Origin of the sequence: Photobacterium proteolyticum, assembly GCF_001939735.1 — a bacterium.
Classification (GTDB): domain Bacteria; phylum Pseudomonadota; class Gammaproteobacteria; order Enterobacterales; family Vibrionaceae; genus Photobacterium; species Photobacterium proteolyticum.
Genome location: NZ_MJIL01000099.1, coordinates 57,672 through 115,342 on the forward strand (window position 1 = coordinate 57,672; position 57,671 = coordinate 115,342).

At 45.0% G+C, this 57,671-nt stretch carries 43 protein-coding genes and 1 pseudogene (2 of these 44 cut by a window edge); 32 read left to right on the top strand and 12 right to left on the bottom strand.

Annotation, left to right across the window (positions count from 1 at the left end; all coding sequences use genetic code 11):
- The 10 genes and pseudogenes from BIT28_RS26495 to BIT28_RS26540 form a co-directional block, all read left to right on the top strand.
- On the top strand, positions 1-392 hold the 3' portion of the coding sequence (locus BIT28_RS26495; RefSeq protein WP_075767962.1) for an Hcp family type VI secretion system effector. It extends 88 nt beyond the left edge of the window; the window shows 392 of its 480 coding nt (coding positions 89-480); its start codon lies off the left edge, out of view; it ends in the stop codon at positions 390-392.
- Between the two features lie 70 nt (positions 393-462).
- A complete protein-coding gene (gene tssI / locus BIT28_RS26500; protein ID WP_075767963.1) occupies positions 463-2,373 on the top strand; it encodes a type VI secretion system tip protein TssI/VgrG in 1,911 nt (636 codons plus the stop codon).
- A gap of 90 nt (positions 2,374-2,463) precedes the next feature.
- Positions 2,464-2,751, top strand: coding sequence for a PAAR domain-containing protein (locus tag BIT28_RS26505; protein ID WP_075767964.1), 288 nt, complete (start codon positions 2,464-2,466; stop codon positions 2,749-2,751).
- Positions 2,752-2,823: 72 nt separating this feature from the next.
- Positions 2,824-3,699 carry a hypothetical protein gene (locus BIT28_RS26510; protein WP_075767965.1) on the top strand — a complete coding sequence of 292 codons (876 nt, stop codon included), beginning with the start codon at positions 2,824-2,826 and terminating at the stop codon, positions 3,697-3,699.
- 19 nt (positions 3,700-3,718) lie between these two features.
- Positions 3,719-8,098, top strand: coding sequence for an RHS repeat-associated core domain-containing protein (locus tag BIT28_RS26515; protein ID WP_075767966.1), 4,380 nt, complete (start codon positions 3,719-3,721; stop codon positions 8,096-8,098).
- A gap of 2 nt (positions 8,099-8,100) precedes the next feature.
- Positions 8,101-8,496, top strand: coding sequence for a hypothetical protein (locus BIT28_RS26520; protein WP_075767967.1), 396 nt, complete (start codon positions 8,101-8,103; stop codon positions 8,494-8,496).
- Positions 8,497-8,725: 229 nt separating this feature from the next.
- Positions 8,726-8,897, top strand: a pseudogene (locus BIT28_RS30105) (transposase); the annotation flags it as partial.
- Positions 8,898-8,991: 94 nt separating this feature from the next.
- Positions 8,992-9,147, top strand: coding sequence for an RHS domain-containing protein (locus BIT28_RS30440; RefSeq protein ID WP_425439658.1), 156 nt, complete (start codon positions 8,992-8,994; stop codon positions 9,145-9,147).
- A gap of 110 nt (positions 9,148-9,257) precedes the next feature.
- A complete protein-coding gene (locus tag BIT28_RS26535) occupies positions 9,258-9,602 on the top strand; it encodes a carboxymuconolactone decarboxylase family protein (RefSeq protein ID WP_075767969.1) in 345 nt (114 codons plus the stop codon).
- A 428-nt stretch (positions 9,603-10,030) separates the two neighbouring features.
- Entirely contained in the window at positions 10,031-10,687 is a 657-nt protein-coding gene (locus BIT28_RS26540) for a hypothetical protein (RefSeq protein ID WP_139310523.1), read from the top strand.
- A 218-nt stretch (positions 10,688-10,905) separates the two neighbouring features.
- Here the strand turns inward: BIT28_RS26540 and BIT28_RS26545 are convergent, their stop codons facing one another.
- Positions 10,906-13,770, bottom strand: a complete 2,865-nt coding sequence (locus BIT28_RS26545) for a C25 family cysteine peptidase (RefSeq protein ID WP_075767971.1) — start codon at positions 13,768-13,770, stop codon at positions 10,906-10,908.
- A 782-nt stretch (positions 13,771-14,552) separates the two neighbouring features.
- Here BIT28_RS26545 and BIT28_RS26550 point away from each other — a divergent pair.
- On the top strand, positions 14,553-15,812 hold the full coding sequence (locus tag BIT28_RS26550) for a MipA/OmpV family protein (RefSeq protein WP_245823923.1): 1,260 nt from the start codon (positions 14,553-14,555) through the stop codon (positions 15,810-15,812).
- A 121-nt stretch (positions 15,813-15,933) separates the two neighbouring features.
- On the opposite strand, the gene BIT28_RS26555 is transcribed toward BIT28_RS26550, so the two are convergent.
- The 5 genes from BIT28_RS26555 to BIT28_RS26575 form a co-directional block, all read right to left on the bottom strand.
- Complete coding sequence (locus tag BIT28_RS26555; RefSeq protein ID WP_075767973.1) at positions 15,934-16,527, bottom strand: FMN-dependent NADH-azoreductase; 594 nt, start codon at positions 16,525-16,527, stop codon at positions 15,934-15,936.
- A 544-nt stretch (positions 16,528-17,071) separates the two neighbouring features.
- On the bottom strand, positions 17,072-18,502 hold the full coding sequence (gene rsmF / locus BIT28_RS26560) for a 16S rRNA (cytosine(1407)-C(5))-methyltransferase RsmF (RefSeq protein WP_075767974.1): 1,431 nt from the start codon (positions 18,500-18,502) through the stop codon (positions 17,072-17,074).
- Positions 18,503-18,679: 177 nt separating this feature from the next.
- Entirely contained in the window at positions 18,680-21,307 is a 2,628-nt protein-coding gene (locus BIT28_RS26565) for an MlaD family protein (protein WP_075767975.1), read from the bottom strand.
- Positions 21,288-22,484 (bottom strand): paraquat-inducible protein A, encoded by a 1,197-nt coding sequence (locus tag BIT28_RS26570; protein WP_075767976.1) that lies wholly within the window; start codon positions 22,482-22,484, stop codon positions 21,288-21,290. The genes BIT28_RS26565 and BIT28_RS26570 overlap by 20 nt, the downstream gene beginning before the upstream one ends.
- Positions 22,485-22,556: 72 nt before the next feature.
- A complete protein-coding gene (locus tag BIT28_RS26575; RefSeq protein ID WP_075767977.1) occupies positions 22,557-24,383 on the bottom strand; it encodes an ABC transporter ATP-binding protein in 1,827 nt (608 codons plus the stop codon).
- A gap of 84 nt (positions 24,384-24,467) precedes the next feature.
- Between BIT28_RS26575 and BIT28_RS26580 the strand changes: the two genes are divergently transcribed.
- From BIT28_RS26580 to BIT28_RS26595, 4 genes are all read left to right on the top strand, one after another.
- Positions 24,468-24,926, top strand: a complete 459-nt coding sequence (locus tag BIT28_RS26580) for a GAF domain-containing protein (RefSeq protein ID WP_075767978.1) — start codon at positions 24,468-24,470, stop codon at positions 24,924-24,926.
- Between the two features lie 109 nt (positions 24,927-25,035).
- Positions 25,036-25,680, top strand: coding sequence for an RNA chaperone ProQ (gene proQ / locus BIT28_RS26585; RefSeq protein WP_075767979.1), 645 nt, complete (start codon positions 25,036-25,038; stop codon positions 25,678-25,680).
- 17 nt (positions 25,681-25,697) lie between these two features.
- Positions 25,698-27,698 carry a carboxy terminal-processing peptidase gene (gene prc / locus BIT28_RS26590; protein WP_075767980.1) on the top strand — a complete coding sequence of 667 codons (2,001 nt, stop codon included), beginning with the start codon at positions 25,698-25,700 and terminating at the stop codon, positions 27,696-27,698.
- A gap of 249 nt (positions 27,699-27,947) precedes the next feature.
- Positions 27,948-28,601 (top strand): lipocalin family protein, encoded by a 654-nt coding sequence (locus BIT28_RS26595; RefSeq protein WP_075767981.1) that lies wholly within the window; start codon positions 27,948-27,950, stop codon positions 28,599-28,601.
- Between the two features lie 89 nt (positions 28,602-28,690).
- Here BIT28_RS26595 and pncB read toward each other — a convergent pair whose 3' ends face one another.
- On the bottom strand, positions 28,691-29,887 hold the full coding sequence (pncB, locus tag BIT28_RS26600; protein ID WP_075767982.1) for a nicotinate phosphoribosyltransferase: 1,197 nt from the start codon (positions 29,885-29,887) through the stop codon (positions 28,691-28,693).
- Positions 29,888-30,385: 498 nt separating this feature from the next.
- Between pncB and pepN the strand changes: the two genes are divergently transcribed.
- The 11 genes from pepN (at position 30,386) to BIT28_RS26660 (ending at position 49,125) form a co-directional block, all read left to right on the top strand.
- On the top strand, positions 30,386-33,010 hold the full coding sequence (gene pepN / locus BIT28_RS26605) for an aminopeptidase N (RefSeq protein WP_075767983.1): 2,625 nt from the start codon (positions 30,386-30,388) through the stop codon (positions 33,008-33,010).
- A gap of 97 nt (positions 33,011-33,107) precedes the next feature.
- Positions 33,108-33,329, top strand: a complete 222-nt coding sequence (locus BIT28_RS26610; RefSeq protein ID WP_075767984.1) for a DUF2835 domain-containing protein — start codon at positions 33,108-33,110, stop codon at positions 33,327-33,329.
- A 417-nt stretch (positions 33,330-33,746) separates the two neighbouring features.
- Positions 33,747-38,576: an NAD-glutamate dehydrogenase gene (locus tag BIT28_RS26615; protein WP_075767985.1), complete on the top strand. Its 4,830-nt coding sequence runs from the start codon at positions 33,747-33,749 to the stop codon at positions 38,574-38,576.
- A gap of 256 nt (positions 38,577-38,832) precedes the next feature.
- Positions 38,833-39,843, top strand: coding sequence for a quinone-dependent dihydroorotate dehydrogenase (gene pyrD / locus BIT28_RS26625; RefSeq protein WP_075767987.1), 1,011 nt, complete (start codon positions 38,833-38,835; stop codon positions 39,841-39,843).
- 239 nt (positions 39,844-40,082) lie between these two features.
- Entirely contained in the window at positions 40,083-40,622 is a 540-nt protein-coding gene (locus tag BIT28_RS26630) for a cell division protein ZapC (RefSeq protein ID WP_075767988.1), read from the top strand.
- A 1,105-nt stretch (positions 40,623-41,727) separates the two neighbouring features.
- Complete coding sequence (rlmKL, locus tag BIT28_RS26635) at positions 41,728-43,866, top strand: bifunctional 23S rRNA (guanine(2069)-N(7))-methyltransferase RlmK/23S rRNA (guanine(2445)-N(2))-methyltransferase RlmL (RefSeq protein ID WP_075767989.1); 2,139 nt, start codon at positions 41,728-41,730, stop codon at positions 43,864-43,866.
- Positions 43,867-44,115: a glutaredoxin family protein gene (locus BIT28_RS26640; protein ID WP_075767990.1), complete on the top strand. Its 249-nt coding sequence runs from the start codon at positions 43,867-43,869 to the stop codon at positions 44,113-44,115.
- The gene (gene uup, locus BIT28_RS26645; RefSeq protein WP_075767991.1) at positions 44,102-46,027 is read left to right on the top strand and encodes an ATP-binding cassette ATPase Uup; all 1,926 of its coding nucleotides are present in this window, start codon (positions 44,102-44,104) and stop codon (positions 46,025-46,027) included. The genes BIT28_RS26640 and uup overlap by 14 nt, the downstream gene beginning before the upstream one ends.
- On the top strand, positions 46,027-48,099 hold the full coding sequence (locus BIT28_RS26650; protein ID WP_075767992.1) for a DUF3466 family protein: 2,073 nt from the start codon (positions 46,027-46,029) through the stop codon (positions 48,097-48,099). Before uup ends, BIT28_RS26650 begins: the two co-directional genes overlap by 1 nt.
- Before the next feature lie 171 nt (positions 48,100-48,270).
- Positions 48,271-48,444 (top strand): ribosome modulation factor, encoded by a 174-nt coding sequence (gene rmf / locus BIT28_RS26655; protein ID WP_075767993.1) that lies wholly within the window; start codon positions 48,271-48,273, stop codon positions 48,442-48,444.
- 264 nt (positions 48,445-48,708) lie between these two features.
- Positions 48,709-49,125: a GNAT family N-acetyltransferase gene (locus tag BIT28_RS26660; protein ID WP_075767994.1), complete on the top strand. Its 417-nt coding sequence runs from the start codon at positions 48,709-48,711 to the stop codon at positions 49,123-49,125.
- Positions 49,126-49,373: 248 nt separating this feature from the next.
- Here BIT28_RS26660 and fabA read toward each other — a convergent pair whose 3' ends face one another.
- Positions 49,374-49,889 (bottom strand): bifunctional 3-hydroxydecanoyl-ACP dehydratase/trans-2-decenoyl-ACP isomerase, encoded by a 516-nt coding sequence (fabA, locus tag BIT28_RS26665; protein WP_075767995.1) that lies wholly within the window; start codon positions 49,887-49,889, stop codon positions 49,374-49,376.
- 69 nt (positions 49,890-49,958) lie between these two features.
- Positions 49,959-51,668, bottom strand: a complete 1,710-nt coding sequence (locus BIT28_RS26670; RefSeq protein ID WP_075767996.1) for an AAA family ATPase — start codon at positions 51,666-51,668, stop codon at positions 49,959-49,961.
- Positions 51,669-51,985: 317 nt separating this feature from the next.
- Here BIT28_RS26670 and matP point away from each other — a divergent pair, with 317 nt between their 5' ends.
- The 4 genes from matP (at position 51,986) to BIT28_RS26690 (ending at position 53,883) form a co-directional block, all read left to right on the top strand.
- Positions 51,986-52,444 carry a macrodomain Ter protein MatP gene (gene matP / locus BIT28_RS26675; protein ID WP_075767997.1) on the top strand — a complete coding sequence of 153 codons (459 nt, stop codon included), beginning with the start codon at positions 51,986-51,988 and terminating at the stop codon, positions 52,442-52,444.
- Between the two features lie 91 nt (positions 52,445-52,535).
- Positions 52,536-52,841 (top strand): DUF3634 family protein, encoded by a 306-nt coding sequence (locus BIT28_RS26680; RefSeq protein WP_075767998.1) that lies wholly within the window; start codon positions 52,536-52,538, stop codon positions 52,839-52,841.
- Between the two features lie 87 nt (positions 52,842-52,928).
- A complete protein-coding gene (locus BIT28_RS26685) occupies positions 52,929-53,342 on the top strand; it encodes a PPC domain-containing DNA-binding protein (protein ID WP_075767999.1) in 414 nt (137 codons plus the stop codon).
- A gap of 58 nt (positions 53,343-53,400) precedes the next feature.
- A complete protein-coding gene (locus BIT28_RS26690; RefSeq protein ID WP_075768000.1) occupies positions 53,401-53,883 on the top strand; it encodes a PaaI family thioesterase in 483 nt (160 codons plus the stop codon).
- A gap of 94 nt (positions 53,884-53,977) precedes the next feature.
- Here the strand turns inward: BIT28_RS26690 and BIT28_RS26695 are convergent, their stop codons facing one another.
- On the bottom strand, positions 53,978-54,223 hold the full coding sequence (locus tag BIT28_RS26695) for a hypothetical protein (protein WP_075768001.1): 246 nt from the start codon (positions 54,221-54,223) through the stop codon (positions 53,978-53,980).
- Between the two features lie 323 nt (positions 54,224-54,546).
- Between BIT28_RS26695 and BIT28_RS26700 the strand changes: the two genes are divergently transcribed.
- The gene (locus BIT28_RS26700; protein WP_245823907.1) at positions 54,547-55,266 is read left to right on the top strand and encodes a PilZ domain-containing protein; all 720 of its coding nucleotides are present in this window, start codon (positions 54,547-54,549) and stop codon (positions 55,264-55,266) included.
- A gap of 249 nt (positions 55,267-55,515) precedes the next feature.
- On the opposite strand, the gene BIT28_RS26705 is transcribed toward BIT28_RS26700, so the two are convergent.
- Positions 55,516-55,914 (bottom strand): response regulator, encoded by a 399-nt coding sequence (locus tag BIT28_RS26705; protein WP_075768002.1) that lies wholly within the window; start codon positions 55,912-55,914, stop codon positions 55,516-55,518.
- 337 nt (positions 55,915-56,251) lie between these two features.
- Here BIT28_RS26705 and BIT28_RS26710 point away from each other — a divergent pair, with 337 nt between their 5' ends.
- Positions 56,252-56,458, top strand: coding sequence for a YodC family protein (locus BIT28_RS26710; RefSeq protein WP_075768003.1), 207 nt, complete (start codon positions 56,252-56,254; stop codon positions 56,456-56,458).
- A gap of 164 nt (positions 56,459-56,622) precedes the next feature.
- Here the strand turns inward: BIT28_RS26710 and BIT28_RS26715 are convergent, their stop codons facing one another.
- A protein-coding gene (locus BIT28_RS26715; RefSeq protein WP_075768004.1) for a BCCT family transporter crosses the window boundary here: on the bottom strand, positions 56,623-57,671 show its 3' portion. 547 nt of this gene lie beyond the right edge of the window; the window shows 1,049 of its 1,596 coding nt (coding positions 548-1,596); its start codon lies off the right edge, out of view; it ends in the stop codon at positions 56,623-56,625.

Genomic DNA, 57,671 nt, shown 5'->3' on the forward strand with positions numbered 1-57,671 from the left:
TTGACTGGAGTGTTGGTCGGGAAATTACCTCATACACAGGTACAGCGCAGGATCGTGAAGCGAGTTCAACACGTCTTTATGATATGACTATTACCAAACTTCAGGATAAAGCCTCGCCAGACTTATTTAAAGAAGCGACCATTGGTAAAGGTAAACCTGCTGTTTTCCACATCACCAAGCAAGGTGAAAAAGTGGAAGAAATCATGAAAATTGAACTTACTGATGCAATGATTTCTAACTACAGTGTATCGATTCAGGATGATCGACCTGTTGAAACCATCACTATTTCTTATACTGAAATGATGATGACAGTAACGCCGACGGATGACCAAAACAATGTCCAAGCGCCGCTTGTATATGGCTATAGTGGTGTTAAAGGTCAACAGATGTAATTTAGTGAGCGTACGGGGTAGCGAAGCTATCCCGTAGCATTACAATACAGCTCCGTTTGGATTAGCAATAATGAAAAAAGCAACTCAAGATAATAATATTATCAGAATAGATACGCCTTTGGGAAAAGATGTATTACATCTTACTCAAATAGAAATACAAGAGGGAATATCTTCGCTTTTTTCTATACAAGCCCATGCTTTTACAAATGGGCAATTGATAAGTTCAAAAGAACTGATTGGTAAGCCTGCTACTATTACCTTGCTTTATAACAATGACGTAGTTGTTTCCAAGCGTTTCTTTAATGGGGTTGTGACATCAGTACGTTCGGTTGGAAGCCGAATGTCTGCAATTGCTGATGGAGATAAATACCAAGACTATATACTATCGATTAGTCCGTCACTCTCATTTTTATCACAGCGAACAAACTGTCGTATTTATCAAAAACTCAATGTTGAAGATATCATTAAGCAAGTATTATCGGAGCATGAGGTAAAAATACAAAGTGAACTAAAAAAATCATACCCAATCTATGATTATAAAGTTCAATATCATGAAACTGATCTGCAATTTGTAAATCGCTTGGTTGAGCAAGAAGGTATATTTTATTTCTTTAGGCATGATGAAAGTAACCATTATGTTGTATTGGCAGATGATGTAACAGCGTACCAAGAATGCACGGAATCATTGGTTGCATTTACAACAGGAAGTCTGTCTGAGGCACATGTTCATTCATGGTCAGGTGCATTGGAAGTTGCGCCGGGTAGCAGTGTTAAGAAAGGGTATGATTTTATAACGCCCGCATCAAAGCCTTCGGGAGAGCATGTTAATTCAAGTTTAGTTGTACAACAGTCTGCTTTAGAGGTGTTTGAATATCAGGCTGGCTCTGAGTTTAATAGTCGAGCTCAAGATGTTGCCAATGTTTCTCTGGAATCCTTTCAGCGCGATACCGAGCAGTGCTCGGCAGCAAGCAACTGTCGCAGTTTCAGTGCAGGTCAGTACTTTACCTTTAAATCTCATGAAGATAAGCGATTTGAAGGCAAGGGCTTTCTGATCACCCAACTAAATATGGAAGTCGCGATCACAAGCCAAACAGGTGCAAGCAAAAGTGCCTATCAAACCATTCGAAACCAGTTTTCATGTGTACCGAAAGAAACACTCTACAGGCCACAGCAGCTCACGCCGAAACCTCGAATATATGGTGCCCAGACGGCCTGTGTGACAGGGGATGAAGGTGATGAAATACACATCGACAAGTACGGCCGGGTAAAAGTGCTGTTTCATTGGGATCGAGAGGGTGTTGCTGATAGCACGAGTTCTTGCTGGATCCGTGTTGCTCAAAACTGGGCTGGCAATCGATGGGGCGCATTCTTCTTTCCTCGGGTTGGCCAGGAAGTGCTGGTCGAATTTCTGGATGGTGATCCTGATCAGCCTATTATTAGCGGCGCCGTGTATAACGGCGATCAAATGCCGCCGTATGAGTTGCCGGGAAAGAAAACACAAAGTGGCGTAAAAACACGTTCGACAAAGGAAGCCGCAGAGGACAATTTCAACGAGATTCGTTTTGATGACGATAAAGGCAATGAACTGCTCGCTATCCATGCAGAGAAAGATCACCATTTAATGGTTGAAAACGACTATCAGTTGCTGATTGAAAATGATTGCCGGCACACGGTGAATAACGACCATCAATTTGTAGTCGAAAATAATAGCCAGCAAACCATTAAAAATGATTACCAGCTTCTTGTCGAAAATAACTGCAATCAAACCATAACGAATGACTACACACTGAAAGTCGATAATTATCTTAATGCTGATATAGCTAAAGAATTGGTTATAAATGCAGGAAAGAAAATAGTACTTAAAGCAGGTGGTGCTTCACTGACACTGTCCAGTAGTGGTGCGATTGATATAAAGGGATCCAGCATAAAGGTCAATGGAAGCACTATTGCGCTAAAAGCGGGCTCTATCGCATTAAATTAGAGACTTGAACAGAAAATTGGTTATCCGGTAATGGGTTAAGAACTTAATAGGGAGTCAGCAAGGTGATATTAACCTTGTTGTAAATAGAAGATGGGAAAACCAGCCGCCACAGTGAGTTGTTTTCATATGTGTCCTAAGACAACAGGAAAAGTCCCGCATGTTGGCGGTCCGGTCGCAGCAGGTTCGGGGAATGTGTTTATTGGCGGTCTTCCAGCGGCTAGAAAGGGAGATATGTTAGTGTGCATCGGTCCGCCAGACAGTATCAAAGTGGGATCATCGTCAGTATCAATCAATGGTAAACCTGCGGCTAGAATGGGGGATCCAACTGATCATGGTGGAAAAATAGTTGTTGGTAATCCTACGGTTACGATTGGGTGAACAATGCCAATTGAGATCGAGCCGCAGTGTCTCCGGATAGGAAAATATACCGACCATCAACGGGTGTTAGCCATGGATCCGTCGTTGCGTCTTCAACCGCAGCTTGAGGTGATAGATAAATATAACAGTATATTGTCATTACCGATTTTGCCTTTATCTGAAGATGATCATTTCAAACGTCAGGCGGCAGTATTACAAGCAAGCTTATTGGATCGTGAATTTGATTGGTGCGCTGCGCCAGTGTTTTTGCTTTTATCCGATCACAAAGGCAATGACGAAGAGTGGTACTACCAATTATTCTCAACGCTTTGTAAAGTCATACCGGCCTTAACGACTCACACCGAATGTTATTTATTTCCATATGGTTGCTCTGCGATGTTATTAGCCTGGCGTCATCTTGAATATTTATTATGTGAGAAGCGACACCCTTATATTTGGGTCTTAGCTGTAGATAGCGATCCGCGCCTTAGTTCTGGTGTTGTTGGTCAGCCGCAACAGCATCATATTCAGCTAAATAGTGGTATTGCTGCTGAAAGTGTTCTTTTGGTCAAGATTCGTTTATCAGAAATTGGACTCACACGAAATTGGTTTGCAAGTGAAACACGAGATAGAGAAATAACCGAGGCCAACATTGAGTCCTTATTTAGATGTTACAGCACTGAGCACAGTAAGGGTATTCAGCAATTTTATGCCCCAAATACTGGAAGCGCTGAATTAGTTGAGAAGTGGACAACCGCTTATTACCTGCTTCACCCATTCGTGGGATCCCGAACTCAGATTGTAATGACTGGAGTCACAACGGGCGAATTAGGTGCATGTAGCGGCCTTTATAACCTATTGCATCTATACCGACGTTATGAGTGCGGTGAGTATTTGCACAGTACTTTGCAGCTAGAAATATCAGAAAGTCAGTATTTAGGGGCTGCATCGTATACCTGGCATCAATAGTAAATCATTGTAGGATGACATGGACGAAATTAAGCAGTTACAGCTTAAAGCCAATGATGGCAAAGCATATATATTTACTGTTGCAACTAATAATTCTAGTCAAATATCGTCTCAATTCGAAACGCTTCAGTTAGCCCGGCTACATGTTGATAAATTTGCTCGCCTAAGGCCAAGGCAGGGCGGCGATTTATTGGCTGTACTGGGGATGCTTGATTTTCAGGCTGAAGTCCAAGCTAGATCCGGTAACCATAATGCATTCGTTAAAGCGCAGGAAAGAGTCGCGAAGGCTTTATTTGAAGGGGAGCTAACAGTATTTGAAATTCCGGCTATTGACCCCGTTGTTATGCATCAACCGTCGTTGCTTGAAATTGCGGCTAAGACAACAAAGCAGGTAGGGACACAAGGGGGTAAAAAGGATAATTCCTCTGCGGGGAAAGACACTGTTCGAGATAGCAAAGTGCCGGTCACACCTGATGAGATGGAGTATTGTGGCGATCCCGTATCGATGGCCACCGGTGAAGAAATTCTGCATTTAACGGACATTTCTCTGTCAGGAAGTTCGCCTATTCAATGGCAACGGTTATATCGTTCCAGTCTTTGTTCGGACAATGTCGGATTAGGTTATGGATGGCGAAGCAACTTCCATTACGAGTTAACCAAGTATCAGTCGGCGGAAGGAGATAGTGAGCAGTGGCGCTTTATCGATAGCCAGGGCTCGGTATTGGTGTTCGATGATGTAGATAAAGGAGCTGTGAGTTATCAATTAACCGCAGGGGCTACGCTGTATCATGATCCTCATGGTTATTATCAGCTCGTGCTAAATGATGGCCGACAGTTGCGTTTTGTCTATCAGCATCGGCGTTGGTTGCTTGAAAGGTTGCGAGAAAATGAAACCCTTCAATATCGTTTTAGCTACTCCAGCGCAGGGCGATTAATACGAATAGTTGCTAATAACTGTCAGGCACTTGAATTACGATATGATGCCGGGGGAAATCTGATTGAGGTTCAGGCTAATGCCGGGGGGACGCCTTATGTCCTGGCACATTATCACTATAGTGCTGAAGGGGATTTATGCGAAGCAAGTAACCGTCAACAGCAGGTTGAGAACTATCAGTATTCAGGCCACTTACTGACCCGTAGAATTCGTCCATCAGGCTTTAGTCATTACTTTAAATGGCAGGGAGCAGGCTCATTAGCCAGATGCATTGCTCAGTGGGGTGACGAAGATAATTATCGGTATAGTTTTGAGTATGATCTTGATAAGCATACGGCAGTGAGCACCGATAGCCAGGGCAATCAATGGCGATACGAGCATAACACTCAGGGAAAGTTGATTCGGAAGGTGTCTCCGAAAGGGCATGTTTGGCGATATTGTTATGACTCCCGCTCAAGAAAAATTGCGGAAATTGCACCTGGCGGTGAAGCAACGCGATTTTTTTATAATCATTATGGCCAGCTACGTGAGAGACAATCTCCAGACGGTAGCATAACACGTTATGACTACAATCGAATGGGGTTAGTTAGCCGTATAGTCGATGCAGAAGGTCGTGAATGGCGCAATGATTTCAACAGCTTTGGTCGATTGTTAAGCCAATATGATCCTGCAAGTGGCACCAAGCAATTTCATTATGATCGTTACGGAAGAGTGATTTGCATTGAGCACTCGAACGGACATAGCCAACGGTATTGGTGGGATGAACATGGGCTGTTGGCTGCATATCAAGACGGTGAGGCAATAACCCGTTACAGCTATGATGAACTAGGCGAAATTAACGGTATTATCAATACCGATGGTTGGGTGACACAGTTCAAGCGGGATCGTTCGGGAAATATAATCGAAGTTGCTGAATACCCGCAAACGAACCCAGAGCAACATCGCTGCCTCTCAATTGATTACGACTGGGCCGGTCGTCCTACATCATTCACTGCCGCATTAGACAGAACATATACCCTTGTTTATCAAGGCCTTGCTCAACCTGTTCAGTATATTCGTCCTGATGGCAGTTGGCTTAAGTTTCAATATGATAAAGAACGTAATCTGACAGCCATAGAGCGTAGTGATGGTGTTTCTTACTGTCTTGAGTACGACAGTGAAGAGCAGATACAGAAGACAATTGGTTTTGATGGCCGTACTCAGGAATATCAGTATGACGGGCAGGGGCGATTAATTAGCCTAGCAGAACAAGGCGAGCGATTAGTACAGCTCAAGCGCGATAAATGCGGCCGAGTGGTTGATCAACGTTTTACTGCTTTGGGGGTATCCGAGTCTAACCATTTCCAATATGACAATATCGGGCGTTTAAATTATGCAAATAATGCCCAGCGTAGACTGAGTATCCATTATCATCTTAGTGGCCAGCCAGCAAAGATATGCCAGGATAACTGGATTATCTTGCATGAATACGATGCTAACGGAAATCGTATTACTACCCGGTTACCAGATAATCATCGAATACATTATCGTTATAACGAAAAAGGCCTCCTTACAGGTATAGACTGGGATCAACAACAATTGTTCCAGTGTAAATTCGATAGCAGTGCAAGAGAAGTTTACCGTGAGCAAAGTAACGGCGTAACGCTTTCGCAGTCCTTTGATGTGCTAGGGCGTTTGAACCAGCAGTGTTGGAAATATGCTAGTGACGAGCACCGTCGGCAATATCAATTCAATCAGGTGGATCAGCTTGTTGGCATACAAGATAGCGAGCAGGGTGATAGCCATTATCAGTTTGATCAACTCGATCAACTTAGCGGCAGTCAATTATCTCATCAACCAGAAAAGCTATTCACCTTCGATAGCTTTGGTAACCCACAGACTCATCAAAATGACACCAGTAGCCAACAGGGCAACAAAGAGAGCCACGTCAGCCGTGACAAGCTATTGCAATGGCAAGACACCCACTATAGTTATGACCGCTTTGGCAACCAAATAAAACGCCATGCCACGCAAGGAAATGAACAGCGCCGCTTCAATGGCTTAAACCAGTTAACGAGTCTGAAAAAAGGCGGTAAATATACTCAGTATCATTACGACGCCTTAGGTCGTCGAAGTGCAAAAATCACCGAAAGCCAGCGTGTTGATTTTTTATGGGATGGCGACCAGATCATCGGCGAGCACTGTAACGGGCAATATACCTGGTACGTGTATGAGCCAAACAGTTTCAGGCCTGTTGCCCTTATTAAGCAAGGGGAAGTCTATTATTACCATCTTGATCACCTTGGCACCCCGCTCAAACTGACCGACAGCAGCGGTGAAACCGCTTGGCAGGCGGAATACAGTATTGACGGTTTGGCCTCTCCAGTGATTGAAACTATCAGTAACCCGCTGCGATTCCAGGGTCAATACTTCGACGAAGAGAGTGGCCTTCACTACAATCGCTTCCGTTACTACGACCCTGAAATAGGGCGGTTTATCCATCAAGACCCAATAGGGCTACTCGGCGGCATTAACCCGTATCAATACGCCCCCAACCCTGTGCTGTGGACAGATCCACTGGGGTTGAGTTGTAAGGAGGGGGCAGCAGTAGTCGCTGTAGCAAGAGCAGTACCTTACAAGCCTACATTAAATGTACTAAGTAATAATGTTGTAAAACTGACTACACAAGCAGCAGCCAATGATGCGTTATACACTGTTGAGAGATCATTACTTGCTGAACTAGTTCCGGCATTGAGTCGAATTGCAGCTGCAATACCTGCTTTGTTGTATAGCCCTTCAGCAGGCGGAGTGTTTGAGCAATATCAGGCTTCTGATGGAACGACTTACAGTAAATACAGCAGCGAATTGCTGTTCAAGGCTGTAGCACCTAGCGGTGAAACGTGGTTTGCAGAGAATATTCAAGACGATATTAATTACCGCACCTGGCTCGCAAATGGAGGTGATGGCACATTTGAAGATTGGCTCAGTCAAGGAAAACCTGATAGCCTAGAAGTTGCAGATGTTCCAAACAAGATCTCATTGGACGATGCGATTAGTGGATTACGAAATACTACAGGTACTGAAGCTAATCAGTTTGCTCGACAAATAGCCGAAATGTCAACCCACGTTAATCAGAATTTGAACCGCTTGGTTCTAGGAAGATGGGCTGAAAATGGAGGTTATATTGGAGAGGCAAAAACCAATGGTGGTGTATGGTATGAGACTGACTCTAGCTTCTTTTCCAAACTTACTGATGGGTTGAGTGAGGCCGAAGGACGTGCAAAAGCTTGGTCTGTCAATGAGCAATTTCTTCAAGGACAACTAGAGCGCGGTGTTGGTCGAATTGACCTTTATGGTGAAACTATCAGAGAAGTGTTGATTAATAGACCCAATAGCTTCACGGCAATGGAAATTAAGTTTCTCGAAACAAATGCTAAGGATTTTGGTTATGTTAGAGATGGTAATTCTTGGATTAAGGTTGACTAATAATGGCTAGTAACTTTCAGAGAAAAGTACAATTAATCTTGGCGGAATTTTTTTCTGCTAAGGGCTTTAAATATGAAGAATCTATAGATTTTAATGAAGGTAACAAATCTATGATTTTTTATAGCTCTCCGCAATGTAAGTTAAGCTTTTATCGTTCTCAGAGGGATGGCGAAGTCAATTGTTTAGTCGGTACTATTGGAGCTGTCAATATAGATTTGGATAGTGGTAAATGGTTATTCTTGAGTTCATTGTTGTCTGAAGGAAAGGACTCGTCGATAGAGGAGTTGCTAGCTGCTGTTCCTGACTCGCCGAAGAGCGATGAAGAACAGCTTTGTGAAATTGAGATTAAACTGAGACAAAATTTTGATGAGATCGTGAAGGGACTGATTAAAATGTAGTTCCAAACGGAGTTGGTAGTAATAAATCTATAGATGAATATTCTTACGTTAGATGGAAAAAGTTTTCGATGGTAGTGATGTTGAAACATCAATTCTACCTATACATTTTGATAATCATAGATTTATTATTCCGGCAAATGAATTAAAGCCGATTTCTGAGTTGGTTAGTTTTTCGAATCCTGTTAAACCAAATGAAATTTCATCATTGTTAGGTTATAAAATCACGGCGCTGGGAAAGTTGAAGAACCAAATCACAAACTGGAAGCAGTGTAACGAAGCGTTGGAACAACGTGGTTCAATTACCTACTGGGTTGATGACTCTGCTATCGGCTCTTGGAGATGCACCGAACATCACGGTAACGTGGTCGTGGGTTCCGTATACTGATACTGCTTTGGCAACCGACCAAAAACCATAGCCTACAAGGCAACGAACAACAGCGTCGCTTCAATGGCTTAAACCAGTTTCAGGCCCGTCGCCCTGATCAAGCAGGGCAAATCTACTACTACCATCTTGATCATCTCGGCACCCCGATCAAGCTCACCGACAGTAGAGGTGAAACCGCCTGGCAGGCGGAATACAGTATTGACGGTTTGGCCTCTCCAGTGATTGAAACTATCCGTAACCCGCTGCGATTCCAGATAAGTATCTAAAAGCAAAAGGATGGTTGTAGTGGTAGATATGGTGAGTAGTAGAGTCTTTAGAGCAGCTGAAAGAACACTGTCTATACTAATGATTAACTTCATTATGCGAGGATAGGCTCATGGCAGGTAACCCTTCCAATCAATATCTTAAAATCAAAAAGCGTCATCCGGATCTACTCAATGCACTAGAGGCGCTTGGTAAGGCAACGAAGCAGGAAGGGCCACTGGATGAGAAATCAGCGCAGTTGATTCAACTCGCGGCGGCAGCGGCTATTCGCTCTGAAGGTGCGGTTCACAGCCATACTAAGCGGGCACTAGAAGCGGGTGCAAGTGCCGAAGAAATACGTCATACGCTCATCCTGCTAACAAGTACACTTGGCTTTCCTTGTGTGATGGCAGCGCTGAGCTGGGCGGATGAGAAAATTGAGACTTTTCAGTCGACCGATCCTGACTGGGAAGTGTAGTTCGAAAACAAGAGACAACAAAAAACCCGCTGCATTAGCGGGTTTCAGGTGCATATCTGAAAAGAGTATGAAAAGCGCGTCGAGAGTTAGCTATTACAGGGTTCTGCTTCTCTCTCGTTGACCATGCTACAAGCCCAGAAACTTACATGGTTGCTACTCTTTCCCCTCATCTCAAAAGACCTATTGGCAGAAAGATACGCTTTCCAATATTCAGTATAGATCAGCTTTAACTAACGTCTAGGGCTTTGAGTAAAATAATGCGCTGCCCATCCCCTTTAGCAAAGAGTATTCTTTTGGTGAGTTGTTGCTAAGTCATTGCATAATATACCTTATTTGCATAATGAGAGTTTACGCACTGAATTAAAAATAGCTCTGGTGAATGATAAGAGCATCTGAGGCATTACGTAGTTTGTAAATAGATGAGTGGTATGATTCAACAAGAACAACAATTTAATGACGTGCTATTAGACAAATTGGTAGCACATTTTGGGGTAACAAATATTAAAAAGGATGGGGGATATATTCTACGTGATGGCAGTTTACTCAATTTGAATCGTTCTGATTTGAGTAATCGTCAGTATCATCGGGCAGTTGCGGAATTACTACCTAAAGAAATGCATGGTGCCTGTGATGAGATAACAATTGTTAACTTAATGACGGCGACAGGTATTATTCGCTATGAAGCCCGGGGGCGTGTGCATGTCGCAACAAAGCCAACTCAACCACAGCGCCGTAAGTTGTTTGAGATCATGAAATACAGCGAGCATAGTTATCGCGTATTGGTATCGGATACCAATGCCGCTACGATCGGTGACAAGAATTTTAAATCACCGCAAGCACATGAGTTACTGCAGTATTTTGAAGGCTGTTTCAGTGGTAATCAACAGCAGTATCGGGATGATGAGTTTGGCATTAGTAAAGAGCAAGACGATATTATTTTTACTTTTCGTCCGGCACAACGTCAGATCGGGCGGTATCAGCCAAGTACTAGAACCTTTACTATAATGCCAGAGTTCGAAGGTTCCATGGCTTTGTTTAAAGAAAAAACTGCAAAGTTATTGCAAGAGGAAAGTAACGTGGTTTGATATCAATATTTTATAAGTTATCTGATATCTACTTAACGAAATATTGATTTCCACACGCGAGATGAGATTTATTTAGTAGTGAAATTAACTCAGGGAGGCTATAATTTGCCTCCCTGTTTTATTTATATCAACAAAATTCAATATAACGATATGATTTATATCGATATTAAATTACTGCCTTGTTTCATTTACTTTTGGCCATTCATCTTTGGTTTTCACTATTGGCCATTCACAATAATGGTATGGGTTGACGATGATGTTTTTCCTTTGTCGTCAGTGACGGTTAACTTGAACTTGAGTGTGGTATTTACCTCAGGCGTCAATGCGTACGCATAGCTGCTCGAGGGATAGGCCATTTTGACTTCAGGACCTGCAATTTGGCTCCATTGATATTTGGCAATAGAACCATCCGGATCTGATGACTTTGTTCCATCAAGGGCTGCCCATTGAGAGAAAGAGGCAACCTGCTCTTTAGCGACACTTGCAATAGGTGCTTTGTTCCTATCTTCATTTCCGGCTTTTACAATAACGGTCTGAATAGCTGAATCACTGTTTCCAGCTTCATCAGTAATTGTCAGCTTAAACTTGAGAGTGGTGCTGTAATCTGGCGTGATCGCGTAGGCATAGTTATTGTCGGCATAATCTATCCGTACCTGGGGCCCTTGAACCTGTGTCCATTGGTAGTGAACATTCGTGCCTTCTGCGACGATAGATTTGGTCCCATCTAACGTAACCCACTGGCGAGCAGGCGCAGTTTGAGTGTCACTGACTTTGGCAACAATACTGTTACCGCCAATAGCTATTTTCCCTTCGTAAGCTGGTGCATTATGCTCTGTTACAGTAAGAGTCATTGGCTCGCTGGATGTTATCTCGAAGTGTGCAATACCATTTTCGTCGGTTGTCATTACATGGGATTCACCTGACGTTGATACTAGCGCTACCCGTGCACCTTTTAGCCTATTGTCTCCGTTTTGGACAACTACATCGAATGACGCGTTGCTTCCACTAGAAAGGCTATCAGGATAGGTGACGGTTAATGCCTGAGGGCGTTGGGTACGCAACTCTAGCTCAGGATCCCCAAACCAACTAAAGAAACGAGCCGTTGAAAGTGCTGTACCACTGGTTCCGTAATGGTTAAACAGACGGTGCTTAGCACGGTTCATTGCCATCGCCGGGCGCCAGGATACAGGGTAAATATTACTGGACCAGTTGCCGTCGTAATCATCCCAGAAGCTATCCATAATCGCAGCATGCATCAAGTCGTTATAACCCGAGTAGCTAACCCGTGCTGCACCTGTAAAGCCAATGGCACCGCCATTGGGGTTGCGCATCCAGGATTCTGCAAATGAATCTTTGCCGTCAAACCAGCCAGTTGCACAGTTCAGGCTGAATACCACCGGTGACATGTTACCATTGGCCAGTGCACTGACTTCGGTAGCGGTATAGTGTGGGTCTGCCCAGCCGGAGCCGTTGCCATATCCATGATCTCGGTGCAGAACGAGGCCAACACCTTGGTTAATGGCATCGGATATTTGAACATGGTTACCATTGCCTTGGTTTTTCCAAGCCTGCGGGACCGGGCTTGGGGGAGTGACTCTGGCGCTACCGTAATCCCAGCCACCATATTTCAATTCTTTAGATAAATCGGCGTCCCACTGCAGGGCTGTATGGATTTGATAGCCTTTATTAAACAGGTCGCCAGGTCCACCAAAGAAGTTATAGTCAGGGCCCAGGAAGTCAGCGACTCGGTGAAGATCTTCCATGAACATCCTATCAGCAACTCTGTTACCATCGTTATCCTGATATTGCCCGGCAAGCAAGATGTCATTGTAGCGGTCCGAATCGACCGGCGTTTTTTCGTAGCTTAAGGTACGAGCGACCATACTGGTTATTTGGGCTTCAGTATCGCCAGGGAAGCGACCCATAACCAAGTCAGGATACTTATCATCACCATCAACTAACGTATATTCGAAGTCAGTATGCCATTTATGGTTTTTGCCGTGGTAGCCGTGACCAACAATTTCCCAGCCTGGAATATCTTCGTGATCGCCAACAAACAAGACGTAAGATGTCATTGTCCCAGTGGTGTAAGCATTGGTTATGTAGTTCTTTATTTGCTCCTGCGTATTACCTGTCTCTGTGATCGTCGCAACGTGGACGTTGTAGCCTTTTTGGCGCTTCCATGCAGCTAGAGGTGCTATTGCGTCTTTGAATCGGTCTGCGGTTATTATTAAGTAATCTGCTTTTTGGGCTGGCGTTAGCGTAGAATCAGATTCGGTTTGACTTGAGTCGAAAGCCGGATCCGTTGCTTGGTCTGCTTTGGTTCGAATATCAATAACCGAGTCTGCTGGAGCATCAAATCCTAGATTGTCACTACGCTTAGTTTTAGACCCGTTACTTTCGGGAAGCGTGTAGTTGACATGAAAGCGGACTTTTTTCGCGAAGCGGACAGTTTTTTCTACAGGGCTAAACTCAATCGGTCGATAAGAAATAACAGCGTAACTCTTGCCACGTACACGGACTGTTTCGACTACATCCACTGGTTGTGTTTTGCTATCTGTGATTAGTCCATAAGCTGCTTCATCTTTCACGAAAGGCATGTTTTGATCAGGACGAGTCCCATCCATTTCGACAACATCAGGGAAAGGTAATTGAACAGGGTCGACGATGGTATCTGTATATGTTTCAGACCACTCGATATTGTCTACAACGATATTGAGCTGGGCGCCATCAGGAATACGGATTAATTGCCGATACCCAGTTAAATTCGGTTTTCCCGGTTCGGCAGGACTACCGCCATCAGGCAATATGATGCGATCATAGATATTGCCATCAGCCATCTTTACTTTAGCCATTGTCAGTGATGTTAGCTTGGCCTCAAATATTGCTCTTTTGCTATCAAGTGTCATTAGCGAAAAGTATTTGCTTGGTTGTTCAGATTCAATAGCAGAAGCAACATCAATGGGTTGTTCAAAGGTGATGACTCGCTCATTGAAAAGAGAAGCATCAACGTGTTCAACGGCAATTGCGGAATGTGAAAATAGCGCGAGGGTTATGAGGAGCCTCGTTTTATTCAGTTTCATTTTATTCTCCTGTATGAGTTGTGTTTTGGATAGGTAAAAGCGCTGCGAATAATGCAGTTGGTTAAGTAGTTAAAATTCTTACGTCTGTTATTGACTATATTATCTTTATTTACTTGTATAAGTTTGTGCTGATTTGAATTTGCCAGGTTTGACAAGTAACAGATAAAACACCTTGAGGTGATTAGCAATTACTTTTATTTACACACTTATATCTCCAGTTGCATGGATAGAGATTAATGATGTGAATAAATATTCTTATAAATTATCCACCCGTTGCGTATTGAGATTACTATTGTTTGTTGTTGATTGGTTTGTTATTTATTGGATTGCCTTTAATTGGTGGTTTAATTAAATGTTTAGATTTCATTGTTGGTTTATATATACCATGAATTTAAAATTGCGCCGCAAAAAAATGCGAGTGTTAGATTGGTTTGTAATACAAATTTGACATTACTCGCAGAAATATTTGTTTATGGTTTTATCAGTTGTTCGTATGGTGACACTTTTATAGGAACTTACTCCAGTCGTACCCATGTTTCTGCTACCTTTAACTGATGTGAGGAGAGGTGAAGCACTTGAGTTACAATTAAAAAATTGTACTTCATACGAATAAGTACGCTAAATTATTAAGATTAAAATGATAAATATAATGGGGAAAGGGTTTGTTGAAGTATTGGGTGGGGCTTATCTGTTGTATTCCGGTGATTGCTTTTGCCGGTACCTTGGCAGAGGGCGAAGACGCGCAGAGAGACGTTGTCAGGGAAAGCAAATCTAATGGATTTATCTCAGTTGATGATTTAAGGGTAAAGCGGGATGGAGAGCAAACGTGGGGCATAGCCGCGGTTGTGCGTAACGCTTCAATCCCCTATGCGACCGAACAGGTTGTTGAAGACTCAACGGTATCGACTTTTGTGCCGATGATGTTCTACCGCGGTGATCGCTTCTTTCTTAGCGGTACTGAGGGAGGGGTGAACCTGTTTCGCCAGGATGAGTGGGAGGTGAATGCATTAGTCCGCATGCATTTTATTGATATACCGTCTTCGTTTCAGAATCAGATTGGTGGTGACACAGGGGATATCGGGCTTCAGCTTAAGTATCAGTTTGATGACAACCTCTATAGCGAATTGGAGCTGTTAACGGATCCCGATGGTAGGATCAGCTCTCAGGCGTCTGTTGGTGGTATATACAGCTATGGTGACTGGCGTTTTAGGCCAGAGGCATCGTTACTTTGGAAAGAGTCCGACTATAACAGTTATTATTATGGTCTGACGCTGGAGTCTATTAATGCCGGTGCGGATTTGAAACTTGGTGCTTCCGGAAGTTACCATGTCACCTCGAATCTGTATCTTCTGGGTGGTGCTCATGCCACTTACTTTGATGACAACATTCGTGATTCAGGAATCGTGAATTCAGATTGGCAGGGTGAGCTTTACTTGGGCTTTGGATTCTTTAATGATGCTAACAAGCCCAGAAAGTCATCTTTAAGTAACTCGCCCTACTTACGAGTGGCGCATGGGTGGGCGACGCCTTCTAATATCGGCGAAATCTTTTCTGGTAACCGGGTAAAAGATGAGTTCGATAACAAGTTAACATCACTCTTCTACGGACATCCGTTAACTGATGAGCTGTTTGGCCTCCCGCTCGATATTTACCTTACCCCGGGGTTTGTCTGGCATTGGAGCTCTGATGTTCAAAGCTCAACTCAAGAGTATGTTGTCGCAGTCAAAGCCTATTATACCGTTGAGTGGCCTGTAGAGTGGCGCTTTGGCGTTGCGGAAGGGTTGTCTTACGTTGACAATATTACGTATATAGAACAAAGCGAGATGGATAGAAAAGGTTATGAGCCAAGTAACTTGCTGAACTATCTAGACTTCTCTTTTGATGTGAATTTAGGTGATTTATTTAACCATAAGCCATTAGATGGGGTGTGGTTAGGTTACAGTCTGCATCATCGTTCAGCCATTTTTGAAAGCGCTTCGCAGTTTGGACGGATCAAAGGCGGCAGTAATTACAATACAATTTACCTGCAGTTCGATCTTTGATTGGTGTTGAGATTGTTGTTTCACTATGGGGAAAGAATGAGACATCGCGTTTCTACCGAAAAAAAAGACAGGCCATGAAGTGGCCTGTCGTAAAACAGTGGAAATTCAGGAACGCACCTAATTAGGCTGTTAATTGCTCTAGTTCAGATTTAGCGTCAGTGATTGCTTTAGTTGCAAATTCGTCACCCATCGCAAGGGCTTCGCCGTAAACAAACTCAACATCTGTAAGGCCAACAAAACCGAGAATCGTCTTAAGGTACGGAACCATCAGATCGGTTGCTCCGTCTTTGTGGATACCACCACGTGTGGTAACAACAATAACTTTTTTGTCAGTTAATAAGCCTACTGGACCTTCTTCTGTGTAAGAGAACGTCACACCGGCACGTGCAATCAAATCAAACCAGTTTTTAAGCTGTGTTGGAATAGTGAAGTTATACATTGGCGCAGCGATAACTAGCGTATCACTTGCTTTTACTTCCTCAATCAACTGGTCAGAGAGAGCTAGTGTTTCTTGCTGACGAGCTGTCAGGTTATCGCCACCGCGAAGGCCGCCAGCAATTTCACCATCAAGAACAGGCAGGGGATTCGCTGCTAGATCACGTTCGATAACAGAGCTAGTTTTTGTTTCCCACGATGCGATTAAGTGATCAATTAATGCGTTTGACTGAGAATAATCGCCTAGAATGCTTGATTTCAAAACAAGTACGTTTGACATGGTAATTTCCTTTGCGCTTTGTGTTGGCTTGAGACTCACTATATTGGCAGGGAGATGATGAAGATAGCGGAAAAAGTCGTCCAAGTTGTTCGAAAAACTTGAATGGCAGTCCGGTATAAATAATTATCAAATACTTTCAATGCTTTATGGTTTTTATGGCGACTTATTGTATCGAGTTACTGTGTGCTTTTTTTGAGGGGGGGCAGACGGTGTTGGAAAAAATTGTACAACATACTGAGCATAGCGTTCAAAATGCTGTACATGTTTGCCTGGTAATGTGGTTTGACGGTAAAATTGCAATTTGAAGGCAAAAAATAGCCCGAAACGACTCCTGTCTCGGGCTTAGGGGAATGGCTCGTGAGAGCCTTGCGCTAACTGGTTAGTAAATGGAGATCAATTACACTATCAATGGTAGTTCAAGCAGTACAATTTGCCAGTTTAAGCACTGAGAATGTCATTCGCCTCTGACACTGCTGCCATATATTATTGATGTCATTTATATTGTGCTGAAAGTGATGTTTTATCGCTTGCAGCGTAATACCAGTTAGATATCAAATAAATTGTTGTCGCGGACTAATTCGCGTGGTAGGCCGTTCTTGATTCGGTTACCGACCCATTTGCCAATACCGATAGGGTAGTCGCGATATGTGACGATGACTTCACCTTTACCAGATAGGTCTTCAGGTCGAATATCTCTTCCCATAAACCATTCTTTCGCTTGTTCGGAAGTCAGGGCAATGGCGACCGTTTCATCACCTGTGGCCAGTGACATAATGGCTTCATGCTGCCAGCGGTACCCTTTTTTGTGCTGTTCAGCGAGCTTAATGCCAATGCGTTGGAAACGAATCTCACCAAGCAGGTTGCGCAGTTTAGCCGGGAATAACCACACTTCTTTATCTCGAAGCCATACCTCGCTGTCCTCAGGCAAGGTGATATCAAGATCAGCTTTGATCGTTTTTGCAATAGCTTGCTGGTCTTGGCTCTTGGCAAGGCTAAACGGGAATTTGCCCATGCGCTTTTTGACTTTTGGCGATTCGACGGAATCCAGTTTTCGGATCCGGGCTACAAAGAAACCTTCGCTGTCGAAAATTTGAGGGTAAACGTGGAGGAAACCGTCCTCCGTCAGCGCTTTGTCTGCTCCCTCAAAGAGCGTATCTAACGGTTCAAATTGTACGGCATCGCCGAAGGTATCTTTTAGATAATGGCAGACCTGTTGGTTTTCACTTAAATTCAGGGTGCAGGTTGAATAGACCATCACACCACCAGGCTTTAGTGCCTGGAAGCCGCTGACAATAAGGTTGCGTTGTACTGCTGCAATTTCTTCTACTGACTCAAGGCTCCAGTTTTCCATTGCGTCATCGTCTTTACGAATCGCGCCCTCGCCTGAGCATGGGGCATCAAGCAGGATAGAATCAAAAGACTCAGGTGCCCAGCCACCAAATACGCAGCCGTCAAAATGGGTAAGGGATGCGTTGTACACACCGCAACGTTGCAGGTTGGAGTGAAGCACCTTGATACGGCTAGCGGCGAGCTCGTTGGCAACCAATGCACCTTTGTTATTCATTGCGCAGGCTATCTGGGTTGTTTTCGAGCCTGGTGCCGAAGCCATGTCCAATACACAATCAAGCCCGTCGTTGTCTTTTAGCAGTGCGGTGACAGGCATCATGGAGCTGGCTTCCTGAATGTAGAACAACCCGGCCATATGCTCTGCAGTGTTGCCTAGGGATACTGTCTCTTCATCTTCTCGCTCTATCCAGAAACCTGTCTCGCACCAAGGAACTGGTGTCAGCGTCCAGTCTTTATCAGCGACGCGGGCCAGAAAGTCTTCCACACTGATTTTAAGCGTATTTACCCGGATGCTTCGGCGTAGTGGCGTTTTACAAAAGGCAATAAACTCATCCAGATTCAGGTGTTCTGGCATGATCTGACGAATTTGCTCAATGAAGGCTTCAGGGATGTGGATATTAGGATGCAAGGGAGTATCTCGTTTAACTAGCAATGGGCCGAGATTCTATAACAAAGCCTATAAATAATCGATGATTGCAACGAGTGGGTTAGTCTGAGTCTTTGTTTAACCGCCAATTAACGACAAAAAAGGAGCGCGATGGGCTCCTTTTTAACTAACATGCTTTATTTGCGAAATGCAATCTCGCTAATGGCGCGGTATTGCGGTTCGCCATGTTTTCCATTCTGGCTTGGCTTGTTTGTTCAACAAGAAGTGGGTTTCTGGCTTGGCTATTGATGACAGCGGTTGCTTTTCTGGAGTGGCAAAAGCAATACCGCCGCGTATCAAGCTGTCGACTGTACCGGATTGCACGGATGCACCTGTTAGTCCGATCGTGACATCAAGGCCGGAGACATTCCAGAACACGGTGTCGGTGCGAACAAGGTGGCTATACTCTTCTTCAACTTGGGCTTTCAGAATGACACGATCAGCCAGCTCACCTAACGAGACCTTTACAACCTGGCCGACTTGGATGTCGCGATAAAGAAGCGGAGTTCCTTCGTTAATCGAGCCTCGCTCTTCACTCTCCAGAATAACCGTTAAGCCTGATTTGGCGATTTCAGCTGTTCCCAGCTCGAAGGTTTGGGAGTAATGGCCATCGCCAGGTGCCACGGCGATATAGCTGCTTAATAATGTGTCTAGGTTCTTGGCTCCGGTCAGGCTGATTTTTGGCGTAACGACCCAGAAATAACTGTTGGACTTGGCAAGCAGTTCCGCATATTTGGGGAAGAGGCGAGCAGTGATCTTAACATTGCCCGCTGTAAAATCGGGGGTCGTCTCGATAACCTTGCCGACATTGACGCCCTGATAGCGGATATCTGAATTGACGGAGATGGCTTTAGCATTGTCAGCGGTCATCGTGATAAGCAGGCCAAAGCCTTTGGCATCTTTGAGGCTAGGGTAGAGCTTATATCGTTTACCTGCTTTGTTTGATACACCTGCAAGTTCGTCAAAGGCAATGCCGCCTTTTATCAAGGTGCTGATTGGATCTGCTTTGATATTTACACCGTCTAGGCCGGCTTCAACTTCAACGCCTGAGCGGTTCCAGAAAACAGTATCAGCTTTGATCAGGTGGCGATACTTGTTGTCAATGGCGATAGAAATAGTGACGCCGTCACGCGACAGGGCATAGCTTTTCACTTCACCAACTTGCAGGTTTCGGTAAAGGATAGGGCTGCCTTCTGAAACTGGCGGAAGCTCATCAGCAAACAAGGTTAGTTTCGCAGTGCCGTGCAGGCTTTCGGCAGCCAATTTGGCAAGTTGCTGACTCTTATACAGCGGGTAGCTTTTTTGGATCTTGGTACTACCAGCACTGGTGAAGCTGATATTTTGGCTGATCAGTTGATCGGCAGGCGGTACATTTACATCCAGGCCTTTGGAGCTAAGGCTGGCCTGAATCCCACCATCAAGGTAGAAGCGACTGGCAGAGCGAACTAAGGCTGTGTGCTCAGGCATAACGATAACATCGAAGCGAACACGCTTGCCTTCAAGCTGCACTTTCTTCACTCGGCCGACCTCTATGCCACGGTGCTTAAGTTTTGTGCCGCGCTCGATACCATGACTGCTGTCGGCGTACAGAGAGAAGTTGGCAACGCCAGGCTGCTGTTCCTGAAGTTCATCCTGGGTAATGGCCTTAAACTGGCGAGCTTTTTCGCCTTCGCCCGGGATCAAGGTGAGGTAGTTACCCCGGATCAGGTTACCGATATTTTTCACACCAGTAAGAGATACTTCAGCTTCTTCAAGCAGCATCCGAGAACCCGTCGTCAGCAAATCGCTCATACTCGGTTCTATAGCAGCGTGAGCAACAATCTTTTGTCTTTGCTCATCTAATCGCAGCGCAGAGATCTGTCCTATTTCCAAACCTCTGTAGATGATCGGCGCTCCTGTGGTGCTAATATCATTACCGTCAGGCAGATCGATGGTGATAGCGATGCCTCGGCCTGCGGTATTCAAATCAGGATAAAGGCGGAACAGGTGGTTGGGCTCAATGGCTATACCCTCATCGGGAGAGTCAAAGGCAATCGCACCGCCAATCATGGCTGACAGGCTTTCAAACTGTACATCAATACCGTTGAAGCCGACATTGGCGCTCATACCACTTACATTCCAGAAGCGGCTTTTGTTGGTGACCAGCTCGGCAAACTGAGGCTTGATCAGAATGTCGATCAGTACTCGTTTTCTGTTATTACTGAGCGTGTAGTTATAGACCTCACCTACCGGGATCTTTTTATACAACACCTGAGAGCCAATACTGACGGAGCCAAGGTTTGGTGCCCGTAACTGTATTTTAAGCCCTTGTCCAAGAGGAGTGTCAGACGGTTGGTTGTCGAGGGCGGAGAATTCATAGGCCGCTTTACCTTCTCCAGGCTGCAGGGCAATGTAGTTGCCCGATACCAAGGCATCGAGACCGGAGATGCCGGTGATTGACGCTTTAGGCTTTACCAGCCAGAAACGAGTCCCTTCTTTCAGAACCTGAACCGCTTCAGGGTAGATGTCGGCTTCGGCATATATGCTTTGAAGGTCGTCTGAAAGGCTTACATCACGAACGATACCAACTTCCAGGCCCTGATAACGGATAGTCGTGCGCCCCGCAGTTAGGCCTGCAGCATCATTGAAGTGGATTTTAATCCGTTGTCCGGCTTCATTGACAGCTTTAAAGACGAGCCAGCCAGCAAGGACAAGCGCAAGTAGCGGGAGGATCCATAACGGAGATATTCCTCGGTCGCGCTTGATATTAACCGGTTCCGGTTGTTGATTATTTTGTCCGTTGTTCATAGTTGTCCCATATCAGGCGAGAATCTAAGCTTTCTGCTGCAAGCATAGTGAGAACCACCACAACCCCGAAGGCTATTGCTCCCGGACCGGGTGTAAAATCAAGAAGTTGGTCGCGGTCGATTAAGGCTACCATAAGGGAGATCACAAACAGATCCATCATCGACCATTTTCCTATCCACTGCACGACTCGATAGAGTTTCATACGGTGAAGGTGGTTAATTTTTTGTTTGAATTGGATGGCCAATAGCAAATAGGCCAACCCCAGAATCTTGGCGACTGGCACAACGATACTGGCAATAAAGATAATGATGGCGATGCCCGTCATATCTGTTTTTACCAGGGAGGCTACGCCAGAAAAAATCGTGTCTTCAACCCGTTTGCCGTTATTCAGAAAAATAGATATTGGAAAAAGGTTTGCAGGGAAAATGAAAACCGTCGCGGCAATTAGCAGTGCCCACGTTTTTTGAATTGAATGAGGCATGCGGAGATACAGAGGCGACGCACAACGAACGCAGGTATCTGTATGAGCCTGGGTAAGGTGACAAGTATGGCAATGGGCCTTTAGCTCATTCGGTTTGTGCTCTGTCTCTGGCTGCCAGGCTTCCCAGTAACGGTTGACACTGATGCGGGTGATTAGCAGCGACATCAGGATCTGTAACAAGATCAGTGAGTACAGCCCAGGGCCGACGTAAATATCTGCATAGTCTTGTACCTTGAAACAGGATATTGCCAGGCTGACCAGAAAGACATCAAACATCGCCCAGTATTTTAGGTGTTCGATAATCCACACCGAGGTGCGAAAGAGCTTGAAGCGTCTGAACTTTAATCCGGCTTGCGCGCCGAGTACCGATAAGCAGACCAACAGTGGTGCTATGGTACTGCAGAACAGAATGAGTACGGCAACAGCCGGAAAATTAGAGGCGAGCGTGATTGTCCCGGAGGGCAGTGATGCAGGGATCATCACCCCAAAGAGGCGGATGGTAATTAACGGGAACACATGCGCCGGAATGAAAAGGATTAAACATGTCAGGGCAATGGCCAGCTCACCAGTAAAGTGAAAATGCCCACCACGATAAAGGCGTGTATTGCAGCGAGGGCAATAGGCACTTTGTCCCTGAAGGGCGACCTGAGGCATAACAGGTAAGTCGCAACCGGGGCAGAGTCTTGCCATTGACATGGTTGTTTAATCCTTTAAATAGATCAAAAACTAAGCAGCTTTTAATCGGGGTCGTAAAAAATGAACACTATATTATTTTACATTCAATCTGGCTACAGGTAGTTGCTCATTAGCTGTTGAACTATCAGCAGATTGTACCGAACCATATAATGTTTGATACAGGCCTTCTTCATTGACTAGCTCAGAATGAGTGCCGGTTTGGCTTACCTGGCCATCTTCGAGCACGTAGATTAAATCAGCTTCCTTAACCGCAGATAAACGGTGTGCCACAATCAGTGTGGTTCGGTTGGCTAAAAACTGATTAAGAGCAGTATGTAAAGCCGCTTCAGTGGCGGTATCCAGGGCCGATGTGGCCTCATCCAAAATAACAAACTCAGGATTAGCAAGAATCATCCGGGCGATAGCCAGCCGTTGTCGTTGCCCACCTGACAGGCGAATACCCTGACGGCCGATTTCTGTATCCAGCCCATCGGTCAGGCGTTGGGTAACATCGGCCATCTGGGCGATCTCGAGTGCTTGCCATAGCTCCTTATCACTAAATTGCGCTCCCAGGCTTAGGTTGTGTCTCAGGGTGTCATTGAACAGCACCGGGTGCTGCAGCACAACGGCCATCTTGGTACGCAAGGCCTCGTAACCCACATCTTCGATAGGGCAGCCATTAACAAAGATGTCGCCACGATCCTTTTGGTAAATTCCTAATAACAGTTGGATAAGGGTCGATTTACCGCCGCCTGACGAGCCAACAAGCGCAACACGTTTGCCGGAAGGAATCGTCAGGTTGAGGTCCCGCAGGACTTCCTTATCTTCATCATAGGCAAAATGCAGATCACGCACATCGATTTGAAGCGCTTCTCCTTCGTTGAAAGGATTGACTTTCGGGGTTGGGCGAACCTCTTCTTCAAGGGCAATCAGGCCATTTAGGCGTTGCATGGCTGCCGAAGCACTGTACCAGGCAAACTGAATTCCAAGCAGTTCCTGAACCGGACCGAGCATGAACCAAAGATAGCCAAAGACAGCAAACATCTGACCAATGGTTAAGTCGCTAAATAGCACCATGAGCATCGCCATTGCCCGAAACAGCTCGAAACCAATAAGGAACAAAAGGAAAGATACTCGTCCGGCGGCTTCCGACTGCCAGGCATACTTGTCGGCATCATGTCGAATGTCGTTGGCGCTCGACTTTAGCTGGGTAAGAAAATCCCGTTCGCGGTTGGCTGCACGTAGCTGATAGATCCCATCAAGTGTTTCGACAAGGCGTTGCTGGAATTTCTCGAAGGCCTGGTTTTCTTTTTTCTTAAGGGTTTTAACTCTGTTCCCCATCATCTTTGAGGCATAGATGACAACTGGATTGACCAATAAAATGAACAGGCCGAGCTGCCAGTTCAGCCACAGTAGGATAGCGGCTGTACCAACAACAGTAAGCAAGCCGATGAGAAAGCGACTTAAGGTATCTCCGACGAACTTATCGATAGTTTCGACATCGGTAATAAGGTGTGAAGTAATTCCGCCGCTACCTCTCTCTTCGTATTGGCGCATGCTGATACGGCCAAGTTTGTCGATGAGATGCTGGCGCATTTTGTAAGTAATGTCTTTGGCGACCAGCGTGAACTGGCGACTCTGGAGAATATTCAGCGCCTGGCTGCCTGCCCGCATCAAGACGACAAGGAGAAGAACAAGGAGGATGTAGGCGGTTGGTTGCTGCAGTGATTCAGGCAGGAAAACGTTGAGAAATTGAATCCCGCCTGCCGGCTTGTCCAACAAAATTTCGTCAACCATCAAGGGCATCAGCAGCGGGATAGGGACACTGATTAACGTGGCGACCAACGCGATGATATTTGCCGCTACCAGCCTGGGACGGTGATGTTTTGCTTGCTTTATCAGCCAAGACCAGTTAATCATTTGATTCGAATTGCCTTTCACAGTGATAATGATTCCTATTACTAATGAGGGCCGCCATTCTAACGGCTATAGAAGGAGTAAGCCATGGATAATAAAACAGCATTTTACAAACGACTCACTAACCAGGCGGTTTCACTGATCGAAGGCGAGTCAGATCTCATTGCTAATATTTCTAATATTAGTGCCTTACTCTATATGGAGTTAGAAGATATTAACTGGGCTGGCTTCTACTTTCTGAAAGGTGACCAGCTTGTACTTGGTCCATTTCAGGGTAATCCGGCTTGTGTTCGTATTCCCGTTGGCCGTGGTGTATGCGGGACAGCAATAGCAGAGAATCGTGTTCAGCGTGTTGCTGATGTGCACCTGTTTGAAGGACATATTGCCTGTGATGCTGCGAGCAATTCTGAGATAGTGATCCCGTTTACAGTAAAAGGGGAGCTATATGGAGTATTGGATATTGATAGTCCAAATTTATCAAGATTTGACCAATCTGACGAGGATGGACTAGTAACTTTGGTTAAGGAACTACAAAAAAGGCTCTAATTGCATGCTTTCGGTGGTTTTTCAGCGTTAGGTAACTATAATAGCGAGACTATTTCTTTTTGATCAAAGTACTAACGGCGAGTTTCACTCGCATTTGTCAGGAAAGTCCATGGAAAACTCTGAAAAGCTAACGAACAGTAAAGAAGTGATTGCATACATTGCTGAGCGTTTCCCTAAATGTTTTACTGTTGAAGGTGAAGCAAAGCCTCTAAAAATTGGTATCTTCCAAGAGCTCGCTGAGCGTTTGAACGAAGATCCCAAAGTAAGTAAAACTCAGTTGCGCACAGCTCTGCGTCAATATACTTCTTCCTGGCGTTACCTTCATGGTGTTAAAGCCGGTGCAAGTCGTGTTGACCTTGATGGTAACGAGTGTGGCGTGTTGGAAGAAGAGCACGTAGAACACGCTAAGAAGGCACTTGAAGAGAGCAAGGCTAAAGTACGAGCTCGTCGTAAGGAGCAGGCAGAGGCGAAAGCTGCTGCAAGCAAAGATGGTGAAGCGAAAGCGAAAAAAATTCGTGCAAAATCATCTAAACCAAAGAGCACTAAGCCAAAAACGACTAAGCTAAATAAAAAGCCTGCTGAAACGACCCGTGCACTGACAGCTGATGAAGTGAAAGTTGGCAAGAACGTTAGTGTTAACATGGGTAACGGAAACATGCCGGCGACTATCGTTGAAATCAATAAAGACGATGTGCGTGTTCGTTTAAACAATGGTTTGACCATGGTAGTTAAAGCGGAGCACCTTCGTTCGTAAAGGAGAATGCTCGACGTATGAAATGTCGATTCCGTTTCTCACTGATCGCTGCTGGCATGATGCTAGCAGCTTCAGCTCAGGCCTTAGAGGCCAAGTATTCGTTAAGTGATTTGCCGCAGCTTGCTCCTGAAAAGCAGCATGCTACAGCAAGTAAAAGGATAGCTTCGCGGTTTACCCGATCGCACTACAAGCAATTCACTCTTGATGACCAATTCTCTGCCAGCGTGTTCGATCGCTATATCGAAATGCTGGACTTCAATAAAAGCTTCCTTACAGCCTCAGATATCAGGCAATTTAAAAAATGGGAATACCAGTTAGATGATCAGCTCAAACGAGGTGAGTCAACGGCTGCGTATGACATGTTTAACAAGTTGCTAGAGCGCCGTTATGATCGCTATCAGTATGCGTTGACGCTACTGGATAGGGAAATGACTTTCGATATTGATGAAGACTTTGTTCTGGATCGATCTGAGCTTGAATGGGCAAAAGATCGTAATGAATTGAACGAGTTGTGGCGTAAGCGAGTTAAATACGATGCGCTTAACCTGAAGCTTGCGGGTAAAGAGTGGAAGGAAATCAAAGAGACACTGGATAAGCGTTACAACAATGCGTTGAAGCGCCTGACCCAGACTCATAACGAGGATGTATTCCAGATCTATATGAATGCATTTGCTCGTGAAGTTGATCCACATACCAGCTATTTGTCACCGCGTAACGCCGAACAGTTCCAGGCTGAGATGAACTTGTCTCTCGAAGGAATTGGGGCAGTGTTGCAGGTTGTCGACGACTATACCGTTATCCGTTCGCTGGTAGCTGGTGGTCCCGCATCGGCTTCCAAGAAGCTTGCGGCTGGTGACCGAATCATTGGTGTTGCCCAAGACGGCAAAGAGATGGTTGATGTGATCGGCTGGCGTTTGGACGATGTTGTTCAGCTAATTAAAGGCCCTAAGGGGAGTAAGGTTGTGCTGGAAATCTTGCCTGAGGGTAAGAATTCAAAAAGTTACGATGTCACTATCGTGCGTGACAAGATCCGTCTTGAAGACCGTGCTGTGAAGTCTTCGGTTAAATTCTCGCAGGGCAGAAAAGTTGGTGTGATTGAGATCCCTAGCTTCTATGTTGGCTTGTCTGAAGATACCAAGAAAGAGATCGGTAAGCTGAATGACCAGCAGGTTGACGGCATTGTTATTGACTTGCGCAACAACGGTGGTGGTGCACTGACTGAGGCGACTGCATTAACCGGGTTGTTCATTAACAGTGGCCCTGTAGTACAGGTGCGTGATAGTTACGGTCGGGTAAAAGTAAACGGTGATTCAGATGACCGTGTTTACTTTGATAGTCCGTTGACGGTATTGGTCAACCGCTACAGTGCATCGGCGTCCGAGATTTTTGCAGCTGCAATGCAAGATTATGGTCGTGCCGTCGTACTAGGTGAGCAATCATTCGGTAAAGGTACGGTTCAACAGCACCGTTCGTTGAATCATATCTATGATTTGTTCGATAAGCCTCTTGGCCATGTGCAATATACGATTCAGAAATTCTATCGTATCAATGGCGGAAGCACGCAAAACTTGGGCGTTGTTCCTGATGTGCCGTTCCCTACTGCAATTGATCCGGCTGAAACCGGTGAGAGTGTAGAAGATAACGCACTACCTTGGGACAGCATCAAGCCAGCAAGCTATCAGAAGATCTATAACTTCTCTGCTATGCTACCGTCACTGAAATCGAAGCACGAAGCGCGAATCAGTAAAGATATGGAATTCGGTTTTATACAGGAAGACATCAACCAGTATAAAAAAGAAAAAGATATTAATACTATCTCGCTGAATGAGAAAAAACGTATAGCCGAGCAAGAGAGAGATGAGGAAGAACGTTTAGCGCGTCTTAATAAGCGCCAAAAAGCGTTAGGAAAAAAATCATTTGCTTCTTTGGATGACATTCCAAAGGACTATGAAGCGCCTGATGCCTACCTGGACGAGGCCGTTGCAATTACGGCTGACTTGGTAAGAGTCTCTAGCTAATTAATACCTCGTAATAAAACGGCACCAATCTTTAGGTGCCGTTTTTGTTTATAACACCTCTCTGAAATATCAACCCTCTTATTGTACCTATAGTTTTTTCTTATTAAGGGCTGAATCAACAGCAATTCATTATGTCTCATTATTGAGACTGACGGTCAAATTATGTGAGATTAATCATATTTCTAAGCGCAAAATAGTATTGCAGGCTAGGGTTTAAGAAGAACTTTATTTTGTTGTTGGGGTAGCACTATGCTTAAATCGTTTCTATTTGCAATTGTCTTATCCTTTAGTTCGCATGTGTATGCCGATGATTTAACAGAGTTTGATTACCCACTGCTGTTAGGTGACTGGTATTGGTTCAGTAACACTGATGATGGTGTTGATAGTGAAGGAACAAGCTATCGGGCAATGAATATAAAGTTCAAATCATCCTATCGATTTGTAATACGATTACTGCAGGTTGACGGTACCGTTGAAGAATGGGACGGTAAATACGACATTGATGAAACAACGTTAACATTTTTAGCAAAAGGTCAGCCAGAACAACAGCATAGTTATATGTTGAGTTATAACCAGTTCCTGCTTGACGGTGCTAGGTTTACCAAGCTTGCACCTGAAAACCTTCCTGGTAACTGGCGCTCATCGCGTATTTCGGGTAATGACGTCGGAGATGGTGTTTCAGAGTTATCTATTTCGTTGCGTCCAGACTTTTTATTCTCAGCCGAGGTGTCTGGATCTAATGGAAAGAAAAAAGAGCATCAGGGAATATATTTTATTGAGGATGACCGCATTGTATTAATTTACGAAGATGGCCAGCATGATAGCCAGTTTTTACTTGGCTCAGATACCCTGACATTAACGAATAAACAATTCGGAATGGAAGCAATAATGCGGAGAGAGTAGGGAGCATCTGTCTGAGCGCTTTATCAGATTGAATAAAACAAGGCCTGCGAATTTGCAGGCCTTGCTTTTTAATGCTCATACTTGTTGTATTAGCTGTTTGCGATTTTAAATGCCTGACGAAGCTGAGTCAGATATCCTTCATCGCGGCAGATACTCTTGCCTGGTTCGTCAGATATTTTAGCGACAGGGCGCCCTTCACACTCAGTCAGCTTAATAACGATGTTTAGGGTTTTCACGTCAGGAAGATCGCAGGTAAGCTGTGTACCAATACCAAAGCTAATATTAGCTCGGTGGACAAAGTGTTTGTAGATGGCGAGCGCCTTGTCAAGAGTCAGGCTGTCAGAGAAGACAAGCGTCTTCGTTTTCGGGTCAATACCAAGCGACTCGTAATGTTTGATTGCTTTTTCGCCCCAGGCGATAGGATCGGCGCTGTCATGGCGTAGTCCGGTGAAGCGCTTGGACAGGCGCAAGTCAAAATCACGCAGGAAGGCATCCATATTGATGCAGTCAGTTAAGGCAATACCTAACGAGTCAGGGTATTCCTGTAGCCAGCGGTTGAGTGCCAGTTGCTGTGAGTCCGCCAGTTCACCAGACAGTTGCTGGTGTGCCTGGAACCATTCATGTGCTTGGGTACCTACTGGTGTTAGACCTCTAGTACGAGCCAGGTGATAGTTCGACGTACCCTTGAACTCAGGCATGTTGTCTTTTAGGAAATCAACCACGGCGTGGTGAACATCTTTGGAGAAACGTCGGCGGCTACCAAAATCAACCAGGTTAAATTGGCTTAAATCAGTACCTTCTGCTTTGCTGTAAAAGTCTGAAAGCTTTTCTTTTAGTTGATTGATAGCGTCATCGGCTGAAGAGTTTGGATAGCACTTTGATGAGCGTACTTCACTGATAATCGCGAGCAGAGGGACTTCCCACAGTATGACGTCAATCCATTTGCCTGTAATTTTAATGGTCAGCTGCTCACCTGAGGCATCAATATCTACCTGGTTGCCATCAAGCTTGAAGCTCTTTAAATAGTCTAAGTAGTCTGCTTTGAAGAAAGGTAGCGTCGCTAGGTAATCAAGCTCTTCCTCTGTAAAGGAAAGATCAGCAAGGCGGTTAACCTGTTCCTGGATATCATTACAGTAAGGACGGAGGTCTTCATGGCTTCGGCAGTGAAACTCTGCAGCCGCTTCAATATTCGGGTATTGATGAAATATCGCTTGCTGCATATGAAGTTTATATGCATCTGTATCAAGCAGGGAGTCGATAACCCCAATGTGTCCTGTATCAGTCATAGCTAATGTAGTTGTCTATCACAATCCGAGAATTTTACATTATTTTAAGCCTAATTTGTCTGAAACCATTCAAAATAGACTAAAAAAATAGGGGCGTACCTTACGCCGAAACCTTGAAAACAACAAGTCCACTCACCATATTATTTTTGTAAAGAGTAATCCACTATCAATCACCCTGATAAATATGTGGGTGATACTGAGAAATTGTCAGATTTTGCTATTAAAGATTACTTATAAAAGTATAGCCAAAACGAATAACCATTTTCGAGTAGGGTAGATGTCAACAGCAGTGACAACCAGGCGGTTATTGAGAAAGTACGAAGTACTATGCCTCATCAAATTGTCTGGTTCTTCACCAACCGTTCTGGCTTTGCAATAAGTTTCTCATTGAACTCGGGTAGAGCCCCTTGTTTGAGAGACTTAAAGGCAGAATAATGACAGGTGTCAGCCGCTTAGCAACGGCATAAATGCCCCGTGCGGATAATTAAGGAAACCAATATGGCCGAACAACCAACGACAACACAGCCGACTGCAAAATATCGTGCTGATTATCAAGCTCCTGAATACACGATTACTGATATTGCGCTTGAGTTTGATCTCCATGATACGGAAACACATATTGTTGCAACTAGCCAGATAAAGCGTCTTGCAGACAAGCAGGTACCTTTAGTTTTAGATGGTGATGGCCTAAAACTCGTTCGTGTCGAGGTAAATGGTGAAGCTTGGACTGACTATGCAGAAACGGATACCGGCCTGACTATCAACGGCGTTCCTGCTGAGTTTGAGTTAACTATTGAAACGGAAGTAAACCCAGAAGCCAATACGCTGCTGGAAGGTTTATATAAATCAGGTGGCGGCTTCTGCACCCAGTGTGAGGCGGAAGGCTTCCGTCGTATTACCTATTACATGGATCGTCCTGATGTGCTGGCACGCTTTACCACCAAGGTTATTGCAGACAAAGAAGCATTCCCATACCTGCTCAGCAACGGTAACCGTATTGATTCGGGCGATCTTGAAAATGGTCGTCACTGGGTACAGTGGCAAGACCCGTTCCCGAAACCAAGTTACTTGTTTGCACTGGTGGCCGGTGATTTCGATGTGCTTCGAGATACCTACACCACCATGAGTGGTCGTAATGTCGAGCTAGAGATCTTTGTCGATAAAGGCAACCTGGACCGCGCTGACTATGCGATGACGTCACTTATCAATTCGATGAAGTGGGACGAAGAGCGCTTCGGTCTTGAGTATGACCTTGATATCTACATGATTGTTGCCGTTGATTTTTTCAACATGGGAGCAATGGAAAACAAAGGCTTGAATGTCTTTAACTCTAAGTACGTTCTCGCCAATGCTGCAACCGCGACAGATACTGATTACCAGGGTATTGAAGCTGTTATCGGCCATGAGTATTTCCATAACTGGACCGGTAACCGCGTGACCTGTCGTGACTGGTTTCAGTTAAGCTTGAAAGAAGGGTTAACGGTATTCCGCGATCAGGAGTTTTCTTCTGATTTGGGTTCTCGTCCGGTTAACCGTATTAACAATGTTCGTGTTGTTCGTGGTCCGCAGTTTGCTGAAGACCGTGGCCCAATGTCTCATCCAATTCGTCCTGAAAAAGTCATTGAGATGAATAACTTCTATACGCTGACAGTGTATGAGAAGGGCAGTGAAGTCATTCGAATGATGCACACCTTGCTGGGTGAGCAAAACTTCCAGGCCGGGATGAAGTTGTACTTTGAGCGCCATGATGGCACGGCAGCGACTTGTGATGACTTTGTTCAGGCGATGGAAGATGCATCTGGTATTGATTTATCTCGCTTCCGCCGCTGGTATAGTCAGGCCGGCACGCCGGTTGTCAATGTAGCAACAGACTACGATGCGGAAAGTAAGTGTTACCGTGTCACAGTCAAGCAACATACTCCACCGACGGCTGGTCAGGAAGAGAAGCTTCCTCTGCATATTCCATTCGATATCGAGCTATATGACAGCCGCGGTGAGGTTGTTGAGTTACAGTGTAACGGTAAAAAAGTGCACCATGTGCTTGATGTTACAGAGGCTGAGCAAGTCTTTGAGTTTGATAATGTCGAAGAGAAACCAGTTATCTCGATGTTGCGTGAGTTCTCGGCTCCTGTAGTACTGGAATACAATTACTCTGACGATGAGCTGGCGTTCTTGATGGTTCATGCCCGTAATGAATTTGCCCGCTGGGATGCCGGTCAGATTTTGCTGGCAAAATATATCCGTGAGAATGTTAAGCGTGTTCAGCAGGGTGAAGCATTTGAATTACCGGCTTCTGTTGTAGATGCCTTCCGTGGTGTACTGCTAGACGAGAAACTGGATCCTGCATTTATTGCTGAAATGCTGACACTACCAAGCGAGAACGAGGTGGCCGGTTGGTACAAAACGGTTGATGTCGATTCAATCCACGCGGTAGTGAGCCAGCTTAAAGCGGTACTGGCAAGCGAAATGGAAGATGAGCTATCTGCTATCTACCAAACTCTTGCTCAGGTAGAGTACAGTATTTCCCATGAAGCGATGGCGAAGCGTGCATTGCGAAATACCTGTTTGTCTTACTTGGCTAATACTGAAAACGGCGACAAGCTTGCTGCCAAGCAGTATAAGCAATCAGATAATATGACAGATACCATGGCTGCGATGTCGGCGGCGAATAATGCAGGTCTTGCTTGCCGCGAAGAGCAAATGGCGGACTTCAGCGAGAAGTGGACACACGATGGTTTGGTTATGGACAAATGGTTCATTTTGCAGGGTAAGAACCCAGCAGAGAACGCATTAGAAAATGTCCGTAATACTATGTCCCATGCTGCATTTGATCTGAAGAACCCTAACCGTACCCGTAGCCTGGTTGCTAGCTTCTGTGCGAACAACCCTGTTCGTTTCCACGCGAAAGACGGTTCCGGTTATCAGTTCCTGACTGAGATCCTGACGGCACTGAACGCTAGCAACCCGCAAGTAGCTTCACGCTTGATTGAACCGTTCCTGAAGTATCGTCAGTACGATGAGCAGCGACAGGCACTAATGCGCGCAGAACTCGAGAAACTGTCTAAGCTGGAGAATTTGGCGAAAGACCTGTTTGAGAAAGTTCATAAAGCGTTAGAGCAGTAACTTATACGTAGTGAGCTTCGAGTGACTGGTTATAGTCGCTCGAAGCTCTACATTCTTTCCTAGTGCCTTTGTCACCAGAACCAAGTTCCTTATTTTTATGAAGTCATATACTTTTTCAGTCTACATCTCTTATCAGTCATACCAGAATCACTATTCCGGTGCTGCGAGTACCGTTGTGGTCGTTACCGACAATGGCTTGAAACTACAGCTTCCAGCATCGCGGTTTCGGCCGTTTCTAAGTCAGCTAGGAGTAAAAGGTCGCTTTCGTATTACGGTGAATAACCAAAATCGTTTAGATACACTGGAGCAGATAGGGTAGCAATAGTCCTTGTGCGCTACTTTTTGTTAACATGTGGCGAGAGGATCTATTGATATAGCCATCGTTAATACCGCATATTCTTCAAGGGTATGCAAATAAAATTAGGTCCTGATATAAGAAAAAATAATCGTAGAAATAATTGGTTATACCAATTTACAAGATAAATAATCGCGTTAGCTGCTCTTTTCACCAATGTCAGATGTTCCATCCAGCCAAAATCTTAACCTTAGTCACATATTCGATTTTTTCTTTCCTAAACAGTGTTATTAACGTAACCAATTCGCAACAAAACGCCCTACAATAGCACTCACGGAAAGAATACCGATCCCATGCGCCTTAAGTCCCCAAATGGCACATGGGGTTGATATAAAACCCTATACTAGATCGATAATAGATATAACAAATGGAGCATTTGCTATGACCGCACCTGACCCTATAGTGCCGGTACTGCTTGAGAAAGTGTATGGCTTAATCCAGGATAAGATTGAGATCCCTCAGCAGGCATTAGTAGAAGTTTTTGCTCAAAGATTACTAGGTCAACTGGCAGATGATGATCTGCTTCAACGGAATGAATCTGACTTATATGGTGCTGTACTGAGTTTGTGGCACCATCTTGCGCAAAATAAACCAGATCAAATTTCAGTACGAGTATACAATCCGTCGCTTAGTCGCTACGGCTGGCAATCAACGCATACCGTAGTAGAAATCGTAACACCTGACCGTCCTTTCCTTGTGGACTCCGTCCGCATGACCTTAACCCGCCTTGGTATCACAAGCCACCTTATGCTAAATGGCCCGTATTTCTTTAAACGGAATGAAAGCGGTGCTATCAGCGAAGCGTGTGGTAAAGATGGTGATCTTCAGACTCTTTTCCATATTGAAGTGGATCGTCTCAACGAAAAAGCAGAGATGAAAGCACTAAAAGAAGAACTAGAACAAGTGCTGCAGGATGTGGATTTGGTCGTTAATGATTGGCAAGGCATGCAGAGCAAAATGCAGGGCATTGTCAAAGAGTTGAAAACGGCAGAGCTACCAGTTGATAAAGCGCATCGTGAAGAAGCGATAGCATTCCTTGACTGGGTGAACAGACATAATTTTACCTTTATGGGTTATCACCAATATGACTTGGTGCCGATTGAAGGTGACTATGAGCTGAGAGCATGTGATGAGGGCGGACTTGGCCTGCTAAGTAAGTCGAAGAAGGGAAGGTCACTGAAACTTTCCGAGCTACCTGAGTCGGCACGGTTTGAGGCCCGTAAGCCTGAGTTGCTTATCTTGACCAAGAGTAATGGCAAATCAAAAATCCATCGCCCGGCATATACAGACTACATCGGAATTAGGCGTTTCGATAAAGAAGGCAATGTGATTGGAGAACATCGCTTCACAGGCCTTTACGCATCGACGGCGTACCATCAGACAGCAATGAATATTCCGCTGATCAGCAATAAGATGTCACGAATTCTTGAAGCAAGTGGTTATCCGGCCGGCTCTCACTCATGGAAAGCATTGAATAACCTGCTGGAGACTTATCCAAGAGATGAGCTGATCCAGGCTAATGAAAAAGAAATGCTGGATGTAGGTTGCGGTGTCGTACAGATGCAGGACCGCGATTTGTTGCGCTTGTTTGTTCGCCGTGATCCGTTTGGTCGTTTCTTCTCCTGTATGGTGTATGTCACCAAGGAGCGCTACAACACCGAGTTGCGAAGAAAGACCCAGGAGATCCTCAGGGACTCATTCGGATCTGATCAAAACGTTGAATTCACCACTTTCTTCTCGGAAAGTCCACTAGCGAGAACTCATTATATAGTGCGTGTCGACAATAATAATTTTGATGTAGACGTTAAAGCCATCGAACATAACCTGGTTGAAGCCGCATCTGCGTGGGAAGATCGTCTGAGTACTTCTTTGGTTGCTAACTTCGGTGAAAGCGAAGGGACAGTACTGGCGAAAAACTATGCCCGGGCATTCCCTCGTTCTTATAAAGAGCAGATGTTGCCGGGCTCGGCGGTGGCTGATATTGAACAGTTGGAGAGCCTTAGCGAAGACAATAAGCTGGGCATGTTGTTCTACCGTCCACAGGAAGAGGCGGTTGATTCTCACTTTGTGAAACTGAAACTGTTCCACCGTGAGAAGCCGATCCACCTTTCCGATGTGATGCCAATGCTCGAAAACTTGGGCCTACGTGTAATTGGTGAGTCTCCGTACCAGGTGGTGACAGCGAATGGGACGGTTTATTGGATCCTTGACTTTGCCATGCTTCACAATGCCTGTACAGGCATTGATTTGAGCGAAGCTCGTGATCGTTTCCAGGAAGCATTTGCTGCCATCTGGCATAACGAAATTGAGAGTGATGGTTTTAACCGTCTGGTACTTTGCGCAGGCCTGACAGGTCGTGAAATTACAATCTTACGTAGTTTTGCCCGCTATATGCGGCAGGTGGGTTTCCCATTCAGTCAGCACTATATCGAAGAGACGTTGTCTAGTCATAGCGACTTGGCGCGAGATCTGGTTTCCTTGTTTGCGTTACGTTTCAATCCGGCGAAGAAGCATTCAGAAAAAGCCGAGCAGGATCTGATTAAGAAGCTGAACAAGAAACTGGATCATGTCGAAAGTCTCGATGACGATAGGATCATTCGTCGTTACATGGACATGATCATGGCGACGCAGCGTACGAATTACTACCAGAAAGACGAGAAAGGTAATCCTAAACCTTGGCTTTCTCTTAAACTGCGTCCGTCGGAAATCCCTGAAATTCCGGCACCGGTACCGTTCTTCGAGATTTTTGTCTACGCACCTGATATTGAAGGTGTTCACCTACGGGGCGGTAAAGTGGCTCGTGGTGGCCTTCGTTGGTCTGACCGTCAGGAAGATTTTCGAACTGAAATCCTTGGACTGGTCAAAGCACAGCAAGTTAAGAACACTGTGATCGTACCGGTAGGGGCTAAAGGCGGTTTTGTTTGCAAACGCCAGCCGCAGATGTCTACCCGAGAAGAGATCTGGGCCGAAGGTCAGCGTTGTTACAAACGCTTCATCCGTGCATTGCTGGATGTGACCGATAATATTGTCGATGGTGAGCTACTACCACCAGCCAATGTTGTTCGTCATGATGAAGATGACCCGTATTTGGTTGTAGCGGCTGATAAGGGGACAGCGACATTCTCTGATTTGGCCAACTCGGTGTCCGATGACTATAACTTCTGGTTGGGTGATGCCTTTGCTTCTGGTGGTTCGAATGGTTACGACCACAAGAAGATGGGGATTACAGCCCGTGGTGGTTGGGAGTCTGTGAAGCGTCATTTCCGTGAACTGGGAATCAACTGCCAGACCACTGATTTCACCTGTGCCGGCGTCGGTGATATGGCTGGAGATGTGTTTGGTAATGGTATGCTACTGTCCAAACATATCCGTTTGGTAGCGGCATTTAACCACATGCATATCTTCCTGGATCCTAATCCGGATTCATCGTCAAGCTGGGAAGAACGAAATCGTCTTTTCAACTTACCTCGATCAAGTTGGGAAGATTATGATCAAAGCCTGATCTCTGAAGGAGGCGGGATCTTCTCGCGCCGCAGTAAGTCAATCAAACTGACACCGCAGATCCAGAAACTACTGGGTACACGTAAGCAAAGCATGCCGCCTAACGAGCTGATTCGTATGATCCTGCAGATGGAAGTCGATCTGCTATGGAACGGCGGTATTGGTACGTATGTGAAAGCGCAAAGTGAAACACATACTGATGTAGGCGACCGTGCTAACGATGTGCTTCGTATCAACGGTAGTGAGCTTCGTGCAAAAGTGGTCGGCGAGGGTGGTAACTTGGGTATGACCCAGCTCGGGCGTGTTGAGTTCGCATCCCGCGGTGGCTTGGTCAATACCGACTTTATTGATAATGTGGGCGGCGTTGACTGCTCGGATAATGAAGTCAACATCAAGATCCTTCTAAACAGCCTGGTTGCTGGTGGCGATCTGACTTACAAGCAACGTAACGAATTGCTGGAACGCATGGAAGACGAAGTCGGTGACATCGTCTTGGATAATGCTTACTGCCAGAGTGAGTCAATTTCGGTTACCCAACAGCAGCAGGTGCAGTTGCTGAAAGAGCAGATCCGTTTCATTCATTACCTGGAGAAAGAAGGCAAGCTGGATCGTGCGCTGGAATACCTACCTGATGACGATACACTGGCTGAGCGTGAGAAGGCAGGCTCAGGTCTGACTCGTCCTGAACTGGCTGTACTGGTTGCCTATGGCAAAATGGTATTGAAAGAGGATATGGTAACCGATGAGATTGCCAATGATCCTTACCATGCACGTCTGCTGCCGGCTTACTTCCCGCAAGAATTGCAGGAAAAGTACCGCTCTCAGATGGAAAACCACCCGCTGAAACAGCAGTTGATTGCGACATCCCTGGCGAACCAAATGTCCAATGAGATGGGGTGCAACTTTGTTACCCGCTTGCAAGAGGAAACGGGCTCAACAGTAGTCGAGATCTCGTCTGCTTATGCGGTAGGTCGTGAGATCTTCAACTTTGACCAGTTCTTTACCCAAATCCGAGAGCTAGATAACGTTCTCCCGGCAGAAGTGCAATATGAAATGCTTTACCGATGCCGTCGGATGTTGCGTCGTGTGACTCGCTGGATCTTGCGTAACCGTGATCGCAAGCTAGGTATCGAACAACAGATCACCTTCTATCAGCCTATTGTTCAGAAGCTGCGGGATAACCTTGAAAGTTACCTTGTAACGGAAGAGGTGCAAGAGCACAATGAGCAGGCTAACAGCATGATCAAAGAGGGTGTACCTGATGATCTTGCACATAACATTGCACGCCTGAGCAGCCTGTACTCAGCAATGGATATTGCGCAGATTGCCAAAGAACTGGATAAAGATATCGACTTTATCTCTCGTGTCTACTTTGTTGTAGGTGCTGATTTGTCTCTACACTGGTTCCTCAAACAGGTTCACAACCAGCCTGTTGAAAACCATTGGCAAGCATTGGCCCGCGCTTCGTTCAGGGAAGATCTGGATTGGCAGCAACGCCAGCTAACATCTGCGGTGATTACCACATCTACCGAAGCAGAGCAGGCAGAAGAGCTGATTGAAAATTGGATGGATCAGCATAAAGCTGCCATTCACCGTTGGGATACAGTTCTTGCCGAGTTTAAGGTCGGTACAACTCATGAGTTCGCCAAGTTCTCGGTAGCACTAAGAGAACTGATGCTGCTGAACTTAAATTGCCGTCCATCATCATAAGTTGATCACCATGTTGTGATTATCAGCAACATGATTGAAAGGCCGTTCTGCTGCTAGCAGAGCGGCCTTTTTGCTAGAAGTAATGAAATCGTTTGCCTTTTTAAGGGGAGTTTTAAATTTATTTTGCCCTCTAATCCCTTGTAAACCAAAGAAGTGACTGTTTTTATAGTGAAATGTCGAAAATATCATTTGAATAAGAGGAGTAAACTGTGAATAATGTACTCCCGTTTATACGGGGCTTTTTTAAGGAGGTACAATGATTTACCGCCTCGCTCGATCTGCAATTTTCAAGCTTGACGCTGAAAAAGCACATGATCTAGCTATTCAGAACTTTTCTCGCTTTACTGGCACTCCTCTCGATCTCTTCTATCGTCAACATGTTCCTGATCGTCCCGTCGAAGTTATGGGCATCAAATTCAAAAATCCAGTTGGTTTGGCCGCAGGCCTAGATAAAAACGGCGAATGTATCGATGCATTTGGCGCGATGGGTTTCGGCTTTGTTGAAGTAGGTACCGTGACGCCACGTCCGCAGCCAGGGAATGACAAGCCACGGCTTTTCCGCGTCATCCCAGCTGAAGGTATTATCAACCGATTTGGTTTTAATAACCTTGGTGTTGATAACCTGGTTGAGAATGTGAAGAAAGCTAAGTTTGATGGTGTAATTGGCATCAACATCGGCAAGAATAAAGATACGCCGGTAGAGAAGGGCGCAGAGGATTACCTGATCTGTATGGAGAAGGTATACCCGTATGCTGGCTATATTGCGGTAAACATTTCTTCTCCGAATACACCGGGACTACGCTCGCTACAATATGGTGAAGCGTTAGATGATTTGTTGTCTCAGTTGAAACAGAAACAGAAAGAACTGGCAGAGAAGCATGGCAAGTATGTACCGCTGGCTCTGAAGATCGCGCCGGATCTAGAAGATCAGGAAATTGTCCAAATCGCAGAGTCTTTGGTTAAAAATGATATCGACGGCGTTATCGGCACCAATACAACTTTGGATCGCTCTTTAGTTAAGAACATGCCGCATTGTGATGAAGCGGGTGGTTTGAGTGGCCGTCCTCTGCAGAACCGTAGCACAGAGGTCATTCGCCGCCTGGCTGAAGAACTTGATGGTGCATTGCCAATTATTGGGGTAGGAGGTATTGATTCTGCTATCGCCGCTCGTGAAAAGATGATGGCAGGTGCGCAACTGGTACAGGTCTACTCTGGCTTTATTTACCACGGTCCGAAATTGGTGAAAGACATCGTTACCAATATCTAGGCAAAACGATCATTGCAGTAAAAAGTGCCTGTCGGGGGGATCCTTGGCAGGCACTTTTTTATCGCTGCTTTATATTTCAGTTTTATTAATCGTCATTTTTGTCAAACTTTCAGTCCAACCACCGCAAGATCAACCACTTATTTCCCCTTTTATTTTGTCATAGGCACAGTAAAATTCTTCTAAAGTTTTTTCTATATCGTTGGATAAGCAGTATAAAGAACTGATTTTGGAGCACTTAAATGCTGAAGCCTACTGATTCATGGACGTGGTATTACGACCATAAAGATGATTCCCTGATGTTGGATTTAGGGGAAGAGATGGTCTTCCGTGTATCCATTCCGACTAAGCACCTGGTAACGTCCGCTTTCGAGCGCACAGTTTTCACCGTGGACGATGCAACTATCTATCAGGGATTTTTAGAAAACATTGCTCAGCTAGAACTTTCTGCGCCACGTAAAGTTGAGTTAGCACTGAATGCCGTTGCGGCGAGCCGTTTTCACAAGCCAATGATGCCAAAAAGCTGGTTCTTCGAAACACAGCAGGGTGGTTGCGAGCCTGAAAACGGTGATGTTGTTACTTTGCAAACAGAGTTTGGTGCGGCTAAGTACCTTGTTATTGAAAATAGCGGCTGTGCAAGCCTGTGTATGCTGGCAGACGTTGAGCCGCTTGCGCTCACATCAACTAAAGAAATGACCTTCTGTGACACCATTAAGGTCATGAACGACCGTATGCAGGCTTTTGTTAACGAAATGCCGGTCAATTTTGCGCTAGTAGGGTAGCTGCTGGGTAGGACTTTCGCATTATTGCGAATTTAAGCTTATCTGGGCTACCTTGTTTCATCTCCGTTCTTGTTCCACCCTCCTGTGACTCTGAACACCGCCTCAGCGGACCGTAATGGTTTGCCTGCTCGTAACCGTATTCATCCTGTCTCCTTTCCTCAGAATTCATTTCACCGCCACTCAGTCCAATTACATGCTGGTCATTTACGACTACCTGAAAGTTCTGCAGTTCAATGCTTTCTTGAGCTATTAGATGGCGAAAGCAAAATGTGACGACAGGTAACCTCTAACTGAGCGTAGCTAAACAGGTTTATTCCTCTTCGACAGACTATTAATGGTTAAGTCAAAATGGTTATTTCTTGTGCGAAATAAGTGATTACAGTCAAAAAAAATCAATTAATTAGCAATTATTTTTTGCCTGTTTTTGCCATAAAAAGACAAAAAAACACCAATGTTTTAGTATCAAATTAAAAATTTCATAAGAAGATCTTCCTCATTTTCCTCATTCTTGAAAGTGACCAACATTATGATTATTTCCGCAAAGGAAATAATTTCCAGATAGGAAAGAATGCATGTCAATAAGTGAGTTTAGGCTTGCTGATGACGTGAAGTTTAACTCCATATTATATTGCCAGCTTGTCATTGGATCATTAATGCTTGATTTGTAGTGCTTTAAAAACAATCACTTAAGCGCTCTGTGTCTGTGAGTAAACAATCACTTATGTCTGGTTTTGATGATAGTGTCCACACAGAAAAAATGACTTGGTTAATCTTTGTTTCTGTGTGTGAACAAAGGGGTTAAGTTAATGCTTACTGTCTTGCTAATCCAATGGTTACAGCTTGTGATGAAATCGTTGTGGGGGGATGTTCAGTTTTTCTTGTAATGACTCGCTGGTGTCGTTTCTAAGGTTGTTTCTTTAGTCTGTATTTGACTGTTTTTTGATCGTCTGTTGCCTGGTAGGACGTTGTTAAACAAGCGGCATTTCAATGGATGGCAAATTTTGGTGCTTTTTTGGCTAAATAACCGAAATGAAACCCTTTTGGGCGAGGTATTTATGACGTTTTCGGTTATAATTCTGACCAACTAAAGTGCGAAAAGAACTCCATGAATCAATATCTAGCTATCACTTCACGAGGACTTGAGAATCTCCTTGCAGAAGAATTAACTCAACTTGGTGCAGAACAGATCCAAGTTGTCCATGCCGGCGTACGTTTCCGTGCAGAGCAGTCCACAGCCTACCGCTGCTGCTTATGGACACGTATCTCATCTCGAATTATTCAGGTACTGAGCGAATTTAATGTCCGTGATGACATGGATTTGTACCTGGGTGCTGCGGCGATCAACTGGACGAACTATTTCAATAGTGACACGCGTATCATCGTTGATTTCAACGGGACTAACCGCGAAATCCGTAACAGCCAGTACGGCGCAATGAAAGTCAAAGATGCGATTGTTGACCGCTTTACCAAAGCCGATCTTCGTCGCCCGAGTATCGACCGTGAACGTCCTGAACTACGGATCCATATGCGTCTTTCTGGAGAGAAAGGAGTACTGGGTTTAGATATGGCCGGAAGCGGCTTGCATCAGCGTGGTTATCGAACTGATGCGGGTAAGGCGCCGTTACGTGAAACTCACGCTGCAGCCTTGGTGATGAAGAGTGGCTGGACGAAAGATAAGCCTCTGCTAGATCCTATGTGTGGTTCAGGTACGCTGTTGATTGAAGCTGCGCTGATGGCCGCTGATATCGCACCGGGTATCAAGCGTAAGCGCTGGGGTTTTGAATCTATCAAAGATTTCGACAAAGAAGCTTGGCTTGAGATCCATGCTGAAGCCAAGGTGAAAGCACGCCGTGGTCCGGCGAAAGTTGAAACCAAATTTTTCGGTCGTGAGATGGACCGCCGTGTATTGAGCATTGCTCGCGATAATGCTGGCCGTGCCGGTGTGAAAGATCTCATTGATTTCGAGTACGGTGATGCAACTCAGCTAATCTGCCCGGAAGGTTTTGAAAATGGTGTGATCATCTGTAACCCTCCATATGGTGAGCGTCTGGGTACCACGCCAGAACTGATTTCATTGTACAGCGAGCTGGGTAATCGTCTTAAACTGGCCTTCTCGGGCTCGACAGCTGCAATCTACTCAGCTTCTAATGAACTTCTTAGTTGCCTGCGTATGCGTGCCGATAAGCAGTTCAAGTTGCGTAACGGCGCACTGGATTGTGTATTAAAGAGTTATTTGATCACCGGCGGTGCTGTTAAGCAGGTCGAAGGTGAGAAGGAAGGCACACTTGAAGAAGCTCAGGTTGCCCCTGACTTTGCCAACCGATTGAAGAAGAACATCACCAAGCTGAAGAAGTGGGCGAAGAAAGAAGGTATCGAGTGCTATCGTATCTACGATGCTGATCTGCCAAACTACAATGCGGCGATTGATCAGTATGGTGACTATCTGGTTATTCAGGAATATGCTGCACCGAAGTCAGTGCCTGAAGAAAACGCTCGCCGTCGTATCATGGATATTCTCCGTGCCACCATTCAGGTAACAGGTGTTGATAACAGCAAAGTGATCCTGAAAGTGCGTGAGCGCCAGAAAGGCAAGAGCCAGTACCAGAAGCTATCAAGTGCAGAGCGCCACATGATAGTGAACGAGTATGGTGTTCAATTGAAGGTCAATCTTTACGATTATCTTGATACTGGGCTGTTCCTTGATCACCGTGTTACACGTCGTAAACTGGGTGAAATGGCTCAGGGCAAAGACTTCCTGAATTTGTTCGCCTATACAGGTTCTGCATCGGTTCATGCGGCTTGCGGCGGGGCTAAATCAACGACAACCGTTGACATGTCAAACACTTATTTGCGTTGGGCTCAGGAGAATATGGAGCTCAATGGTCAGGTTGGCCGTCAGCACCAGTTTGTACAGGCAGATTGTCTGCAATGGTTGCAGGAAGTGGACGAGAGTTTTGATTTGATCTTTATTGATCCTCCAACATTCTCGAACTCTAAGCGTATGAACCAGAGTTTTGATGTGCAGCGTGACCACATTATGCTGATGGAAAACCTGAAGCGTATGTTGCGTCCTGAAGGGCAAATTGTTTTCTCGAACAACAAGCGTCACTTCAAGATGGATTTCGACAAGCTGGAAGAACTTGGTCTCCAGGCTAAGAACATCTCAGATAAAACGCTTCCTATGGATTTTGCGCGAAACAAGCAGATCCATAACTGCTGGATAATTACACACAAGGAAGACTAAGTGCTAATTACGCTATATAGCACGGAAGGGTGTCATCTCTGTGAGCAGGCTTATAGCCTGCTCATCGACGCGGGTGTACAGGAGCACGTTCAGGTGGTGGATATCGCCTTTGATGACGTGCTCTTTTCACGTTACGGCGTCACCATCCCTGTGCTATCAATTCAACATCCTGATTCAATCTCCGAACTTGGCTGGCCATTTGATGCAGCCGAGCTTGCAGTATGGTTAAACAATAATGGCATTAATTAAAATTAGTAACGCGCAACTAGCGTATGGCGATCACGCACTCCTTGATGGTACAGAGTTCATTCTGCAGCCAAACGAACGTGTTTGTCTGGTTGGCCGCAACGGTGCGGGTAAATCGACCCTGATGAAAGTCATCGATGGTGAGGTGTTGCTTGATGACGGTAGCATTCAACGTCAGTCAGAACTTACAGTGTCACGTCTTGAACAAGATCCTCCTCGTAACGCAGAGGGAACGGTATTTGACTATGTGGCTGAAGGGCTTGCCGAAATAGGTCAGGTGCTTCGTGAATATCACCATTTGTTGGCTCTCATCTCAAGCGACCCGTCTGAATCGAATATTAATAAGCTGGCACGTGCTCAAGGTAAAATTGACCATACCGATGCCTGGCAGTTCGACAACAAAATAGCCTCGGTTCTAGAGCACCTCCAGTTAGAGCCAGGAACGTTGCTAAAAGACCTTTCTGGTGGCTGGCAGCGAAAAGCCGCATTGGCACGTGCTTTGGTGTGTGACCCTGATATTCTGCTGCTTGATGAGCCGACTAATCACTTGGACGTCTCAACGATTGAGTGGCTGGAAGGCTTCCTGAAAGAGTTCCGTGGTTCGATCGTCTTCATTTCTCACGACCGTGCATTTATTCGTTCGATGTCAACGCGCATTATCGATCTTGACCGCGGTAAGCTTGCTTCTTTCCCGGGGGATTACGACAAGTATCTCGATGCCAAAGAAGAGATGCTGCGTGTCGAGGCGGAGCAAAATGCCGAGTTCGACAAAAAGCTTGCCCAGGAAGAAGTTTGGATCCGTCAGGGCATCAAAGCGCGACGTACCCGTAATGAAGGTCGTGTTCGTGCGTTGAAGCAGCTACGTCGTGAACGTAGTGAGCGCCGAGAAGTCGTTGGTAAAGCGGACATGCAGCTTCAGGAAGCCAACCGCTCCGGTAAAATCGTGTTCGAAGCTGAGCACATTTCCTATAGCTACGGCGACAAGCCAATTATCAAAGACTTTAGCTTTAATGTGATGCGTGGCGACCGCATTGCGCTGATTGGCCCTAACGGCTGCGGCAAGAGTACCTTGCTAAAAGTCATGCTAGGGCAGCTTGAGGCATCACAGGGTCACTTCCATTGCGGTACCAAGCTAGAAGTGGCGTACTTTGATCAGTACCGCGAAGTACTTGATCCTGAAAAAACGGTTATGGATAACCTGGCAGATGGTAAGCAGGAAGTGACGGTAAATGGCCGTACTCGCCATGCGTTGGGCTACCTTCAGGACTTCTTGTTCCATCCGCGCCGTGCCCGTACACCAGTCAAAGCCTTGTCTGGCGGAGAGAAGAATCGCCTGTTATTGGCAAAATTGTTCCTTAAGCCAAATAATTTATTGGTACTTGATGAACCAACCAACGATTTAGATATCGAAACGTTGGAACTTTTGGAAGAAATACTTGCCAATTATCAGGGGACATTACTTTTAGTTAGTCACGATCGTCAATTTGTTGATAACACAGCAACAACGAGCTGGCTCTTCGAAGGTAACGGTGTCATTGATGAATACGTTGGTGGTTACCACGACGCCCAGGAACAACGTGCAAATTCGCTGACACAAATCGCGAAGGCGCAGGCAGAACAGATAGAAGCTGCCAAGAAGAAAGAAGAGAACAAACAGCGTCAGGAAACACGTTCACGCTCAGGTAAGAAGCTGTCATACAAGCTTCAGAAAGAGCTTGAAGACCTGCCGAAAAAAATCGAAGAACTGGAAAATGAAATTGCACAGCTGCAGGAGTCAATCAATGATCCTGCGTTCTTCCAGGATGTGAATAATGATACTCAGGCAACTCTGGGCCGCTTAGCGGAAGCAGAAGAGGAGTTTGAGCAAGCATTTGAACGCTGGGAAGAGCTAGAGGCAATGCAGAAGGAATCCTAATGCAACATAAGACGTTAAAGTTATCGACACTGGCAGTACTTATTGCTGGTGTTACTCAGGCAAATGCAGCTGTTTATCAGATTGTAGAAGTCGATGGCGCCAGCAGTGGTGTCGGCTCGCTTCAGTATTACAGCAAGAACACGTCTGATGTTCAAAGCCGTGTCGAGTTCTATGCTCAGGGTGTCGAGAGCTCAGGCTCGGAAAACTGCTTTACCCAAAGTTGTGACGCTTCTACTTATGCAATCTTCGGTGAAAGCCGCCTGGGTAGCGATGGGATTAATTATCGAGATGAAGTGCCGTTCATCAGTGATAACCGTCAGGAAGTTAATGATTTCTTTAGACTGCGTTCATACTGTACTAACAACCTTGGTTTTAATACTTGTGATGATTGGGCAAATACCGCTTACTACGGCCTTAACTTCAATGAAGAAAATGCTCAGGACGGGAGCGGTTTCGGAGGCCTTCATCGTGAACATGTTGCCTGGAACGAGAACTACTATTCCAATGCTTTCCCGCTGATTGAAGAAACAGCGGGCGAACTAAAAAGAGTTGAAACCTTTGCTGAGGATGCATCCAATTACGACTCGGCAACAGTTGCTGCGTTGGGTACAAAAGTGTCGACCCATGAAACAACCAATGGTGTTGTTAACCGTATTGGTCAGTTCTCTGGTAACGCATTTCAGTTAGGCATCACTAGTTCGGCGTATTTTGAAAGCAATAACCGCTATGCGCGTCAGTTCAACAAGCGTGGCTTCGTTAATGCTGGTGCGACACCGGCAAAATCAGCTCTAAACCCGGTATCGACTTCCGAGGCGCTGGTTACTCAGATGGGCCAGACTCTGGCCTGGGATGCTGTTGAGTACAACGGTCAGCTATTGGTCGTTGGTAGTGCTTCATTTAGTACCAGTAAACTGTCAGACGATAATAAGCTTCCGTCAGATACAGATGGGAAAGATCGTTTGTCACTTAATGATGGTGAATTTGAGAAATGTGCAACTACTGCGAGTGATGTAAACAACTTGTTTACCACAAAGGAGTGTCAGTTCTCTGTCTTTGCGAATGATGCGGTTTTCTGGACTGTCGATAATACTGGTACAGCGTCTGTGAATGCTGAACCTTTAGCAGATAGAGTCGATAGTAAGGGAAAGACTTATCCGGCGTTAGATCCTGACAATGAAGAAATTCGTTCTTTCCAGGCATCTGCACGCGCGGTAGCTTTGGTAGGCAACCAGCCTGTTGCAGTAGGTTTTTCATCAGATTCAATTGCCAATAATTCGGTTAATACCGTTGACGGTGACTATTACGCCGTACGTGCTGCTATCTATACGCCTAAATCAGGTTTTACCGTTGGCTCCGAACAGTGGGAAAGAACGATTATCCCAGGTCTGGATATTGAGGAAGGTAATACTCGTAAGCTTCGTTTCTCTATGGCGACAGACATTAACAGTAACAATAAGGTGATTGGTTTCAGTAAAAATGTTAATTCTGAAAATCGCTCTTATGCTGAAACGATGTTTGTCTACGATAATACTGCCGGTACGCTGAAGAAACTAGATTCCTCGATTGACCCGACTATCTTCTTCAAAGGCGTTAACGGTTATCCGTCTGCGATCAACGACAAAGATCAGGTTGTTGGCTGGGTGGACTCAGAGAGTGTTAACCAGGTTAATGGTCGTCAGCGTCGCCAGCGTGCATTTACCTACATGGCGGGGTCCGATATTGAAGATTCGCCACTTCAGGCCAACAAGGCTTGGATGCTGGACGATTTGACCAATGGTGGAAGCTTCAGTACCGATAATAATGCGTTCCGAATCGCTCAGGCAACGGATGTTAACGATGCTGGTATTATTTCAGCAACAGCATTCAAGTGTGAGGGTGGTTATCAGAATTTGACAAAAGACTCTCAGTGTTCAACAGATGAAAAGGTAGTTGCTGTTAAGTTGGTACCTATCGTAGACGGTACTATTGAACAGCGTCCTGAGGAGCAATCGACTATCGAACGAGAGGGGGCTTCTCTTGGCATGTTTGCTTTGACACTGCTTGGTTTGATTGGTTTCAGACGCAGAAAGTAATTTTTTGTTAAAATTGCTTATTTTTTACTCAGGCTCACAATTTGTGAGCCTGAGTTGTATCTGGGGTTGATCAATAGTTCTGTTTGGCTAATTCTTATAAGTGGAGTAACAAAAACTCCATCATTATGAAACTGTAATGAAAGAAACTCTGATAAGGATGAGGATCGCACTATGAAGAGACAAAAGCGGGATCGTTTGGAACGCGCACAGGCTCAAGGCTATAAAGCTGGTATCAATGGTCGTTCCAGTGAAGAATGTCCGTATCAATCTCCGGATGCCCGTACTAATTGGCTTGGTGGCTGGCGAGAAGCAAGAGAAGAACGGCAGACCGGCCTCTATAAATAACACTCCCTTCATATCACCCTTATTAAGCCCCTCAGGAGAAGGGGCTTTTGCTTTTATGAGCCTCTATAAATTACATATTCAATTAAATAATATTCTCTTAATTACTTGTGCTTCACAATAATCACCAAGAGCGAATCTTGTATTTTGTATCAACTGGTTTATTGAGAACTTTGAGTAAGTGCAAGGATTGATATGTGCCTTAAGTATACGCTCTCAATTCGAAATAATGCCACAGAGCGATCCGTTACATTCAGAGGAAGCAGTATGGAAGTTGACTATAAAGTAAATCATCCAATTACATCTGAAGAGTTTATAGAGTTACTAAATCGGACATCACTTGGAGAACGTAGGCCGCTTGAAAGTGAAGTTATTGTCAAAGCGATGCTTGATAACGCAAGTTTAATGGTGACAGCCTGGCTTGACGGTAAGTTGGTTGGTCTTGCCCGGTCTCTAACGGATTATCATTATTGCTGTTACTTGTCTGATTTAGCTGTAGATGAAAGTGTTCAATCAATGGGCATTGGGAAGTATCTCATCAAGAAAACAAAAGAAGCGCTGAAGCCTGAGTGTAAGATTGTATTGTTAGCAGCGCCTTTAGCAGAAGAGTATTACCCGAAGATAGGCTTCGATGCCTGTAAAAGTGCCTGGGTTCTATCTGATATCATTAAGCTCGTAATATGATTAGGTGCTGGGCGATACACTGTAACGCAGATATAATCTTTATGATTCAACGACTTATCTGGTTTTAAGTGGCCTGTGTGTTTAATGCAAGGTGAGTAAGCTAATGATTTGGCTGGTGGTTTTTTATTGGCTCAAGCTGTGACGCTGTCACTGACTGGGCTGTAGAGTAGGGTTTTGTTAAGTAGGAAAAACCGTTACAAGGTAACAAAAAAGGCCGCATAAGCGGCCTTTTATCAATGAGTTCTGGCTTAGAAAGTAGACGTGTCTTTGAACAGACCGACTTTCAAATCTTTCGCGACGTAAATTTCTTTACCGTCTACCAGAACGCGGCCATCAGCAACGCCCATGATTAGCTTACGGTTGATAACGCGCTTAAGCTGAATGTCATAAGTCACTTTCTTTGCATCTGGAAGGATCTGACCTGTGAACTTCACTTCGCCTACACCCAGTGCACGGCCTTTGCCTTCACCACCGGCCCAACCAAGGAAGAAACCAACGAGCTGCCACATTGCATCAAGACCAAGGCAGCCTGGCATTACAGGGTCACCTTTAAAGTGGCAGTCAAAGAACCAAAGGTCAGGGTTGATATCCAACTCAGCGTGGATGAAACCTTTTCCGTGCTCACCGCCTTCGTCAGTGATTTCAATGATACGGTCAATCATCAACATGTTGTCAGATGGCAAAGATGGGAAAGCTGGACCGTGTAGTTCGCCTTTACCACATGCAACTAGTTCTTCGTAATTATAAGATTGCTGGCGTTTCATCAGACTTATTTAGCTCCTTGAAAAGTATGGAGGCAATTTAGCTTACACATGTACGCCAAACAACTCGGATCAGTTCTGGACAAACCAGTTACGGATACGTGCTAACCAGCTGACTTCACTATCAAGATCACCATGATGGAAGTGATCTATGCGCTGTGCAATCTTAGCCAGTAAGGTTTCTGAGTCGTCTTCTTCACCTCGGAAAGCTTTACCTGTTAACAAAGGCAAGGCCTCATCAACGCTCTCAACGGTCCATAGGTGGAATTTACCCGCCTTGATCGCTTCGGTAACCTCATCGTTGAGACATAGATTGCTCTGGTTTGTTTTCGGTAGGATAACACCCTGCTTGCCTGTTAGGCCGCGGAAGGCACACACCTTATAGAAACCCTCAATCTTCTCGTTGATACCGCCAACTGCCTGTACACGACCAAATTGGTCTACCGCGCCTGTGACAGCAATCTGTTGGTTGATTGGCTGAATAGCAAGCGCCGATACTAATGAGCATAGCTCAGCGAGCGAGGCACTGTCGCCATCAACCTCACAGTAAGACTGTTCAAACACGATTGAGGCGGAGTACGGAAGCGGTTGGTCAAGATCTAACGCGGTACTGACAAATGCCTGCATGATCATCATACCTTTGGCATGGATGTTACCCGCAAGGTCGGCTTTACGCTCAACGTCTGAAATATCGCCGTCGCCAAAGTGAACGACACATGAAATTCGGGCCGGCTCGCCATATGCACAAGGGTGTCCGGGTACCTCAACAACGGTCAGGCCGTTTACCTGGCCAATTTCTTCTCCTTGGCAGTTGATAACAACCTGACCATGGTGAATATCTTCGATAGCACGCTCTGGCAAATATGACTCACGGAATTCGCGGGCCTTGAGTGAGTCTGCCAAGTGTTGCGCGGTAATCTTCTGTCCCTGAGACTCAATGGCAGCTTCACATAGCAGACTCTGGTGCCAGATAGGGCACAGAGGAACACGTGTCTGGTCTTCGGCGTAGCGAGCCCCTGTTTTGAGTAAGATTGTTAGTGCGTGATGGTCGGCCAGATCAGGCAGCTGTGCATTACGGCTAATAGATTTGAGGTAAGAGAGGTATAAAGGAAGGCTCTCTTCACTAATCACCAGGTCTTGTTCGAACTCACCGTACATTGAAAAGCCAGAGGAGAGATCCGGTTCTGCATTTTCAAGTTCGGCCATGAGGTAACGATCACCGATCAAGATGAGTTTTACGTTTAGCTGCTCGGCGGCGGGAAGCGGGTACAGGGTCTTGTTGGATGAGGCTTGCCATTCGAGCTTACCATTCATCAGAACGCTTTTGAGGCGCGGCCACAGGCTAGGGTTACTGAGTATGCTGGTAACCGATAAGACGAGGTAGCCATTGTTTGCCTGGTGTACCAGTCCGTGCTTGATTTGTTGTTTGGTAAGCTTGCTGTCGTCGAGCGGTGGGTAAACAGCACCAAAAAGACTTTGTTCTGTCACATTCTCGCCGATCACAATAGGGCTTGCATCAAGATGACTACTCTTTGACTGCTTGTTTTTGGCGTCATGTTGAGTCAGTAATTCGATAACATAATCGCGATAGACCTTGTTATCAGGTGCGGTAATGCGAAGAACCCGGGGTTGCAATTCAACACAGGTAAATCGGCGTACGGCATCCGTTAGACGATCTTGTAAAATACCGGCTTTCGCTGGTGTTAGATCGTCATATTTCTCTAAGATGGCTTGATACTTTGAGTAGTCTGGAGTCATTGTACGCCAGGATTCTTCATGCATGGGCTTTAGCTTTATTTCGTTACTGTGAAAAGGACAGCAGTATAAAGGAATCAATGGCCGCATAATAGGCAGAGATTGACGATATTTTCGGGTTGTCGCTTTTCAGTATCGGTATCGTTTCGTTTTTATCGCCCTGGCTTCAGGTTAGAGTGTAGGATAAGAGTTCGCCTGTATCATTTGTTGCAAGAAAAGTTGATAATGGTCCGGAACACTCTGAAAACAATCAGTAATATATCAAATAGGTAATTGAGCTTTTTCCTGTCTACGGTTACACTGTCACAGTTTAAGTGTAGTCTTTTTGAGAATCTCCTACGAATATGAAATATCAGCAGCTTGAAAACCTCGAAGCCGGTTGGAAATGGAAGTACTTGGTAAAGAAATGGAAGGAAGGTGATGCGATCACCTGCCACATCGATACCAGTGAGGCCGAAGCGGCTGTACAAGACTTACTTGCGATAGAGCACGAGCCTACCAAGGTCATTAAATGGATTGACAAGCATATGTCGCCGGACCTTGATAAGAAGCTGAAGCAGGCTATACGTGCCAAGCGTAAACGACATTTCAATGCCGAGCAGGTTCATACCCGTAAAAAGTCCATTGATCTTGATTATCGTGTCTGGGAAAAACTGGCAGAGAAATCCAGAGAACTAGACTGCACGCTGTCTGATACAATCGAATACCTCTTAAGTGAAAGTAATAAGACCGAACAGGCGAGCAAGAAGGTGCTGGACATAAAGAATGATCTGCATGATCTGTTAGATATTGATCTCGAATGATATCTGTCAGTTGCTTTTCTAGGACTGGCAAAACGGCCAGATGTAAGATTTTAATATACGCTTAAAGAAAACCGCTTAAAGGAGTAAGTGAATGGAATATGTCATTGTACTAGCCATTGCTGTGATCTTTCTCGTTTTCAAAGATCGCCCAATCATGGTGCTGAAATTTGAAGATGGCGAGCTAACCCAGTCTAAAGGCAACATTCCGCATGGATTCCTGATCGGCTGTAAAGACATTGCGCACAAGCAACCGTTTTCCGGAAAAATAAAGGTGTATCGAAATCGCTTTGCAACCAAGCTTGTTTTTTCCAAGAGTGTACCAAGCAAAGTGAAACAGCGTATCCATAACGTTTTTCCTCATACGAGCTCTCCGAAAAAGCGTGGTCGTCGCGCTTAATCTATTTTTTATGGAATTCTTAAGAAATGGCTTCCTCGGAGGCCATTTTTATTTCATGGTTATCACTGTATTTAATCAGGCTTTATTATGCTCACACCTCATGCCTTCCGTTTGACACAAGGCGCAGACCTCAAAGAGGCTATTTTTGATTACGTTAAGCGTGAGTCGATTCAGGCTGGCTCCATACTTAGCTGTGTTGGCTGCTTAGTATCGGCCAATATTCGCCTTGCCGATGAAAGCCAGTCATTGAGTTTGGCTGGACCACTAGAAATTTTGACCTTGTCCGGTACATTGACGCCGACACATGTACATTTGCATATCTCTGTCGCAGATAAGAATGGTGCTGTATACGGTGGCCATCTAATGGATGGGTCAGAAGTTTCCTATACTGCAGAAATCTGCCTGGCCAGTTATGGGAACCTAGCATTCAATCGAAAGCTGGATCCTGAAACCGGTTTTGATGAGCTTGTTGTCGAAAAGACCCATTTGCAAAGCGAGTAAGCTGTTGATTCCCTATGGTATATACTGAAAGATATCGGTCTGTCATAGGGATATCGTGATGGCTTCAACCCCAGAATACTTCCAGGACAAGCTATCTGGCAACCATTGCTTTGGTTGTGGCACTGAAAATGATCATGGCTTACATATCAAGAGCTACTGGATGGCAGAGAACAAGGCAGCGTGCCATTTTGTTCCTCAGTCATTTCATACGGCAGCTCCCACGCATTTTCTCAATGGTGGGGTGATTGCGACAATTATTGATTGTCATTGTATATGTACTGCAATAGCTTATGCCTATCAGCAACAGGGGCGAGAAATAGGCAAGGGGACACCATTATGGTATGCCACAGGTGCCTTGTCCCTTCGTTACAAACGTCCGGTGAATATTAATAGTCGGATACTTTTGGAAGCGACTGTTTCGGGCTATAACGAGAAACAGGCTAAGGTCGACTGTTTACTAAAGGTTGATGATACGGTTTGTGTCGAAGCGACTGTAGAAGCCATTGCGGTCAGCGAGGAGTGGATGAAGCAAAATACATGATCCCGCCTGGGTATACTGAACGAGGTTGTTACTTTCCTCTTAGCAGAGAGTAACAACCCCAAATACGGTGTAAATAGATCTTGTTATTGACCAGTTATTTTACTGCACTGATCAAAGCTTGCTGGCTAGATAAATATTGATTAATGGTTTCCCTTATGGCTGCTAATTCAGCCTCTGCTTTTAACCGGCGCTCTTTTTCTTCTTCGTATTGTTTGCCCAGCTCTACGGCCATATAGCCGCCTTTAATTAGCGCTTTCGTCGTTACATTACTATTGGTTAAGGCTTTCAAGTCTTCAATCATGAAATAGTGTTTGTCGATATCTCGAATAGTTATTGCCATATCTGGGGCTTGTTCGTTGTAAATCAGTTAGATGGCATTTTAATTGATTTGTTAGTTACATCAAGTTATTTGATTGCATCTCTTAAGGGGGCGATAGAACCCAGAACTCAGTTTTGATTGCGATATGAGTCTTGTCACTATAATTTCTCATGACCTAATGCACTATAACTTTTGGGTTGGAAATATATAGAAAATTATTGAAGTATATTGGGTTGGTTAATAAATCAACATGTAGAATAAGCTTAAAACAGAGGTACTTGTAATATTATCTATTGGTATTAGAATTCATTGATACCAGTGATATAAGCATTTCAGGATAGAAATTGAATCAGCTCAATAAACATCTGTTGTCCACCACGAGCAGAGAAAAAAACATTCCAGGCAACCAGGGAATCGCTATGGTGAGGCATGGTAGCGAGGTTACCATCAGTATAAAAACCCCGTTAGGGCGACTATATCGAATTGAGACGGTTTTTATCGGCAGCAACAGTAGTGATGAGATTTTCTTTGAGCTTCCTGCAGTAAGTAAGTCCGTTATAGATGAATACTTTGATCAAGGTTTCTGGTTAACCGTTAAGGCTATATCTGAGAAAGGCGAGGGAGCGATCGTCAATTTCAAAACACAAATCATGTATACAATACTAAAACCAACCCGTTTATTGGTTTTAGAGCTTCCTCGAACAATGGGGCTGTTGCAGTTACGAAGCGAACCTCGCTATGACGTTAAGCTACAAGGAAAGATAGCATTAGCGCAACGTGAACTGCTGGTGGATTTTAAAGATTTATCCAAAAACGGTTGTTGTTTCTATCAAGATATTAATGGTCCGCAGCTTGATGAAGACATGCCTATTTTGGTTATGATTCAGAACCCGGCGAGCGGCAAAATGTTCACATTAACCGGATTGGTAAAAAGTGTGCATCGCTCAGGCTCTCAGAATTACTATGGCATGATGTTTGATTTTGACGGCCAGAAGCAAGCAAAGGCATTATTGGCGCAGCTGATTTTTGACGGTTCAAAATTGTCATTCAAACATTATCAGTAAATGAAGCAACAGAGGCTGTCTCTGTTCATGGCCTAACGCACTATAACTTTTATTTGCAACACAAAAACAACTAAATTTCTTTCTCTAAGACTTACCAATTTTAAAAAATACCAAATTGCCACACAGTCATGTGACCGTGTAACAGCGTGCTTTAAAGGTAATTCAAAATAGTTAAGGGTATGTAGGGAGACAGCGTTGAATTAAATAGCCAGTAGTTGAGATAGCTTAGAAAGAGGATGCTCGCTAAGTTTATGAACCAGTCTCTACAGTACCTGAGTTTGCTTTAAACTTTGCCAAACTACGTTGTACCTTCTGTACAGACAGTGGCTTGATCAAGTAATCATTAGGTTGGTGAGATAGTACCTTCTTAACGACTTCAGTTTCATTTTCTGATGTGATGATCGAAACGGGCATATTTGGCAACGTGCGCTTTATATAACTTAGTAAATCTAAGCCATCGAGTGGCTTCTCGATATTCAAATCCAGGAAAATAGCATCAATCTTATAGCTTGAATCGATAATTAGTTTTTGTGCTGATGCAATGTTGCTCACCTTGATGATTTCTTTCGGGGAGATACATTTTCGTATGATTTGAGATAAAACCTCAGCCATTAATTTATTGTCTTCAATAATTAAGAATCTATTCATCCGAACCCAACTCTGATCACATCATATTGATTCACATGCATATAAAGATAGAACACTCACAGTTGCGAAACAAGACTCTTCGTTAAGGATTCATGCATAGATAACAAAACACTCATTATCTTGAAATTGATTTTTGCACTTTGGAAATTGTATGCCTAACCTATCGAGAATCCGACCATGTGACGTTGTCACCCAAAGTACTGCCAGAATTTCTTTGAATCATAACTAGTCGTTGTGCTATATGTCAGATATATAAGTATTTTACTGTGATGAACCCATCGGATAGAAATACATTGAAGCTGTTATGATAGATACAGGAATTTAATGAGAGGTGATTATGGCTTTTAAAATCGGTGATGTTGTTCGCTTAAAAAGCGGTAGCCCCTTAATGACTGTGGTCGGCATATCTGGCTCCAGCCGAATAAGTTGCAAATGGTTTGTAAACAACGCGAACCCAGAGCAGTGTGAGTTTCCATCGCAAGCATTAAGTCTCTATGCCGGGCCTTTGCCTCAAGAGGAAGCGCAACAAGAAGCGCTGGCTTAAATGGTTAAGCAGACTCGAGAACAGTCTAAAGACTTGGGGATATTGATTCACAATACTGCGACACATTACCGTGTAACTTTTGACTAAAAGATTGTTTGCTCTGAGATTAAATACAAAAACTCCACCGCTATGGTGGAGTTTTTGTTTAGTCTTATCGGCGCTTACTACTTGCTATAAGCTACCTTGTAGTAAGCCATTTCAGTTCGCATTCCCATCATTAAGCTCACACACATTGTCAATAAGATAATAGTGAATGGTAGAGCCGTAGAAATTGCTCCTGCTTGTAGCGCTTGGATGGCCTCTGTGCCACCGACCCAGAGCAGAACAGCAGCGATCGCACCTTCAATAGTTGCCCAGAAAATACGTTGAGGAACCGGCGCATCTACTTTACCGCCGGCTGTAATGCTGTCGATAACCAGAGAAGCGGAGTCTGAAGAGGTAATAAAGAACACCATGATCAGAACGATTGAGATCACTGAAAGCATCGTGCTTAACGGTAATGCCTCATAGACATTGAACAGAGACAGAGTGATGTCTGTTAAACCGTTTGCACCAAGTTCACCCACTTTATTAGCTACCTGGTCAATGGCAATACCACCAAATACCGACATCCAAACTAGCGTAATGAGAGTAGGGATGAAGATCACAGCGATGATAAACTCACGAATAGTCCGACCTTTTGATACACGTGCAATAAACATACCTACACATGGAGACCAGGAGATCCACCAAGCCCAGTAGAATACTGTCCAGCCATGCATCCAGGTTTCGTCTTCACGGCCATGCGGGTTGCTGAGCGGCACGATGTTTTCAATGTAGCCCATAAGAGTTGTTGGTAGTGTATTGAGCGTAATGGCAAAGCCAACAAGGGCAACAAACAATAGCAGGGCGAATGCAATGAGTAAGTTTGCATTACTGAGAACTTTGACACCGCCATCGATACCACGAATAACTGAAACTACAGCCAGGCAAGTAACAAAGATAATCACGCCAATTTGCAAGCCAATACCTACATCGACACCAAATACGTGACTAATGCCGCTTGCAGCCTGCTGCGCACCTAAGCCCAGTGATGTCGCAAGGCCAAACAGCGTTGCGATAACCGACAAAATATCAATGATGTGCCCAAACCAACCCCAGGTACGATCACCAAGGATTGGGTAGAAAATGGAGCGCATTGAAAGCGGCAAGCCTTTGTTATAGGCAAAAAATG

Excerpts from the sequence above, each read along its gene's own strand:
- tssI (WP_075767963.1), top strand. The coding sequence starts at position 463 with ATGAAAAAAGCAACTCAAGATAATAATATTATCAGAATAGATACGCCT.
- BIT28_RS26505 (WP_075767964.1), top strand. The coding sequence starts at position 2,464 with ATGGGAAAACCAGCCGCCACAGTGAGTTGTTTTCATATGTGTCCTAAG.
- BIT28_RS26510 (WP_075767965.1), top strand. The coding sequence starts at position 2,824 with ATGGATCCGTCGTTGCGTCTTCAACCGCAGCTTGAGGTGATAGATAAA.
- BIT28_RS26515 (WP_075767966.1), top strand. The coding sequence starts at position 3,719 with ATGGACGAAATTAAGCAGTTACAGCTTAAAGCCAATGATGGCAAAGCA.
- BIT28_RS26520 (WP_075767967.1), top strand. The coding sequence starts at position 8,101 with ATGGCTAGTAACTTTCAGAGAAAAGTACAATTAATCTTGGCGGAATTT.
- BIT28_RS26535 (WP_075767969.1), top strand. The coding sequence starts at position 9,258 with ATGGCAGGTAACCCTTCCAATCAATATCTTAAAATCAAAAAGCGTCAT.
- BIT28_RS26540 (WP_139310523.1), top strand. The coding sequence starts at position 10,031 with ATGATTCAACAAGAACAACAATTTAATGACGTGCTATTAGACAAATTG.
- BIT28_RS26545 (WP_075767971.1), bottom strand. The coding sequence starts at position 13,770 with ATGAAACTGAATAAAACGAGGCTCCTCATAACCCTCGCGCTATTTTCA.
- BIT28_RS26555 (WP_075767973.1), bottom strand. The coding sequence starts at position 16,527 with ATGTCAAACGTACTTGTTTTGAAATCAAGCATTCTAGGCGATTATTCT.
- BIT28_RS26565 (WP_075767975.1), bottom strand. The coding sequence starts at position 21,307 with ATGAACAACGGACAAAATAATCAACAACCGGAACCGGTTAATATCAAG.
- BIT28_RS26570 (WP_075767976.1), bottom strand. The coding sequence starts at position 22,484 with ATGTCAATGGCAAGACTCTGCCCCGGTTGCGACTTACCTGTTATGCCT.
- BIT28_RS26575 (WP_075767977.1), bottom strand. The coding sequence starts at position 24,383 with ATGATTAACTGGTCTTGGCTGATAAAGCAAGCAAAACATCACCGTCCC.
- BIT28_RS26580 (WP_075767978.1), top strand. The coding sequence starts at position 24,468 with ATGGATAATAAAACAGCATTTTACAAACGACTCACTAACCAGGCGGTT.
- proQ (WP_075767979.1), top strand. The coding sequence starts at position 25,036 with ATGGAAAACTCTGAAAAGCTAACGAACAGTAAAGAAGTGATTGCATAC.
- prc (WP_075767980.1), top strand. The coding sequence starts at position 25,698 with ATGAAATGTCGATTCCGTTTCTCACTGATCGCTGCTGGCATGATGCTA.
- BIT28_RS26595 (WP_075767981.1), top strand. The coding sequence starts at position 27,948 with ATGCTTAAATCGTTTCTATTTGCAATTGTCTTATCCTTTAGTTCGCAT.
- pncB (WP_075767982.1), bottom strand. The coding sequence starts at position 29,887 with ATGACTGATACAGGACACATTGGGGTTATCGACTCCCTGCTTGATACA.
- pepN (WP_075767983.1), top strand. The coding sequence starts at position 30,386 with ATGGCCGAACAACCAACGACAACACAGCCGACTGCAAAATATCGTGCT.
- BIT28_RS26610 (WP_075767984.1), top strand. The coding sequence starts at position 33,108 with ATGAAGTCATATACTTTTTCAGTCTACATCTCTTATCAGTCATACCAG.
- BIT28_RS26615 (WP_075767985.1), top strand. The coding sequence starts at position 33,747 with ATGACCGCACCTGACCCTATAGTGCCGGTACTGCTTGAGAAAGTGTAT.
- pyrD (WP_075767987.1), top strand. The coding sequence starts at position 38,833 with ATGATTTACCGCCTCGCTCGATCTGCAATTTTCAAGCTTGACGCTGAA.
- BIT28_RS26630 (WP_075767988.1), top strand. The coding sequence starts at position 40,083 with ATGCTGAAGCCTACTGATTCATGGACGTGGTATTACGACCATAAAGAT.
- rlmKL (WP_075767989.1), top strand. The coding sequence starts at position 41,728 with ATGAATCAATATCTAGCTATCACTTCACGAGGACTTGAGAATCTCCTT.
- uup (WP_075767991.1), top strand. The coding sequence starts at position 44,102 with ATGGCATTAATTAAAATTAGTAACGCGCAACTAGCGTATGGCGATCAC.
- BIT28_RS26650 (WP_075767992.1), top strand. The coding sequence starts at position 46,027 with ATGCAACATAAGACGTTAAAGTTATCGACACTGGCAGTACTTATTGCT.
- rmf (WP_075767993.1), top strand. The coding sequence starts at position 48,271 with ATGAAGAGACAAAAGCGGGATCGTTTGGAACGCGCACAGGCTCAAGGC.
- BIT28_RS26660 (WP_075767994.1), top strand. The coding sequence starts at position 48,709 with ATGGAAGTTGACTATAAAGTAAATCATCCAATTACATCTGAAGAGTTT.
- fabA (WP_075767995.1), bottom strand. The coding sequence starts at position 49,889 with ATGAAACGCCAGCAATCTTATAATTACGAAGAACTAGTTGCATGTGGT.
- BIT28_RS26670 (WP_075767996.1), bottom strand. The coding sequence starts at position 51,668 with ATGCATGAAGAATCCTGGCGTACAATGACTCCAGACTACTCAAAGTAT.
- matP (WP_075767997.1), top strand. The coding sequence starts at position 51,986 with ATGAAATATCAGCAGCTTGAAAACCTCGAAGCCGGTTGGAAATGGAAG.
- BIT28_RS26680 (WP_075767998.1), top strand. The coding sequence starts at position 52,536 with ATGGAATATGTCATTGTACTAGCCATTGCTGTGATCTTTCTCGTTTTC.
- BIT28_RS26685 (WP_075767999.1), top strand. The coding sequence starts at position 52,929 with ATGCTCACACCTCATGCCTTCCGTTTGACACAAGGCGCAGACCTCAAA.
- BIT28_RS26690 (WP_075768000.1), top strand. The coding sequence starts at position 53,401 with ATGGCTTCAACCCCAGAATACTTCCAGGACAAGCTATCTGGCAACCAT.
- BIT28_RS26695 (WP_075768001.1), bottom strand. The coding sequence starts at position 54,223 with ATGGCAATAACTATTCGAGATATCGACAAACACTATTTCATGATTGAA.
- BIT28_RS26705 (WP_075768002.1), bottom strand. The coding sequence starts at position 55,914 with ATGAATAGATTCTTAATTATTGAAGACAATAAATTAATGGCTGAGGTT.
- BIT28_RS26710 (WP_075768003.1), top strand. The coding sequence starts at position 56,252 with ATGGCTTTTAAAATCGGTGATGTTGTTCGCTTAAAAAGCGGTAGCCCC.